General features: G+C 69.8%; 33 protein-coding genes, 1 tRNA gene and 1 pseudogene (1 of these 35 cut by a window edge). 24 read left to right on the top strand and 11 right to left on the bottom strand.

The genetic code is table 11. The features are described 5' to 3' along the window. The 5 genes and pseudogenes from CR165_RS18430 to CR165_RS18410 form a co-directional block, all read left to right on the top strand. Positions 1 to 118, top strand: a pseudogene (locus CR165_RS18430) (IS5/IS1182 family transposase); the annotation flags it as partial. 110 nt (positions 119 to 228) lie between these two features. Beyond that, positions 229 to 2,259, top strand: a complete 2,031-nt coding sequence (locus tag CR165_RS18425) for a hypothetical protein (protein ID WP_109518405.1) — start codon at positions 229 to 231, stop codon at positions 2,257 to 2,259. 13 nt (positions 2,260 to 2,272) lie between these two features. After that, positions 2,273 to 2,737: a hypothetical protein gene (locus CR165_RS18420; protein WP_109518404.1), complete on the top strand. Its 465-nt coding sequence runs from the start codon at positions 2,273 to 2,275 to the stop codon at positions 2,735 to 2,737. Continuing rightward, a complete protein-coding gene (locus CR165_RS18415; protein ID WP_109518403.1) occupies positions 2,734 to 3,138 on the top strand; it encodes a hypothetical protein in 405 nt (134 codons plus the stop codon). The genes CR165_RS18420 and CR165_RS18415 overlap by 4 nt, the downstream gene beginning before the upstream one ends. Positions 3,139 to 3,176: 38 nt before the next feature. Then, positions 3,177 to 5,036 (top strand): AAA family ATPase, encoded by a 1,860-nt coding sequence (locus CR165_RS18410; protein ID WP_181378227.1) that lies wholly within the window; start codon positions 3,177 to 3,179, stop codon positions 5,034 to 5,036. Between the two features lie 381 nt (positions 5,037 to 5,417). On the opposite strand, the gene CR165_RS18405 is transcribed toward CR165_RS18410, so the two are convergent. Beyond that, entirely contained in the window at positions 5,418 to 5,717 is a 300-nt protein-coding gene (locus tag CR165_RS18405; protein WP_109518401.1) for a hypothetical protein, read from the bottom strand. Between CR165_RS18405 and CR165_RS18400 the strand changes: the two genes are divergently transcribed. The 11 genes from CR165_RS18400 (at position 5,698) to CR165_RS18350 (ending at position 22,736) form a co-directional block, all read left to right on the top strand. Continuing rightward, positions 5,698 to 6,522 carry a recombinase family protein gene (locus CR165_RS18400; protein ID WP_245906569.1) on the top strand — a complete coding sequence of 275 codons (825 nt, stop codon included), beginning with the start codon at positions 5,698 to 5,700 and terminating at the stop codon, positions 6,520 to 6,522. The two genes, CR165_RS18405 and CR165_RS18400, sit on opposite strands and share 20 nt — an antisense overlap. Then, positions 6,519 to 9,290 carry a class I SAM-dependent DNA methyltransferase gene (locus CR165_RS18395; protein WP_109518400.1) on the top strand — a complete coding sequence of 924 codons (2,772 nt, stop codon included), beginning with the start codon at positions 6,519 to 6,521 and terminating at the stop codon, positions 9,288 to 9,290. Before CR165_RS18400 ends, CR165_RS18395 begins: the two co-directional genes overlap by 4 nt. An 8-nt stretch (positions 9,291 to 9,298) precedes the next feature. After that, entirely contained in the window at positions 9,299 to 11,350 is a 2,052-nt protein-coding gene (locus CR165_RS18390) for a DEAD/DEAH box helicase (RefSeq protein WP_109518399.1), read from the top strand. Next, a complete protein-coding gene (locus CR165_RS18385; RefSeq protein WP_109518398.1) occupies positions 11,343 to 12,548 on the top strand; it encodes a GIY-YIG nuclease family protein in 1,206 nt (401 codons plus the stop codon). The genes CR165_RS18390 and CR165_RS18385 overlap by 8 nt, the downstream gene beginning before the upstream one ends. 632 nt (positions 12,549 to 13,180) lie before the next feature. Then, positions 13,181 to 15,700, top strand: coding sequence for a phosphoenolpyruvate--protein phosphotransferase (ptsP, locus tag CR165_RS18380; RefSeq protein ID WP_109518397.1), 2,520 nt, complete (start codon positions 13,181 to 13,183; stop codon positions 15,698 to 15,700). Next, a complete protein-coding gene (locus CR165_RS18375) occupies positions 15,700 to 16,650 on the top strand; it encodes a 1-phosphofructokinase family hexose kinase (protein ID WP_109518396.1) in 951 nt (316 codons plus the stop codon). Before ptsP ends, CR165_RS18375 begins: the two co-directional genes overlap by 1 nt. Before the next feature lie 71 nt (positions 16,651 to 16,721). After that, positions 16,722 to 18,500, top strand: a complete 1,779-nt coding sequence (locus CR165_RS18370; protein WP_109518395.1) for a fructose-specific PTS transporter subunit EIIC — start codon at positions 16,722 to 16,724, stop codon at positions 18,498 to 18,500. Between the two features lie 212 nt (positions 18,501 to 18,712). Beyond that, positions 18,713 to 21,487: a DNA gyrase subunit A gene (gene gyrA, locus CR165_RS18365; protein WP_109518414.1), complete on the top strand. Its 2,775-nt coding sequence runs from the start codon at positions 18,713 to 18,715 to the stop codon at positions 21,485 to 21,487. After that, positions 21,480 to 22,010: a pantetheine-phosphate adenylyltransferase gene (gene coaD / locus CR165_RS18360; RefSeq protein WP_245906567.1), complete on the top strand. Its 531-nt coding sequence runs from the start codon at positions 21,480 to 21,482 to the stop codon at positions 22,008 to 22,010. Before gyrA ends, coaD begins: the two co-directional genes overlap by 8 nt. A gap of 57 nt (positions 22,011 to 22,067) precedes the next feature. Beyond that, positions 22,068 to 22,589, top strand: coding sequence for a peptidylprolyl isomerase (locus CR165_RS18355; protein ID WP_109518413.1), 522 nt, complete (start codon positions 22,068 to 22,070; stop codon positions 22,587 to 22,589). A 71-nt stretch (positions 22,590 to 22,660) separates the two neighbouring features. Further along, positions 22,661 to 22,736 (top strand) — tRNA-Lys (locus tag CR165_RS18350). 552 nt (positions 22,737 to 23,288) lie between these two features. On the opposite strand, the gene CR165_RS18345 is transcribed toward CR165_RS18350, so the two are convergent. Next, positions 23,289 to 24,314, bottom strand: a complete 1,026-nt coding sequence (locus tag CR165_RS18345) for a GlxA family transcriptional regulator (RefSeq protein ID WP_109518393.1) — start codon at positions 24,312 to 24,314, stop codon at positions 23,289 to 23,291. A gap of 108 nt (positions 24,315 to 24,422) precedes the next feature. On the opposite strand from CR165_RS18345, the gene CR165_RS18340 reads away from it, so the two are divergent. From CR165_RS18340 to msrP, 4 genes are all read left to right on the top strand, one after another. Then, a complete protein-coding gene (locus CR165_RS18340; protein ID WP_219929783.1) occupies positions 24,423 to 25,814 on the top strand; it encodes a hypothetical protein in 1,392 nt (463 codons plus the stop codon). 783 nt (positions 25,815 to 26,597) lie between these two features. Continuing rightward, complete coding sequence (locus CR165_RS18335; protein WP_109518392.1) at positions 26,598 to 27,686, top strand: glycosyltransferase family 2 protein; 1,089 nt, start codon at positions 26,598 to 26,600, stop codon at positions 27,684 to 27,686. Continuing rightward, positions 27,686 to 29,152, top strand: coding sequence for a glycosyltransferase family 39 protein (locus CR165_RS18330; protein WP_109518391.1), 1,467 nt, complete (start codon positions 27,686 to 27,688; stop codon positions 29,150 to 29,152). Before CR165_RS18335 ends, CR165_RS18330 begins: the two co-directional genes overlap by 1 nt. 58 nt (positions 29,153 to 29,210) lie before the next feature. Continuing rightward, entirely contained in the window at positions 29,211 to 30,161 is a 951-nt protein-coding gene (msrP, locus tag CR165_RS18325; RefSeq protein ID WP_109518390.1) for a protein-methionine-sulfoxide reductase catalytic subunit MsrP, read from the top strand. Between the two features lie 42 nt (positions 30,162 to 30,203). Here msrP and CR165_RS18320 read toward each other — a convergent pair whose 3' ends face one another. The 7 genes from CR165_RS18320 to CR165_RS18290 form a co-directional block, all read right to left on the bottom strand. Then, positions 30,204 to 30,620 (bottom strand): cupin domain-containing protein, encoded by a 417-nt coding sequence (locus tag CR165_RS18320; RefSeq protein ID WP_109518389.1) that lies wholly within the window; start codon positions 30,618 to 30,620, stop codon positions 30,204 to 30,206. 66 nt (positions 30,621 to 30,686) lie between these two features. Further along, positions 30,687 to 31,121 carry an NUDIX hydrolase gene (locus CR165_RS18315; protein ID WP_109518388.1) on the bottom strand — a complete coding sequence of 145 codons (435 nt, stop codon included), beginning with the start codon at positions 31,119 to 31,121 and terminating at the stop codon, positions 30,687 to 30,689. After that, a complete protein-coding gene (locus CR165_RS18310) occupies positions 31,118 to 32,158 on the bottom strand; it encodes a DUF4340 domain-containing protein (RefSeq protein WP_109518387.1) in 1,041 nt (346 codons plus the stop codon). The genes CR165_RS18315 and CR165_RS18310 overlap by 4 nt, the downstream gene beginning before the upstream one ends. A gap of 13 nt (positions 32,159 to 32,171) precedes the next feature. Next, on the bottom strand, positions 32,172 to 34,118 hold the full coding sequence (locus CR165_RS18305) for a GldG family protein (RefSeq protein ID WP_109518386.1): 1,947 nt from the start codon (positions 34,116 to 34,118) through the stop codon (positions 32,172 to 32,174). A gap of 4 nt (positions 34,119 to 34,122) precedes the next feature. Beyond that, positions 34,123 to 34,854, bottom strand: a complete 732-nt coding sequence (locus CR165_RS18300) for an ABC transporter permease subunit (RefSeq protein WP_109518385.1) — start codon at positions 34,852 to 34,854, stop codon at positions 34,123 to 34,125. After that, on the bottom strand, positions 34,855 to 35,595 hold the full coding sequence (locus CR165_RS18295) for an ABC transporter ATP-binding protein (RefSeq protein ID WP_109518384.1): 741 nt from the start codon (positions 35,593 to 35,595) through the stop codon (positions 34,855 to 34,857). 102 nt (positions 35,596 to 35,697) lie between these two features. Next, positions 35,698 to 37,782: an ATP-dependent DNA helicase RecG gene (locus tag CR165_RS18290; RefSeq protein ID WP_109518383.1), complete on the bottom strand. Its 2,085-nt coding sequence runs from the start codon at positions 37,780 to 37,782 to the stop codon at positions 35,698 to 35,700. A gap of 37 nt (positions 37,783 to 37,819) precedes the next feature. Here CR165_RS18290 and CR165_RS18285 point away from each other — a divergent pair, with 37 nt between their 5' ends. Both CR165_RS18285 and mfd read left to right on the top strand, forming a co-directional pair. Beyond that, positions 37,820 to 38,176: a succinate dehydrogenase assembly factor 2 gene (locus CR165_RS18285; RefSeq protein ID WP_109518382.1), complete on the top strand. Its 357-nt coding sequence runs from the start codon at positions 37,820 to 37,822 to the stop codon at positions 38,174 to 38,176. Next, positions 38,173 to 41,637 (top strand): transcription-repair coupling factor, encoded by a 3,465-nt coding sequence (mfd, locus tag CR165_RS18280; RefSeq protein WP_181378225.1) that lies wholly within the window; start codon positions 38,173 to 38,175, stop codon positions 41,635 to 41,637. The genes CR165_RS18285 and mfd overlap by 4 nt, the downstream gene beginning before the upstream one ends. A 12-nt stretch (positions 41,638 to 41,649) precedes the next feature. Here the strand turns inward: mfd and CR165_RS18275 are convergent, their stop codons facing one another. Then, entirely contained in the window at positions 41,650 to 42,396 is a 747-nt protein-coding gene (locus tag CR165_RS18275) for a DsbA family oxidoreductase (protein ID WP_109518380.1), read from the bottom strand. Positions 42,397 to 42,500: 104 nt separating this feature from the next. Here CR165_RS18275 and CR165_RS18270 point away from each other — a divergent pair, with 104 nt between their 5' ends. Beyond that, a complete protein-coding gene (locus tag CR165_RS18270) occupies positions 42,501 to 43,166 on the top strand; it encodes a metal-dependent hydrolase (RefSeq protein WP_109518379.1) in 666 nt (221 codons plus the stop codon). 73 nt (positions 43,167 to 43,239) lie between these two features. On the opposite strand, the gene CR165_RS18265 is transcribed toward CR165_RS18270, so the two are convergent. After that, positions 43,240 to 43,911 (bottom strand): helix-turn-helix domain-containing protein, encoded by a 672-nt coding sequence (locus tag CR165_RS18265; RefSeq protein ID WP_245906563.1) that lies wholly within the window; start codon positions 43,909 to 43,911, stop codon positions 43,240 to 43,242. A gap of 167 nt (positions 43,912 to 44,078) precedes the next feature. Between CR165_RS18265 and CR165_RS18260 the strand changes: the two genes are divergently transcribed. Further along, a protein-coding gene (locus CR165_RS18260; RefSeq protein ID WP_109518378.1) for an MFS transporter crosses the window boundary here: on the top strand, positions 44,079 to 45,135 show its 5' portion. Its footprint extends 218 nt past the window's final position; 1,057 of the gene's 1,275 nt are visible here — the first part of the coding sequence; the start codon lies at positions 44,079 to 44,081; its stop codon lies beyond the right edge, outside the window.

Genomic DNA, 45,135 nt, shown 5'->3' with positions numbered 1-45,135 from the left:
CTTCCGCCGCCTGGTGAAGGACTACGAGCGCTACGCCAGCACCCTTGCCAATCTCCACCTCGTCGCCTTCACCTGCATCATGCTCAAGCAGGCGGCTCAACTGGCCGCAGGTCCATAACAACCTCTAAGTCCCAAGATTTACACGATCAACGACAGGACGATTGCAGCCGTGACACGCGTCGTCCAGCTCTGTCGACAGCAGCACTCCCAGGCCCAGGCGTTCCAGAAATGACGAAAGTTGTTGCGCTCCGCACCAAGGTGGAGTTGACCGCCGAACAGCGGGTTGCCGAATTCATCGCACTCGCACAGGGCCAGCTCACCAATCTGATCCCGACAGCCGCTTGGTCGGCGGACGCCTGGGACGTCTCGGCTGCCTTTGTCCGCAAAGGTAATCCGCGGGCGGCCAGCCGTTTGTATTTCTACCAGCATGGAACCCTGGTGGGCCGCGGGGACAAGGCGACCGGCACGCCCTTCCAGACGGCTTTCCGCGACTTCGCCAAGGCTTATATTCGTTATGCCCACTCGGCGGCGCCGAAAGTGTTCGAGCGGCTGCAGGCGCGGCTCTCGGCGCTTCGGCACATCGAGGCGGCCTTTCGGGCGCTCAACATGGAGCCGTCGATCCACCTCCTCGCCCCGGACGTGCTCACCAAGGCCGTGCAGATCGGTACCGGGGACGTCACCCCTGCGGTCAAGTACCAGCGCGGTGTGGCAATCGAGCTAGCATACAATTTATGTCTTCGGCAGCACTTGCTTGCCTCGAGCTTCGTTTGGCGCCACGGCATCCCAAAGCCGCAAGACCCGGGGGAGCGTATCGGGGCTGAATTCGAGGGACGCCGGGCCGAGAAGCTGCCCAGCAGGCGGGCATTCGAGGTGCTTGCCCATGTTTACTGCCGACCGAGGAACCAGCGGGATGAACTCCTGTCCGCGGTATGCTTGATCTGCATCTGCGCGCCCTGGCGCGCCTCGGAGGTCCTTCAGTTACGCACCGACTGCGAGGTCACAGAAAAACGTCGGCAGGGCAAGCGCGAGGTGCCAGCCTACGGCCTGCGCGCGTTCCCAGGAAAGGCCAACAAGCCGCAGATCAAGTGGATCCCCGACATCGCCGTGGACCAAGCGGAGGAGGCCATCCGGCGCCTGCGCGTCCGCTGTGCCGAGGCGCGTGAGATCGCAGCTTGGTATGTCAGGAATCCGGACCGGGTTTACCTGCCGGCTGACCTCGCTCACCTCCGCAAAGTCGAGTGGCTAACCGCGGACCAAGTGGCCGAGCTTGCTAATCAGACCAACGGGATACAGTGGGCCAAAAGGGTTGGGCTGGAGCCTCGCGTCGGCGCCGGGGGACGCCATGAATACCGTTTCGCTGACCTGGAGCGCGCCGTTCTGGCGCAGCTTCCCCGCGACTTTCCCTATCAAAACGGGCTCAGGACCCACCAGTACGATGAGGCGCTGATCCTCGTTCGCCAAGGCGCGCTGCGGGCTGGTACCGGCGGCAGAGGGTCGCGGGTAATGTTCGAGTCAATCGACGTCAACCAATTTAACCGGTGGCTCTCCGGCACTCCAGAGCACTCGACAGTATTTCAGCAGTACGGATTCACGGAGGAAGACGGCTCTCAAATCAAGCTCACGACTCATGCCTTCCGGCACTGGAACAACCATATCGGACACAAGAAGGGGCTGAGCCAAGAGGATATCGCGCTATGGAGTGGTCGAGACCCTGGACAGAACAAGTACTACGATCACCAAACGGCGGCTGAGTTCCAGGCCGATCTTTTGGACATGGCGCGGAAAGCCGGAGGCATCGGCCCAGTGTTCGAGGCGGCCGACAGCATCCCCGAGGGAGAACTGATCTCACGCGAAGAATTTCTCCGCGAGCAGATCGGCTCGTCTCATGCGACCGAAGTCGGTGCCTGCTTCCATGACTACGCCCTGCAGCCATGCCAAAACCATGGCGACTGCATTACCTGCGAGGAGAACGGGTTCATCAAAGGCGACCCCCAACATCGCATTGAGATCGCCAAGCTGCTCGGGGTCACCGAAATGCAACTCGCCGCCGCCACAGCAGCTATGGCCGAGGAAGACTACGGTGCAGACATCTGGGTGCAGGAGCATGAGCGGAAGGTGAGCCGCCTTCGCGTCATGCTGGCCAAGCACGATGACATCGGCATTCCCGACGGCACGGTCGTGACCCTCCCGGCGGATCGGCAGGACAGTGAGATCGAGCGGGCCATGCGGCTGCGCGGCGACCGCGGTCGGAGGGGGTAAGGACAAGCGCGCGATGGCACCGAACTCCAAGCCGAGGCTGACGGACGGGGACGTCCAGACAATCCGCGCCCTCCTGGAGGTGTGGGAGGGGCCGCTGACCTGGGAGCTCTTGATGGGGCGAGTGGCTCTCGTCCTGGGCCGCTCCTACAGCCGGCAGGCCCTCGACGGCCATGAGGCGATCAAAGCCGCGTACCAAGCACGCAAGCGCCGTAACCGGGCGATCCGGGAAAGCCTCCGGAAAGGGAAGGTGGCAACCGACGAGGTGCCGCCCGAGTTTGCCGCGGCCCTGCGCCGGGCCGAGGCAGCCGAGCTGCGCGTTCAGGCGCTCGAGCAGATCATCGAGCGGTACCGCGGCAAGTTCGTCTGCTGGCTGTACAACGCCCGGAACTTCGGAATGACAGAGGAACAGTTGAACGCCCAATTACCCAGGACCGACCAAGTAACCGGAGCCCTTTGGAGCAAGAGGAAGAAAGCGTGACTGGGAAGCAGCGGTCCTTCCTCGAGATCAGTGAGGAAAATCATAGCAAACTTGTAGAGTACATCGTGCGCCTGCGCGCTGCGGGGCTGAAGCTTCCCGGCCGTCAAGGCAAGGTTAATAAGACCGCCATCTCCCGCGCATGCGGCTTCGTGCGAGAGACGTTCCAGCAGAACCCGCGCTTTGCCGCGACCCTCGAAGCCGCTGTCCAGGAAATGGGCATCGACGTGCCGGAGGCCGAGGAGCCGGAGCCGCGCAATACAGCGGACCGGGCGGCGATCATGCGACTGGAGCAGCAGCTCGCCGCGCTTCGGAGCGAGAACTACGAGCTGCGCCGCCGCCTCCGCCGCTATGAGGCGATCGCCGATCACATCGCCGGGACCGGCCGTCGAGTTGCACCGTGAACCACTGGCGAGGGCGGGCGGCGCCCCAACCGCAGCTCTTGCCGAAGGGGAAGCATGTCGTCCGCTTCCTGGCCGGGCGGCCGGAATTCGCGGGGATTGGCCCCGCCACCGCCCAGCGCCTCTGGGATACCTTTGGCGAGAACCTGTACCGGATCCTCGGGGACGGGGCCGTTGACCTTCTGGCCGAGATCCTGCCGCGGACTCAGGCGGAGATCGTCTGCGACGCCTGGGCGAACCAGCGCGCCATTACCGACACGGTAGTGTTCTTCGACGAGAACGGCATTGGCGGGCACCTGGCCCGGAAGGCCGTCGATTTCTGGGGCGAGGAGGCAGTCGCCAAGGTCCGGGAGAACCCCTTTCGACTCCTGACGGTCTGCAGCTGGAAGCAGGTCGACCACATGGCCCGGGCAATGGGGTTCGGGCCCGGCGACCCGCGCCGTCAGGTTGGGGCCGTAGAGGCGGCGCTCTACGAGCGACTCGATGAGAAGCACACCGTCACCCCGGAGGAGGTGCTGCTGAAGCGCGCCGCACGCCTCCTGGGCGCCTCGCAGGAAGCTGCTAGGCAGGCCCTGGGCGCCGCAGTGGAGGACGGGGCCGCCATCCCTGCCGCGGCCGGCTACCAGCCCGCCGGAGCGGCTTACGCGGAGCGGTACATCGAGGAGCGCATCAGGGCCGCACTGGAGGCTCCTGAGCGGCAGAAAGACCTCCTGGCGGAGAGAGAAACATCTCCGCCAGCCGTGGAAGCCTTCCTGGGCCTCTACAACACCCGTGCGGAATACCCCCTGACAGACGAGCAGGCCGAGGCCGTCCGCATGGTCCTGCGCAGCCGCTTCTCGATCGTCACCGGCGGGGCGGGGGTCGGGAAGACCACGACCCTGAAGGCGATCCACGGGGCGGCCTCCCGCTTCGGCCTCCATGTTTACCAGCTTGCCTTGGCCGGGCGGGCCGCGCAGCGGATGTCGGATGCGACCGAGCAGGCGGCGCAGACGATCGCCTCCTGGCTCAGCCAAGCATCCCGGAGAGAGGCGGAGACGGGCGCGCACACCCTCGTCGTGGTCGATGAGGCGAGCATGCTGGACCTGCCGACGCTCTACCGTCTCCTGTTCCACCTCGATGAGGACGCCCGCGTGCTGCTTGTGGGGGACGTTGCGCAGCTACCCCCGATCGGGTTCGGCCTCACGCTGCACCGCTTGGTCGAGAGCCTTCGCATCCCGCAGGTCGAGCTGACCCGCATCCTGCGGGCGGACGAGACGACCGGTATCCCCTTAGTGAGCCGCACCATCCGCGCCGGGCAGGTGCCACCGCTGCCGGATTACGAGGCCGGGAGGCTCGGCTGCAGCTTCATTGGCTGCTGCCAGAGCGACATTATCAGCGAGATCGAGCGGATCCGGGACGACCTGCGAGACGAGGAGACGCAGATTGTTGGCGCCACATACGTCGGGCCAGCGGGAATCGACGCGATCAACACGCATTTCCACCGGTACAACAGCCATGGAAAACCGCGGATGGGGCGCTTCGCCGTCGATGACCCGGTGATCTGGCTTGAGAACGACTACGAGCGCCAACTCTGGAACGGCAGCATGGGCAGAGTCCTCTCCGTCCAGGGAGGACGACTCGAGGTCTGCCTTGACGGGCGGACATTCGATCTGGACCGAGACGAGTTCGCAGGACGCCTCGACCTTGCCTACGCGATCTCCACACACAAGGCGCAAGGATCGCAATGGGGCACCGTGATCGTGCCGCTCGTTCCAAACCGGCTCATGGACCGGGCGCTGCTCTACACGGCTCTGACCAGGGCACAGCAGCGGGTTGTTGTAATTGGGCATGGGGAGTTGCTGGAGAAGATCGTGACGCACGCACCGGCTTCGCTCATGCGTGATGTCGCGCTGTCCGTATGAGCGCGGGATTGCACTAGGGGGTGCTCTCGGAACTGAGACGCAACGTCATATAAGGGCGGGGAGTGGACATTGGCCCACTGCGCCCCGCTGGTCTGGTGCCTGGATCAGCACACCGCCGGCATCCTGAGTTCCCGCCAGCCCCTGAGGCAGCGGAAGTTCCGGACGTTCTGGGCGATGAACTCTGGCGGCGGGACGACCAAGCGTACCGCTTCTGGAAGGTCTGTGGTCCCCCGGGTCGGCGCCGGGTGCGGTGCAGTCAGGATGGTCATGGTGGCGAGTTGCGTGGGCCTCCATTGCTGCGGATCACGTCACCATGAGGAACCCGGCCGGGGAAAGCGCGGGCAAAAAACCTTCATCGTCCGCCCAGCCGGGTCCGGAGAGTCACTCCCGCAACTTCAGGATCTTCAGCAGGTGCGTCGTCTTGACGAGGGCGTGGATGACTTCGCTCCTCCTCGACGGGAGGCCGCCGATGGGGTTGCCGGAGACCTCAACCTCCATCTCGGAGCACAGCGCCTCTAGGTCATGCTCGAAAAGGTATCCGCGGACCTCGATGAGCCAGGAGTGCACGTAATCCAGTGGGATCGACGGCGGCAGGCCCTGGCCCTCGTACGCCGCAACGTCCTCTAGGATCAGCACCCCTCGCTGAAGGAGGATGTGTAGCTTGCTCGGTTCTTTCGTCATTCGCTTTCGCCGCAATTGTTGGCTGCCTCATATAGCCTGGACGCCGCCGTTTAAGCAGCCAGTCAGCCTCACTGTTTTTGCGGCCCCCGGTGCGGTGCGCAATTCATGCTTTCTGCACAAGCCGTCGGCGCTTGGCCTGATTGAACTTTTCCGGTGCATAATTCCGGTGCATAATCGCCCTATGATCTATGGGTATGTGCGAGTCAGCACCGACGGACAGAGCGTCGACAGCCAGGTGCGCCTGCTCGCCGAAGCCGGGGCGGACCGGATCTTCCGGGAGACTGCCAGCGGTGCTGACGGCGAACGTGCCCAGCTCCGGCGCACCCTGCGTCAACTCGAGCCCGGCGACCTTCTGATGGTGACGCGGCTGGATCGCTTGGCCCGATCGACTCGGGACCTTCTCAACACGCTGGCCGTCATCTCGGAGCGCCGAGCCGGCTTTCGGTCACTGGGAGACGCCTGGGCCGACACCACGACGCCACACGGCCGTCTGATGCTGACCGTTCTCGGTGGCCTAGCCGAATTCGAGCGCGAGTTGATCCGAGCCAGAACCAAGGACGGCCGTGATCGCGCGAAGGCTCGCGGCGTCAAGCTGGGCCGCAGGCCCAAGCTCACTGCGCATCAGCGCCGCGAAGCGCTTCGGCGGAAGGGCGAGGGGGAACCAGTGCGTGAAATCGCCCGCAGCTACAACGTCAGCCACAGCACCATTTCCAGGCTGGCGCCGGAGACCGCTGCCTCCGCCGCCATACCGCGCCGACGCCAACCCACAATTCGGCGGACGAGCTATTCCGAGGGTAAACGATGAACGCCGTTGAGATTGAGGAAGCCGTCTCGGCCCTCGCTGAGAAGCCGTTCGACCGCGCAGAGTTCGCCTACGCTTTCCTAGAAGCCTTCGGGAACAAGGAGACGACGCTCAAGCGGCTCCGCAGCGGGGCATCGAACAAGTCCGACCTCGGCGGCGTCCTACAGACCAACAACATCCATATCGCCACCTGCGACCCCGGCCAAGTCATGGCGACGCTGCAAGCCCTGAGGGCGAGCCCGGCGACGGCGCGGGGCAAGGCGAAGTTCATCCTCTCCACGGATGGCAACAGCTTCGAGGCCGAGGACCTGGCGAGCGGCGAGACGGTCGCCTGCACCTATCGCGAGTTCCCGGACCACTTCGGCTTCTTCCTCCCGCTGGCGGGCATCACCACCGTCAAGCAGATCCGGGAGAGCTCCTTCGACATCAAGGCGACGGGCCGGCTGAACAGGCTCTACGTCCAGCTGCTCAAGGAGAACCCGGAGTGGGGTACCGCCGCACGGCGCCTGGACATGAACCATTTCATGGCGCGGCTGATCTTCTGCTTCTTCGCAGAGGACACTGACATCTTCAGCAGGCCGAAGCTCTTCGCGTCGACGGTGCAGACGATGAGCGCCTCGGACTCATCGAACACGCATCAGGTGATCAGCACCATCTTCCGGGCGATGAACGTGAAGATCGCGGATCGGGCGGCGGCGGGCATCCCGCGTTGGGCCGATCTGTTCCCCTACGTGAATGGCGGTCTGTTTTCCGGCAGCCCGGAGGTCCCGCGATTTAGCCGGATCGCGCGATCCTACCTGCTCCATATCGGGAGCCTGGATTGGAGGAAGATCAACCCGGACATCTTCGGATCGATGATCCAGGCCGTCGCGGAAGATGAGGAGCGCGGCGCGCTCGGCATGCACTACACGAGCGTGCCGAACATCCTGAAGGTGCTGAACCCGCTGTTCCTCGATGACCTGCGGGAGAAGCTGACGGAGGCGGGGGACAACCCACGAAAGCTGCTCAACCTCCGGAACCGCATGGCGCGGATCAGGGTGTTCGATCCCGCCTGCGGCTCGGGCAACTTCCTGGTCATCGCCTATAAAGAGATCCGGGCGATCGAGGCTGAGATCAACCGCCGTCGTGGCGAAGCGGATCGGCGAACGGAGATCCCGGTCACCAACTTCCGCGGCATCGAGATCCGCGACTTCGCAGCGGAGATCGCCCGCCTCGCACTGATCATTGCCGAATACCAGTGCGATGTTCTCTATCGCGGGCAGAAAGAGGCTTTGCAAGCTTTCCTGCCTCTGCGCGCAGAGAACTGGATCACCTGCGGCAACGCTCTCAGGCTGGACTGGCTCAGTGTATGTCCGCCGGCGGGCGCAGGAACAAAGCTTCAATCAGATGACCTGTTTCCGCCCTCGCTTAACGAAGCTCACATCGATTTCGAGAATGAGGGTGGCGAAACATATGTGTGTGGAAACCCGCCGTATCTCGGAACAAAAAAACAAAACAAGGAGCAGAAGGCCGATTTAGAACGGCTATTTGGTGATCGCATCGCGGGATGGAAATCCCTCGACTACGTTGCGGGCTGGTTTATAAAATCGGCAGACTATGGCGAGCACACTAATTCGATTTCGGCACTGGTTACAACGAATTCGATTTGTCAAGGCGTAATGGTTTCCATTTTGTGGCCCGTGATCCTGGGCTCGGGCAACGAGATTGCTTTCGCTCGGACCAGTTTCAAATGGAATAATCTAGCCAGTCGGAATGCTGGGGTCACAGTAGCAATTGTTGGAATATGCAAGGCAGGCAGACGAAAATTAAAAACGATATTCACGGAATCGGATGGAATAACAACCGCGTCGATTGCTGCGAACATAAATCCATATTTAGTTGCAGGCGAGAATATATTCGTCTCCCCACGCTCATCGCAGATTTCTGGCATGCCCGAAATGCTCTCGGGTGACAAGATGACAGACGGCGGGAATCTCGTCCTGTCCTTTCGTGAGAGGGAAGATCTTCTGCATTCATACCCCGAAACATCTGAATTCGTCGGGCGTCTCGTCGGTGGGCAGGAGCTAATTAAGGGTATACTGCGATACGCTCTAGTAATACCGGACGCAAAGCTGCGCGAAGCATGTAATGTCCCTCCAATTCAGCGGCGCCTGGATGCAGTTGCCGCAATGCGCTCGGCCAGTCCGAAACTGACCACCCAGCAACTCGCAGCGAAGCCTCACCAATTCGATGAATCGCGGTTTGAAAAAGTTCGGAAAATAATCATCGCTCAGTTGTCTTCTGAAAATCGAGAATACTACCCCTGCGATCTGGTGCCTGACATCGATGTGGCGATGGCGCCATCTCTTGTTATATACCAGTCAGACGCGTGGCTTATTTCAATATTGGCATCAAAAATGCATGCGGCGTGGATCTCGGCGGTATGTGGAAAATTTGAAACGCGGTATCGCTACTCCAGCATTTTAGGTTGGAATACGTTTCCTTTGCCGACACTGACCGAGAAGAACATCGCTGATCTGGCTCGCTGTGGGGAGGACATCCTGCTCGCCCGCCAGGCGCATTTTCCGGCGACGATTGCCGATCTCTACGACCCCGACGAAATGCCCGCCGATCTCCGTGCGGCTCACGAACGCAATGATGAGGTGCTGGAGCGCATCTACATCGGCCGTCGCTTCAGGAACGACACCGAGCGCCTGGAGAAGCTGTTCGAGCTCTACACCAAGATGACAGGCGGCCAGAGCGCGCCAAAGAAGCGGAAGGCGAACGCGTGACCACCCCAATGCAGGCCGTCCCTTCAGTTTCAGTCAGCTACAGCCGCAATGGTAGCTCGACCAAGGCCAACGCGCTCGGCATGCGCCCGATGCAGGAACGCGCCTATGAGAAGCGCGGCGAGCAATATCTGCTGATCAAGTCCCCACCCGCCTCGGGCAAGAGCCGCGCGCTCATGTTCATCGCCCTCGACAAGCTCCACAACCAGGGCCTCCAGCAGGCCGTCATCGTGGTGCCGGAGAAGTCCATCGGGTCAAGCTTCGCCGATGAGCCGCTGACGAAGTTCGGCTTCTGGGCCGACTGGCAGGTCGCCCCGAAGTGGAATCTCTGCAACGCCCCAGGCACGGAGGGCGGCAAGGTCAACTCGGTCGGTGCCTTCCTCCAGAGCGCCGACAAGGTGCTGGTATGCACCCACGCCACCTTCCGCTTCGCCGTCGAGAGGTTCGGCGTGGAAGCCTTTGATGATCGCCTGATTGCGGTGGACGAGTTCCACCATGTCTCCGCCAACCCCGACAACAAGCTGGGCCTGCATCTCGGCCAGTTCATCAGCCGCGATCGCGCGCACATCGTGGCGATGACCGGGTCCTATTTCCGCGGCGACGCTGAGGCTGTCCTCGCGCCTCAGGACGAGGCGAAGTTCGAGACCGTCACCTACACCTACTATGAGCAGCTCAACGGCTATGAGCACCTGAAGAAGCTCGACATTGGCTACTTCTTCTACTCGGGCGCCTACAGCGACGACATCCTCAAGGTGCTCGACCCGGCCGAGAAGACGATCGTCCATATCCCGAGCGTCAACTCGCGGGAGAGCACGAAGGACAAGCACCGGGAGGTCGAGCACATCATCGAGGAGCTCGGGACCTGGGAAGGGGCGGACCCAGTCACCGGCTTCCAACTCGTGCGCACACGGCAGGGCCGCCTGCTGCGCATCGCCGACCTGGTGGATGACGAGCCGACGAAGCGGGACCGCGTCTCGGCCGCGCTGAAGGATCCCACGCAGAAGAACAGCCGCGACCATGTGGACATCATCATCGCGCTCGGCATGGCAAAGGAGGGGTTCGACTGGATCTGGTGCGAGCACGCACTGACGGTTGGCTACCGGTCGAGCCTGACCGAAATCGTCCAGATCATCGGCCGCGCGACACGCGACGCGCCCGGAAAGACCCGCGCCCGCTTCACCAACCTGATCGCGGAGCCGGATGCCTCCGAGCAGGCCGTCACGGAGGCGGTGAACGACACGTTGAAGGCGATCGCCGCGAGCCTGCTGATGGAGCAGGTCCTCGCACCTCGCTTCGAGTTCAAGCCAAGGGCCGTCGATAGCGGCCCCACGCCGGGCTTCGACTATGGGGAAGGCGGGTATGACGCCAACAAGTGCAACGTCGGCTTCAACGAGGAACAGGGCAAGTTCGAGATCGAGATCAAGGGCCTTGCCGAGCCGAAGAGCGGGGAAGCCGCCCGCATCTGCAAGCAGGACCTGAACGAGGTCATCGCGGCCTTTGTGCAGGACAAGGCCGCAGTCGAGCGCGGCCTGTTCGACCCGGAGATGGTGCCGGAGGAGCTGACCCAGGTTCGCATGGGCAAGATCATAAAGGATCGCTACCCGGAGCTGGACGAGGCGGACCAGGAGGCCGTGCGTCAGCACGCGATCGCGGCCCTCAACCTGACCCAGAAGGCGAAGGAGGTGGCCTCGGGGGGCGGCGACGGTGATGGCGAAAAGAGCGCCAATACGGCCTTTGTCGATGGGGTTCGGAAGTTCATCGCAATGAACGTCGGCGACCTCGACATCGACCTGATCGACAGCATCAACCCCTTCGGCGAGGCGTACTCGATCTTGGCGAAGACCATGAGCGAGGAGAGCCTGAAGGAGGTCCAGGCCGTCATCAACGCGAAGCGGGTGACGATGACGATGGAGGAGGCGCGCGACTTGGCCAAGCGCGCGCTGAAGTTCAAGCAGGAGCGCGGTCGGCTTCCGTTCATCACGTCGGCAGATGCATGGGAGAAGCGAATGGCTGAGGGTGTGGCCTTCCTCGCCCGCATGAAGGCGGAGGCGGCGCGTGGCTAAGGCATTTACCGATGAGGATGACGCTCTCCTTGAGGAACTTGGCATCGAGGTTGAGACGAAGCGTGAAGGCGGCCGAACGCCGCGCGAGGAACGGATTATCGCGGGGTTCGAGGAGATCCTGCGCTTCCTCGAGGAGAATGGCCGGCCGCCTCAGCACGGTGATGACCGGGATATCTTCGAGCGCCTCTACGCTGTCCGCCTGGATCGGCTGAGGGAACTGCAGGAGACACGGGAGCTTCTTGCCCCGCTTGACCAGAAGACAAAGCTGCTCTCGGGCGCTTTGCCATCCGAAGCGAGCGTCCCGGACGATATCGACGACGACGAGCTTCTAGCCGAACTTGGCGTGGACGCCTCGCCCGCGTCCGGTATCACGGACCTACGCCACGTGCGGACAGCGACCGAAAGGCGCGAGGCGGAAGAGGTCGCCACTCGTGACAAATGCGAGGACTTCGCCCGTTTCAAGCCCCTGTTTCAGCAGGTACAAAGGGAGTTGGAGACCGGTGTCCGGCAGACCCGCCCCTTCGAGCTCAAGGCCGAGATCAGGCCGGGCAGTTGGTTCATCGTAGGCGGGCAGAAGGCCTATGTCGCCGAGGCGAGCGAGACCTTCACGACTGCCCAGGGCCGCAGTGATGCGCGGCTTCGCGTGATCTTCGACAACGGCACCGAGAGCAACATGCTGATGCGCTCGCTCCAGCGAGCGTTAAACAAGGACGAAGCCGGGCGCAGGATCACGGATCCCGAAGCAGGCCCGCTCTTTTCTGGAGAGCGGGATCAGGATGATGAGGCGAGTGGCACAATTTACGTGCTGAGAAGCAAGTCAGATCATCCGCTGGTCGCCGCAAACCGGGAGCTTGTCCACAAAATTGGCGTGACGAACCTGTCCGTCGAAGAGCGTATAGCGGGTGCAAGGTTGCAGCCGACCTTCCTTTTGGCCGATGTAGAAATCGTCGCAAGCTATAAGCTCTTCAACATCAGTCGTACAAAGCTTGAGAGTTTGATTCACCGAGTATTCCACTCAGCTCGATTTGAGATTCAGGTCAAGGATCGCTTCGGAAAGGTGTCCATACCACGTGAGTGGTTCTTGGTGCCGCTGTTTGTGATTGATCAGGTCGTAGAAAAAATTAAGGACGCGAGCGTAGTGAGCTACACGTACGATCCTAAGTCGGCCAGTCTAAAGCTTCGTCGGTCGCCAGGCTGAGGAGTGCGGGACGCACCGAGTGGATGGCGTGGCAAGGTCAGGCCCTTTGTTCGACCCGCCGGAGGCGCGGTCGAGTCTGTCGGGACGCCCTTCGTCCCGACAGGCCCAGGCGACCACACAGCGCGGCGTGGTCAAACCCTCGCCGCAGGCGGCCCGAAGGGCGCGGAGCCACGCGCAGCCGCAGGAGCGCAGCGACGCGGCGAGCGGGGTTGACCATCAAGCCGCGCTGTGTGGTCGCCGGTTCACTGCGGGGCATCGAAAGCCATCACGGAGGCTGGAGTCGATCACTGTTCGCCTCCAGGGCTCCTTCTGGTGCAGTTTGGCTACGGCGCTATGAGCGCCTAATATTCTGTCAAGAAAGCGAGGCTGGAGATGACGGTTCGCGCCATGACGCAGGGACGAGCTTTACAGTTTCCAGCAGCGGGATGCGTTGCGAGAGGCGAAGCCTTTGATCGGAAAGCGTTCTCTCTCTCACATCACCGCCTGCGTTCCCTAGAACCGTTCTGAACCGGGGGACGGCCGGGAAAGGCCGCCGCCGATTGCCTTTTCCTGATCGCATTGCAATCTATGCCCGGCCCGCCTCGCGCGGGCCGACGCATTTCGACCGCCGGACGACAGGAACCAGCAGGCCCGTGATCCTCACCGCAGACCGCATCCGCCTCGCCGCCCAGCCCGCCGACAAGGAGGCTGCGATCCGCGAGGCCGCGCAGCTCCTGGTCGAGTCCGGCGCCATCGATGCCGCCTATGCCGACAGCATGCTGCGCCGGGAAGGCGAGGCGGACACCTTCCTCGGCAACGGCATCGCCATTCCGCACGGGCAGCGGGGCGACCGCGGGCTGATCGCCCGCACCGGCATCGCCGTGCTGCAGGTGCCGGAGGGGGTGCGCTGGAACGGCGAGGATGTGGCGCATCTGGTGGTGGCCATCGCGGCGCAGGGGGATGAGCACATCGCGGTGCTGCGCCGCCTGACCGACGTGCTGGGCGAGGAGGCGCTGGCCGCCCGGCTGGCCCGCACCGGCGACAAGCAGGCGATTCTGGCCGCGCTGGACCCGGATGCGCCGCTGCCCGCCGCCGATGCCGCTGCCGCCCCGGCTCCCGCCCAGGCTCCCGCAGCGGCACCGGGCGAGACGCTGACCACCGAGGTGCACGCCCCCGCCGCCGCCGGCATGCACGCCCGCCCGGCCAAGCTGCTGGCGCAGCTCGCCAAGGGATTCGACGCCCGCATCACCCTGATGCATGGCGACCGCCGGGCCGATGCCAGGAGCATGATCGCCCTGTTGCAGCTCGGCGCCGGGCCCGGCGCGGCGATGACGCTGAGCGCCGTCGGCCCCGAAGCGGCGCTGGCTGTGGAGAAGCTGCGCGCCGCCTTCGCCGACGAGCTGGGCGACCGCGACGAGGCCCCCGCCACCCCCGCCGATGCCGCGCCCGCCGCCGCAGCCGACGAGCCGCTGGAGGCGGGCGCCATCGCCGGCCTGCCGGCCAGCCCCGGCATCGCCATCGGCGTGCTGCACCGCTTCCGCTCCGAGGCCGCCGGCTATGCCGAGACGGCGGCCGACCCGGCGGGCGAGGCGGCGGCGCTGGAGGCGGCGCTGGAAGCGGCACGGGCGGAGCTGAAGACCGTCTCCGCCGAGATGGCGCAGCGCGTGGGCGACAAGCACGCCGCCATCTTCGCCGCCCATGCCGAGTTCCTGGAGGACCCGGAGCTGCTGGCCGAGGCGCGGAAGGCGATCGAGGCCGGCGCCTCCGCCCCCGCCGCCTGGGATGGCGCGGCGAGGTCGCGCGCAACGGCGCTGGCCGGCATCGGCGACCCGCTGCTGGCCGAGCGCGCCACCGACCTCAAGGACGTGGCGCGCCGCGTGTTGCGCCACCTGGTGGGCGGCAGCGAGACGGTGGCGCCGGTGCCGGAGCGCGCCGTCATCGCCGCCGAGGACCTGACCCCCTCCGAGACCGCCAATCTCGACCCGGCCCGCGTCGTCGGGCTGGTGACGGCGGCGGGAGGCCCCACGGCGCACACCGCCATCTTGGCGCGGGCGCTGGGCATCCCCGCCGTGGTCGCGGCCGGGCAGGGGGTGCTGGCGCTGGCCGATGGCACCCCCGTGGTGCTGGATGGCGACCGGGGCCGGCTGATTCCCAACCCCGATGCGGACGCGATCGGCCGCGCCGAGGCCGCCCGCGCGCGCGGCGCCGAGCGCGCCGAGGCGGCGAAGCGCGCCGCCTTCCGCCCCGCCATCACGCAGGACGGCCATCGCGTCGAGGTCGCGGCCAATGTCCGCCGCCCGGAGGAGGCCATCGAGGCCGTCGCCGCCGGCGCCGAGGGCACCGGCCTGGTGCGCAGCGAGTTCCTGTTCGACGAGCGCGCCGAGCCGCCCTCCGAGGAGGAGCAGTACGAGCTCTACCGCCGGCTGGCCGAGGGCTTCGGCGGCCTGCCCGTGGTGCTGCGGACGCTGGATGCGGGGGGCGACAAGCCGCTGCGCTTCGTCAACCACCCCGCCGAGGCCAATCCCTTCCTCGGGCTGCGCGGCCTGCGGCTGTCGCTGGCCGAGCCGGCGCTGTTCCGCCCCCAGATCCGCGCCGCGCTGCGCGCCGCCCGCCATGGCGACATCCGCATCATGCTGCCGATGGTCGATGGTCTGGCCGACCTGCGCGCCGCGCGGGAGCTGATCGAGAAGGAGCGCCTCTCCCTCGCCACCCCGCCGGTCGAGGTGGGCATCATGGTCGAGGTGCCCTCGGCGGCGGTGATGGCGGACCAGCTGGCGCGGGAGGCCGACTTCTTCTCCATCGGCACCAACGACCTGACGCAATACACCCTGGCGGTGGACCGGCTGCACCCGACCCTCGGCGCCCGCTCGGACGCGCTGGACCCCGCCGTCCTGCGGCTGATCCAGATGACGGTGCAGGCCGCCCATGCGCGCGGCCGCTGGGTGGGCGTCTGCGGCAACATGGCGGCGGACCCGATGGCGGCGCCGATCCTGGTGGGCCTTGGCGTGGATGAGCTTTCCGTCTCCATCCCGAACGTGGCCGCGCTGAAGGCGCAGATCCGCGCCCTTTCCATGGCGCAGGCCGAGGCGGTGGCGCGCGCCGCGCTGGGCTGCGCCACCGCGGCCGAGGTGCGGGCGCTGCCCGCGCTGCGCGCCCTGGGCGAGGCCGGCTGATGCCGCCCCGCATCGCCCATCCTTCCATTGCCACCGTCACCCTGAACCCGGCGCTCGATCTCACCATCCCGCTGCCCCGGCTGGCGCGGGGCGAGGTGAACCGTGTGGGCGCGGCGGAGCTGCGGCCGGCGGGGAAGGGGGTCAACGTCTCCGTCATGCTGGGCGTGCTGGGCGAGGCGTCGCTCGCCACCGGCCTGCTCGGCGCCGCCGACATCCCCGCCTTCGCCGAGTTCCTGGACGGGCAAGGGGTCGCCGCGGATTTCGTGCCCGTGCCGGGCCGCTGCCGCATCAACGTCAAGCTGGTGGAGACCGAGGCTGACGGGGGGGCGGTGACCGACATCAACCCGCCCGGTGCCGCCACGCCGGAAGGCGCGCTGGAGGCGGTGGCGGCGAAGCTGGCCTATGGCCCCGCCATCGTCGTGCTGTCCGGCAGCCTGCCGCCGGGGCTGGCGCCCGGTGCCCTGGCCTGGCTGGCCGAACGGCTGCGCGGCTTCGGCGCCCGCGTGGTGCTGGACAGCAGCGGCCCCGCCTTCGAGGCCGCGCTGGCCGCGAAGCCTGCCCTCATCAAGCCGAACCGGGATGAGCTTTCCGCGCTGCTCGGCCGCGCCCTGCCGGACCGCGCCGCGCTGCTGGCCGCCGCGCGGGAGATGCAGGAACAGGGCATCGGCAGCGTGGTGGTCTCGGCCGGTGGCGAGGGTGCGCTCTTCGCCCTGCCGGAGGCCGCGCTCTGGGTGACGCCGCCCAGGGTACGCCTGACCACCACGGTCGGCGCCGGGGATGCCATGGTGGCCGGGCTCACCGCCGCCCTGGCGCGCGGCCTGCCGCCGGAGGCGATGGCACGGCTGGCCACGGGGTGTGCCGCCGCCGCCGTCTCCCGCCCCGTGGGCGGCAGCCCGGCCCTGGCCGAGATCACCCGCCTGGCCGAAGCCGCCCATGTCGAGCGGCTCTGAGCCCTTGCCGCACCCATCGCCTGCCCGGCGCATCGCCGGGCGCTTCCGCCTTTCCCAGCAGGACGAGTGCCATGCCCTCTGATCCCGGCCATGCCGCGCCGACCCGGCTGCTCGCCGTCATCCGCCACGCTGCCAACGCCCCGCATGCCACCATGGCCGCCGAGGCGCTGCGCGACGCGGCGGAACGGGCCGGCCTGGACCTGACCCTCGACACCGCCGGGGCCCCCGCCCCGGACTTCACGCCCGATGCCGTGCTGCTGGTGGGCGACGCCACCGCCGATGCCGCGCGCCATGCCGGCCGGCCGCTGATCGCCACCACCATCATCGAGGCGATCCGCCGGCCGGAGCAGGCGCTGCGCTCGGCCGCCTCGCTGGCGCTGCTACCGCGCCCGGCCGTGGCCGCTTCGTCCGCCACTCCGGCCGCCGCCGCAGCGGTGCCGCAGGCCGCGCCGGCGGCGGGCGAGGGGCCGAGAAAGCTCGTCGCCATCACCGCCTGCCCCACCGGCATCGCCCACACCTTCATGGCGGCGGCGGCGCTGGAGAAGGCGGCGGCCAGGCTCGGCCACACGATCAAGGTGGAGACGCAGGGCTCGGTCGGCGCCAAGAACGCGCTGACGCCGGAGGAGATCGCCGCCGCCGATGCCGTGGTGATCGCCGCCGACACGGGCGTGGACACCGCCCGCTTCGCAGGCAAGCGCCTGATCACCGCCGGCACGGGCGACGCGCTGAAGGACGGCGTCGGCCTCATCAACCGGGCGCTGGCCGCCGAGCCGCAGGGCGGCGCCCCGGCCGGCGGCGCCGCCACGCCCGCGCCCGCCAAGGCCGGGCAGGCGCCGGGCGCCTACAAGCACCTGATGACCGGCGTCTCCTACATGATCCCGCTGGTCACGGCGGGCGGCCTCTGCATCGCGCTCTCCTTCGCCTTCGGCATCGAGGCCTTCAAGGAGCCGGGCACGCTGCCGGCGGCGCTGTTCCAGATCGGCGCGCAGTCGGCGCTCGCCCTGATGGTGCCGGTGCTGGCCGCCTTCATTGCCTTCTCCATCGCCGACCGGCCGGGGCTGGCGCCGGGCTTCGTCGGCGGCTCGCTGGCCGGCGCGGTGGGGGCGGGGTTCCTGGGTGGCATCGTCGCCGGCTTCCTGGCCGGTTACGTGGCGAAGTTCCTGCGCGACAGGCTGCCCTTCCCGGAAAGCCTGGAGGGCCTCAAGCCCGTCCTGGTCATTCCGCTGCTGGCCTCGCTGATCACCGGCCTGCTGATGATCTATGTGCTCGGCACGCCGATCGCGGCGGCGCTGGCCTGGCTCACCGAATTCCTGCGCGGCATGGGCACCTCCAACGCCGTCATCCTCGGCCTCGTGCTCGGCGCGATGATGGCGGTGGACATGGGCGGGCCGGTGAACAAGGCGGCCTATGCCTTCGGCGTCGGCCTGCTCGGCTCCGAGACCTACGCGCCGATGGCGGCGGTGATGGCCGCCGGCATGACGCCGCCGCTCGGCATCGCGGTGGCCACCTTCATCGCCCGCAGCCGCTTCAGCCAGGAGGAGCGGGATGCCGGCAAGGCCGCCGCCGTGCTCGGCGCCGCCTTCATCTCCGAGGGCGCCATCCCCTTCGCGGCGAAGGACCCGGTGCGTGTCATCCCGGCGCTGATCGCGGGTTCCGCCGTGGCCGGGGCGCTGTCGATGCTGTTCGGCTGCACGCTGCGGGCGCCGCATGGCGGCATCTTCGTCGTCGGCATCCCCGGCGCGGTGGGCAACCCGCTGGGCTACCTGCTGGCCATCCTGGCCGGCACCGCCGTCACCGCGCTGGCGGTGGCGGTGCTGAAGCGCAACTCGCCGGTGGCCGCGGCAGCCTAAGCCCTTGGCCGGGCGGGGTGAAAATCCCGCCCGGCGGCGTTTGGCGGAACGCGCCAAAGCGGCTATAAGGGCTGGGATTTTCCGTGGAGGAAGACCCCGCCACCGCGCGCCTCGCGCCGGGCCGGCCCACCCCCCACTTTGCTGCATGGGATGACCGCGTGAGCGAGAGCGACAACGGCACGGGCGACAACGGAACCGGGCGCGCCGCCCATATTCCGCCGGAAGGCACCCTGCCGATCGCGCTCGAGGAGGAGATGCGCCGCTCCTACCTCGACTATGCGATGAGCGTCATCGTCGCGCGCGCCCTGCCGGATGTGCGCGACGGGCTGAAGCCGGTGCACCGCCGCATCCTGTTCTCGATGAACGAGAACGGCTTCACCTCGGACAAGCCGTACAAGAAATCCGCCCGCGTCGTCGGCGACGTGATGGGTAAGTACCACCCGCATGGCGACAGCGCGATCTACGACGCCATGGTGCGCATGGCGCAGACCTTCTCGCTGCGCGTGCCGCTGATCGACGGCCAGGGCAATTTCGGCTCGATGGACGGCGACCCGCCGGCGGCCATGCGCTACACCGAGGCCCGCCTCGGCAAATCCGCCGCCGCGCTGCTGGAAGGCATCGACGAGGACACCGTCGACTTCGCGCCGAACTACGACGAAAGCGCCGAGGAGCCGCGCGTCCTCCCCGCCGCCTTCCCGAACCTGCTGGTGAACGGCGCCAACGGCATCGCCGTCGGCATGGCGACCAACATCCCGCCGCACAACCCGGGCGAGGTGATCGACGCGACGCTGAAGCTGATCGAGGACCCCGACACCACCCTCGAAGCGCTGATGCAGATCATCCCCGGGCCGGATTTCCCGACCGGGGCGCTGATCCTCGGCCGCGCCGGCATCCGCTCGGCTTTCGAGACGGGGCGCGGCAGCGTCATCCTGCGCGCGCGCGCCGAGATCGAGGAGATGCGCGGCGGGCGTAGCCTGATCGCCATTTCCGAGATCCCCTACCAGGTCAACAAGGCGACGCTGATCGAGCGCATCGCCGATCTGGTGCGGACCAAGCAGATCGAGGGCATCAGCGACCTGCGCGACGAGAGCGACCGCTCCGGCCTGCGCATCGTCATCGAGCTGAAGAAGGACGCGACGGCCGAGGTGGTGCTGAACCACCTCTACCGCTACACCAATCTGCAGACCTCCTTCGCGGTGAACTTCCTCGCCCTGCACGAGGGGCGGCCGCAGCAGATGGGGCTGCGCCAGGCGCTGCTCGCCTTCATCGACTTCCGCGAGGAGGTGATCCTCCGCCGCTCGCGCTACCGCCTCGCCAAGGCCCGCGACCGTGGCCACCTGCTGGTGGGCCTCGCCATTGCCGTGGCCAACATCGACGAGGTGATCCGGCTGATCCGCGAGAGCCCGGACGCGGTGACCGCCCGCACCGCGCTGATGGCGCGCGACTGGCCGATCGCCGATGTCGGGCCGCTGCTGGAACTGGTGGATGATTCCGGCAACATCGTCGTCGACGAGACGGTGAAGCTGACCGAGGCGCAGGCGCGCGGCATCCTGGAGCTGCGCCTGCAGCGCCTGACCGGCCTCGAGCGCGACAAGATCAACGCCGAGCTGGACGAGGTGGCGGGGCGCATCCGCGAGCTGCTGGACATCCTCTCCTCCCGCCCGCGCCGGCTGGAGCTGATGGCGGAGGAGCTGCGCGCCGTGCGTGCGCAGATCGCCAATCCGCGCCTGTCCGAGATCGTCGATGGCCTCGCCGACCAGGACGATGAGAGCCTGATCGAGCCCGGGCTGATGGTGGTGACGCTGACGCGCGACGGCTACGTCAAGCGCACGCCGCTCGAGACCTTCCGCGCGCAGAATCGCGGCGGGCGCGGCCGCAGCAGCGCCAACATGCGGCAGGACGACGTCGTCATCCGCAGCTTCAACGCGCACACCCACCAATGGGTGCTGTTCTTCACCAGCCGCGGCATGGCCTTCCGCGAGAAGGTGTGGAAGCTGCCCGAGGCCGGCCCCACCGCGCGCGGCCGCTCGCTGCGCCAGCTTCTCCAGTTGCAGGCGGAGGAATACGTCACCGCCGTGCTGCCGCTGCCGCAGGATGAGGGGCTGTGGGAGAACCTGCACCTCGTCTTCGCCACGGCGCAGGGCAATGTCCGCCGCAACCGGCTGTCCGATTTCAAGAATGTCCGCTCCTCCGGCCTCATCGCCATGAAGCTGGACGAGGGGGACAGCCTGATCGGCGTCTCCACCTGCCGCGAGGGCGACAATGTGCTGCTGGCCACGCGCGGCGGGCGGGCCATCCGCTTCGTCGCCGATGTGGACACGCTGCGCGTCTTCGCGGGCCGCGATTCCACCGGCGTGCGCGGCATCCGGCTGGCGCCGAAGGACGAGGTCATCGCGCTTTCCGTGCTGCGGCATGTGGATGCCAGCGTCGAGGAGCGCGCCGCCTATCTGAAGCAGGCCGCGCAGAAGCGCCGCACCGCCGAGGAAAGCGCCGAGGCGGCGGCCGAGGCCGAGGCCTCGCTCGCCGAGGAGAATGCCGAGGAGGCGGGCACCGAGATCGCCCTCTCGCCCGAGCGCTTCTCCGAGCTGGAGGAGCAGGAGGAGATCCTGCTCACCGTGACGGATGGCGGCTTCGGCAAGCGCAGCTCCGCCTATGAGTACCGCGTCACCGGCCGGGGCGGGCAGGGCATCGCCAACATCACCCTGGTCAAGCGCACGGGGCGCGAGGTGGTGGCCACCTTCCCGGTGCGTCCGGGCGACGACGTGATGCTCGTCACCGACAATGGCCGGCTGATCCGCCTGCCGGTCGATCAGGTGCGCGTCACCGGCCGCTCGGCCATGGGCGTGATGATGCTGCGGCTGGATGGGGAGGAGCGTGTCACCTCCTGCTTCACCGTCGTCGAGGAGCAGGGGCAGGATCAGGACCAGGTGCAGGACCCGGCCGGCGCGGCGCCCGAGGCGGATGTGGAGGACGAGGCCGGTGTCTGAGACGAGGCGCCCAACGCGCAGCGGCATCTATCCCGGCACCTTCGACCCGATCACCAACGGGCATGTCGACATCATCCACCGCGCCGCCCGCATCCTGGACCGGCTGGTGGTGGGCGTGGCGATGAATGCGGGGAAGGGGCCTCTCTTCCCGCTGGAGGAGCGCGTGGAGCTGGTGCGCGCCGAGGCGGAGATCATCGCCCGACGCACCGGCACCATCATCGAGGTGGTGCCCTTCGAGGGGCTGCTGGTCGGCTTCGCGCGGGACGTTGGCGCCGAGGTGATCGTGCGTGGCCTGCGCGCCGTCACCGATTTCGACTACGAGTTCCAGATGGCCGGCATGAACCGCCGGCTCGATCCCGAGATCGAGCTGCTGTTCCTGATGGCCAGCGAGGGCAACCATTTCATCTCCTCGCGCTTCGTCAAGGAGATCGCGCGGCTGGGGGGGGATATCTCCACCTTCGTGCCGCATCTGACGCGTGAGCGCACCCTTGCCCGGGTACGCGCGCCACACCAAGGGGAGTGACACAGGATGCGCCGTCGCAGCCTGCTCGCCAGTTCCATCGCCATCACGGGGATCATGATGACCGAAGCCACCACCAACGAGGCCGCCGCCCAGGACGATCGCGAGAACACGCTGTTCTTCGATCTGAAGGATGGCCGCGTCGTCATCAAGCTGCGCCCCGACCTCGCGCCCCAGCATGTCGAGCGCATCAAGACCCTGGTGCGCCAGGGCTTCTATGACGGCACGCCTTTCCACCGCGTGATCGAAGGCTTCATGGCGCAGGGCGGCGACCCGACGGGCACCGGCACCGGCGGCAGCCAGCTGCCCGACCTTCCCGCCGAGTTCAGCCCGCCGGCCAAGGCGCGCTTCCTGCGCGGCGTCTGCGGCATGGCCCGCACCGCCAACCCGAACAGCGCCAACAGCCAGTTCTTCATCATGTTCGCGCCGGCCTCCAGCCTGGACGGCCAGTACACGATCTGGGGCCAGGTGACCTCGGGCATGGAGTTCGTGGACAAGATCAAGCGCGGCGCCGGCCAGAGCGGCATGGTGCGCGAGCCGGACCGCCTGATGAAGGCGCAGATCGCCGCCGACGCGGCCTGAACCGCCCTCGCGGCATATCGCGAGACTTGACAGGGGCGGCGCGGGAGGGTTTCTCCCGCCCGTCTCCCCATGTGCCCGTAGCTCAGTCGGTAGAGCACGAGACTTTTAATCTTGGGGTCCAGGGTTCGAGTCCCTGCGGGCACACCATTCCCTTCTCGGAAACTCGCTCTGTGGCCAAGCCGAGGCCGTCTGGAGATCCAGGTTCCGCCTGGGTTGGCAGAGTGATCCTGGGTCTGGAACGGACCTTCCAGAGCTGGGGATCTGGACGATTGGATCCCAATTCTCCCGACCCTGTAAAATCAGGAATTCATTGCTGCTCCCCAAAAGGGAAGCGGATCGGCATGGCCCCTGGGTTCCTGCGGAGGAGGGACGTGGGACCTGCCTTCAAGGCGAAGCTCAAGCCTCCCGCCCGCAGGTGGGCCGGGCCTGGCGAGCAGGACAGTGCCGCGCCACGGCCGATGCCCCAAACGCAGGCCGCGCCCGGCCTGGTGCCGATCAGGCCGGCATGGGTGCCCGAAGGCGCATGACACCGCCCGCCTGCTGCGGGGCGCAGCCGATCGGCCGAGGTGGATGGCCGCCCCTCACGGTGTGGCCTTGCCAGGCCGCATCCTCGGCGGCGAGGTCATCGCCGGAGAGCCGGCGCACCGGGGCACGCGCTCGCCCTCCAAGCCCGCGGAACAGCAGCTCCTCCCAGGGCGGTCAGGCCGCCGACATCCAGCGGAAGCGCTGCCGGTATTGGTTCGGAGCGATACCGGTCGCCCGCTTGAAGACACGGCGGAAGGCGGCGGGCTCGGTGTAGCCGACCTCCGCGGCAACCGCGTCGATCGGCGCGTCCGAGGTTTCCAGCATCTGCTTGGCTTCCTCGATGCGGAGCGACTGGACGTAGTCGAGCGGAACATAGCCCGTCGCTGCCTGGAAGCGGCGGATGAAGGTCCGGGGCGCCAGGCCGGAGACCTGCGTCATCCCGGCCACCGGATGGGCGCAGTCGTAGTTCCGGGCAATCCAGAGCTGAGCCGCCGCGACAGCAGCATCCTCGTGCTGGCGTGGCCGGACGCGGGCGGCGAAGGGCAACTGCCCGTCGCTGCGGTCCCCGAACAGGAACAGCTTGGCGGTCCGCCGCGCCTCCTCCTCGCCGCAGAAGCGGGCCACGAGGTAGAGCGCAAGGTCGGTCCAGGAGGCCGAACCACCGGCGGTGACCAGCCGGTGATCGACCCCCGCCGTCACCAGCACGCGCTCGGGATGCAGGCGGACACCGGGATAGCGGCGGCGGATCTGGTCGGTTGCCGCCCAGTGGCAGGTCGCCTCCTCGCCCTCCACCAGCCCCGCCTCGGCCAGCATGAGCGACCCTGTGCAGACCGAGCAGACCAGCGCGCCCTGCGCATGCTGGCGCTGGAGCCACGCCACCGCCTCCGGCCACCGTCCACGGGTGTCCTCGTCCCGCGCCAGGGCGAGGTCGCCGACGACCACGATATCGGTTTGCTTCACCTCGGCGAAGCCGAGCTCCGGAGCGATGGGCAGCCCGGCCAGGTTGCGGAATGGCGCCCGGTCCGCGGCGACGATCCGCGGCAGGAAGCGGGCCGGTCCTGGTGGCCAGCCCGTCAGCATCTCCCAGCCTGAGCCCACGAAGGAGAACACCTCGTAGAGGCCGTTCAGCACGCCCGTGGCGATCTCGGGCACGGCCACGAGACAGACCGAGATGCGGGCCGGGGCACGAGGCGCGATCATGAGGCCAGCTTGGCATGTCCGGACCGGTTCCGTCGATTCCGCGTCTGACGCCTCGCGAAGGCCGCATGCGAAGGACAGGCACCGCAACCATGCGGAACGGAGGCTTCGATGCTCGACACCACAAGACGCAAGCTGTACGGCGCGACGCTGCTCGGCGCCGGCGCGGTCCTCGGCGGGCTGGGTCTTGCCCAGGCGGATGCCCTGGGCGCGCGCGGCAGGACCCTGCTGGATTCACTCGGCAACCGCCCGCGCGGCCTGGCGAAGGCGGCCGCCTTCCCGCTGATCGAGGCGATCCACGGCCGCCGGTCCCGCCGCTTCGCCAAGGGCGCGTCGATCCCTGCGGGGCCGCTCGCCTTCGCCTCGCGCCAGGCGCCGGAAGCGCTGGATCCGCTCGAGCAGATGCTGCTCATCGCCACCATCGCCGGGAACACCGGCTGGGTGGAGCTGTTCGCCCACCATCCCGGCTACGCGCCCCGCCTGCCCAACTACATCACCGCCGCGGGCGGGCGCAGCTTTCCGTCCTCGGCCGGCTTCAACACCTCGGAGTTCTTCTTCACCGATGACACCGGGGTGTATTTCCTGCCGACGCGGGACATGACCCCGGTGCCGGCCGCTGCGGGCACGGAGCTGGGTGCCTGGCTCGACGCGCACCGCGCGCGGATCGTGAAGCTGGCCGATGGCCGGCTCAACATCCCGGCGGCGATGCCGCATATGGAAGGCCACAATACCTGGTGCGCGAACGTGCCGGGCTCGACCGTGGTGTTCCCGGTGGCCGACCTCGCGCAACACGTCATCCTGCTGCTGCTCTACCTCGTGCAGAACGGCACCGGCATCTACGACGACGTGAACGGCCGGCCGATCCCCGGGCTGGAGCGCTACGCGCACCGGCTGAAGCTGGAGGCCGCCTACCCCATGACCTTCCTCGAGCAGGTCGCGCTCACGGACGTGTCGGTGGAGATGGGCACGGCCTGCTATGCGGGCGCGCTGATGCTGCAGGCGCTCGGCCTCGGCGGGTGGATGTACACCGGGCTCAATCCCTTCACGGTGCTGGGGGCGAGCGGCGATCCGGCCGTGCCGGGCCTCGGCTTCCGCTTCGACATGCTGCCGAACAACCCGCTGCCGCATGTCACCGGGCTGCCCGGGGTGTTCGAGGCGCATGTGCCGCCGCACCACGCCAGCATGCGCGCGGCGGTGGAGGCGGCGGTCGCGCGCAAATTCGGCGCGGGCAGCCCCTTCGACCCGAAGCAGGGCGGGCCCTACCGGGAGAATGCCGCGATCCGCTCCGGCGCCGCCGCGATCGACGCCGAGGCGATCGAGATTGCCGCGCTGATGGCCGAGTATGTGTTCACGACCTTCGGCCGCTTCCCCGCGACGGTGCCGCCGGTCTTCCTCAAAACCTACCTGCAGGCCCATCGGCTCGACACCGAGTTCTACGATCGGTACTTCACGCCGGAAGCCTATCTCCGCACCCATGCCGAGCACGACCGAAACTGGCGTTGAGGACGCGCCGGCAGGCGAGTGCGGGCCGGCAGGCGAGTGGCACCTGGCGCGCAAAGGAAAGGCCAGGTGCCGCCAGGGCGCGACTTGCCCGGCGATGGTATTTGCCCAGGGAGGGGAGGGGGTGATGCTCTTCTCGCCACACCAGGCCTTTCTCCCCCTGGCACCACTGGGCGCACGCCACGGCCGACCGGGACGTGGCGCTGGCACGGCACGCCGCCATCTCCACCGCCGCTTGGGGGAGGGGAAAGGCCGGGGCTTTCTCCAGCCGTCACGGCAGGCCAGGGACCCGCAGTGAGCCTTTCCCCTGCATGCCCGCCTGTGGCCGCTTGCCTGGTGCCCTGCGGACCATCCCAGGATTTTGTCCCGTCGCCTGCCGCAACAATGCCGTCCTCCCTATGTCTCTCCTGCCTCATTCACTTCCTGCCAGTAGTCGTATAAAGAAAATTATTGTAAACTATTGTCCCGCAAAGCCCGAACTTCCCCCGCAAACGCACCCACCACACAAGGCGCCCGACAGGCAACGAAAGAGAAGGGTTCCGGCCGCCACCGCGCGGCACGTCACCGGCACAGCAGCATTCGCCCGCCAGGCCCGCCGGAAAGGCTGGGCTGCCCGCGAAGACCTCTGGCACGACCCTGAAGGCATGGGGACTGCCCGGGCCTGCACCATCACAGCCGCAGGCAGGGCAGGAGGACCGGCACATCCTCCGGTTCGCGGCCAGCGGAAAGCCGCGTCACGCTCCGTTGCTGGTGCCCCGGCGGCAAGGGCGCTAAGCACGCCCCACCATGCCGTCGCCCGAACTCACCGTCGTGATTCCCTGCTACAACGAGGCCCCCAACGTCGCGCCCATGGTGGAACGGCTGGAGGCGGCGCTTGGCGGAATCGCCTGGGAAGCCATCTTCGTCGATGACAACAGCCCCGACGGCACGGCCCAGGTGGCGCGCGGCATCGCGGCGCGGGACCCGCGCATCCGCTGCATCCGGCGCGTCGGCCGGCGCGGCCTGTCCTCGGCCTGCGTCGAGGGCATGCTTGCTTCCTCGGCCAGCTATGTTGCAGTCATCGACGGCGACCTGCAGCACGACGAGACATTGCTGCCACGCATGCTGGCAGCGCTGCGGGCGGGCGAGGGGGATGTCGCCATCGGCAGCCGCCATGTGGCGGGGGGCGAGGCGGCGGAGGGCTTCTCCTCCCTGCGGCGGCGCATCAGCGATGGCGGCACCACGCTTGCGCAGTTCTTCCTTCCCGTGCCGGTGGCCGACCCGATGAGCGGCTTCTTCATGCTGCCGCGCCCGCTGGCCGAGGAGATCGCGCCGCGCCTGACCGGCCGGGGCTTCAAGATCCTGCTGGACCTGCTGCTCTCCGCCGGCCGCAAGCTGCGCGTGGTGGAGCTGCCCTACACCTTCCGCCCGCGCCAGGCCGGCGAATCCAAGCTCGATGCCACGGTGCTGCTCGATTTCCTGGCCCTGCTTCTGGACAAGTGGTCGCATGGGCTGCTGCCGCTGCGCTTCCTGGCCTTCGCCGCCGTGGGCGCCATCGGCATCGTGGTGCATCTGGCGGTGCTCTCGCTGGCGCTGGGGCCGCTGCCCTTCGCGCAGGCCCAATGGGTGGCCAGCCTCGTGGCGATGACGGCGAATTTCGTGCTGAACAACCGCATCACCTACAGCGACGTGAGGCTGCGGGGCGCCGCGCTGTGGCGCGGGCTGGCGGTGTTCTACCTGGTCTGTGGGGTCGGCGTGGCGGCCAATGTCGGCGTCGCCGACCTGCTGATGCGCGACGAGCTGGCGAGCTGGGGCCTGGCCGGTGCGGCCGGCGCGCTGCTGACGGTGGTGTGGAACTACGCCGTCTCCGCCACCCTCGTCTGGCGGGCTCGCTGATGGGCGCGCGCTGGAGCGGCGCCACCTGGTTGTGGGCGCTGGCGGCGCTGACCCTGCTGCGCCTCGCCGCCGCGTGGTGGCTGCCGCCGGCGCCGGACGAGGCCTATTACTGGGTCTGGGGCCGTGCCCTCTCGCTCAGCTACTACGACCATCCGCCGATGGTGGCGCTGTGGACCGCGTTCGGCTCTGCCGTGGCGGGCGACACGGCGCTGGGGCTGCGGCTGCTTGGGCCGCTGGGCGTCGCCGCCGCCTCGCTGCTGCTGGCCGATGCGGGGGAGCGTCTCTTTCCTGGCCGGCAGGCCGGGCCCTGGGCCGCGGCGCTGCTGAACGCCACGCTGCTCTTCGGTGCCGGCGCGGTGCTGATGACGCCGGACACGCCGCTGCTGGTGTTCTGGTGCGCCGCCCTCTGGGCGCTGGCGCGGCTGCAGGCCAGCCAGGACGGGCGCTGGTGGCTGGCCTTCGGCCTGCTGGCGGGGCTCGGGCTGCTGTCCAAATACACCACCGTACTGCTGGGCGGCGGCGTGGTGCTGTGGCTGCTGCTGGAACCAGGCGCGCGGCGCTGGCTGGCCGATTGGCGCCTCTGGGCCGGCGGCGCGCTGGCGCTGCTGGTGTTCAGCCCCGTCATCCTCTGGAATGCCCGGCACGACTGGGTGAGCTTCGCCAAGCAGGGCGGACGGGCGGGCGCCACCGCCACCGGCTCCGCGCTGCGCTACCTGGGCGAATTGGTGGGCGGGCAGGCGGGGCTGGCCACACCCATCATCTTCCTGCTCTGCGTCGCCGGCACGGTGGCCGCCTGCCGCCTGTGGTGGCGCCGGGGCGAGGGCGCGGCGGCGGCCGGGCTGCTCGCCGCCATCACCGTGCCCACGGCGCTGCTGTTCCTGTGGCAGGCCACCGGCAGCCGGGTGCAGGGCAACTGGCCGGCCATCCTCTACCCCACCGCCTGCCTCGCCGCCGCGGGCTGCCTCGGCGCCCGCTGGGCACGCTGGCGCCGGCCGGGCGTGGCGCTGGGGCTGGGGCTGACCCTGCTGGTGCTGGTGCAGGCCGCCTTCGCGCCGCTGCCGCTGCCCCGGCGCAGCGACCCCACCCTGGCGCGGCTCGGCGGCTGGGCCGAATTCGCCGCCACGCTGGAGGCGGAGCGCGCGGCGCGCGGCGCCGCCTTCATCGCCGCCGAGGAATACGGCCTGGCCAGCGAGCTGGCGCTGCACCTGCCGCCCGCCACCCGCGTCGTCGCCCTCGGCGACCGGTGGGACCTGTTCGACCTCGCCGCGCCGCCGCCCGGCGGCACCGGGCTGCTGGTGCGCAGCGAGCGTCGCGGCGGTCCGCCGCTCTGGCCGGGTGCGGTGGAGGAGGGGGGCGTGACGCGCGCCCGGCATGGCATCGAGGCCGAACGCTACCGGCTGCACCGCGTGGTGGTGCCGGCGGATGCGGCGGCCCCGCCGCTGGTGCTGCTGCCCGCCCGCCGCTGAGGCCTTTCCCTCTCCCGCGGGCGGCCTACATGCTGGGAAAGGTTCAGGGAGACGAGCCATGCCGATCCGCATTCCCCGGGGCTGGGAACTGCCCGAATCCGCCGCCACGCCGGAGCATCTGGTGCTGGGGCGGCGCAAGGCGCTGGGCCTCGGCGGGCTGATTGCCGCTGGCGCGGCGCTGCCCTGGCAGGGCGCGCGGGCGCAGCAGGCGGCCAGCCCGATGGCCGCCATGCGCAACCCCGCCTTCCGCCCCGAGCGCGCCCTGACGCCGGAGAAGGACGCCACCAGCTACAACAACTACTATGAGTTCGGCAGCAGCAAGAACGTGGCCTCCGCCGCCGCCCGCCTGCCGCAGCGCCCCTGGACGCTGAAGCTGGAAGGCATGGTGGACAACCCGCAGGAGCTCGGCCTCGACGACCTGCTGAAGAAGGTGAGCCTGGAGGAGCGGGTGCTGCGGCACCGCTGCGTCGAGGCCTGGGCGATGACCGTGCCCTGGACCGGCTTCCCGATGGCCGAGCTGCTGAAGCTGGCCGGGCCGCAATCCGGCGCGAAGTTCGTCGAGTTCCACACGGTGGCCGACCGCGGCACCATGCCCGGCCTGCGGCAGAGCTGGTACCCCTGGCCCTATGTCGAGGGCTGCACCCTGGCCGAGGCGGCGAACGAGCTGTGCTTCATGGCCGTGGGCCTCTACGGCAAGCCGGTGCCGCCGCAGAATGGCGGCCCCATCCGTGTGCTGTTCCCGTGGAAATACGGCTTCAAGAGCGGCAAGGCGATCACCACCATCCGCTTCACCGACAAGCGCCCTGTCTCCTTCTGGGAGCAGCTGCAGCCGACGGAATACGGCTTCTGGGCCAATGTGAACCCCGAGGTGCCGCATCCGCGCTGGAGCCAGGCGCATGAGCGGCTGCTCGGCAGCAATGAGCGCGTGCCGACGAAGCTGTTCAACGGCTATGGCGAATACGTCGCCAGCCTCTATGCGGGGCTGGAGAAGGAAAAGCTCTACCTCTGAGGCTGCGGCACGGCGGCTGCTGCACGGCCTGGGCCTTGCCGCTCAGGCCGGCACCAGCCCGTGCCGCAGCATGATCTCGCGCGCCTTTGCCGGGTCCGGCCTGCCGGATTTCAGCAGGGCCGCCAGCTCGCGGAAGTATTCGGGGCCGAGCACGCCCGGGGTGAGGATGCAGAGGCAGCTGGCCGGCGCCCCGCTGCGGTTGCTGAAGCCATGCACCGCGCCGCGCGGGATGAACAGGCTCTCGCCCGGCCCCACCTCCCGGTCCTGGCCCTCCACCGTGAAGGTCACGGTGCCGGAGAGGCCATAGACCGTCTCCTCCCAGCTTTCATGGTAGTGCGGCACCGGCATGCGCCCCTCCGGCTGGAGGGTCATCTCGAACATGTCGAGGCTGCCGCCCGTCTCGTGCCGGTCGCGCAGGAAGCGCAGCTGGAGCGAGCCGAAATCGATGTGCTCAGCCATGGTCCACCTTTGAGGCTGGACCCAGCATAGGGCGCGGGCTGCGGCGAGTCTCGCCTCCGGCGGGGGTCAGCCGGCCAGCCGCTTCCGCCCCTCGGCGATGGCGCGGACCGCCTCCTCCCACAGCCCGAGACCAGCGAGTTCTTCCGGCGGGAAGAAGCGCGCCTCGCTGACATCGTCGCCAGCCACCGGCTCGCCGCCCGTCCACTGCCCGGCGAAGTCGATGATGGTGTAGTGGAAGCGGGCGCGCCCGGCCTCGTCATGGTTCAGCGCGTCCACCACCACCGCCACGGTGAGGGGGCCGACGGTGATGCCGGCCTCCTCCATCAGCTCGCGCCGCGCCGCGGCCTCGGCCGTCTCGCCCAGGTGCTGGGCGCCGCCGGGGATCGACCATTCCCCCATGCGCGGCGGCTTGCTGCGGCGGACCAGCAGCACATCCTCCCCCCGGAAGGCGATGACGCCGATGCCGACCCAGGGCCGGTCCGGATATTCCCGGCTGCTCACGGCGCCGGCCGGGGGGCAGGGGCGGGCGCGGCGGGGGCTTCCTCCGGCCGCAATTCCTCCAGCGTCGGCAGGAAGGCGCGGCGCTTCCAGGCGCCGAGCTGATAGGCCCAGCCGCGCCAGCGGGCGTTCAGCCGCTCCGCCTCGGCGTCGCCGCTCGCCTCCAGCAGCACCCAGACCTGCTCGCCCTGCTCGTGCAGCGTGACGGTGATGCCGAGATTGTCGGTCAGCGTGTACCGCGCCCGGCCCAGCCGCGTGCCGGGGATGTCGGCGGCGCGCTGCACATCGGTGAGCGTCAGGAATTCGAAGGCGTTGGCCACGGCGTCGAGCCGCGTCGGCTCCAGCGGCGGCGCGGCGGCCGGCTCGGCGAGGGCGAGGCGGCCATCCGGCCCTTCGCCCTTGGCCAGCACCAGGGCGGGGGCATCCTCGCGCTCCACCCGCACCCGCAGCACCCGCTCGCGCGGGAGGTTGGCGAGGTCGCGGTCGATCCAGAGCTGCGCGTCGGCATCCAGCGGCAGGCGGCCCTCGGCCAGCCAGGACTGGGTCTCGCCGGCGCGGCGGACATAGACGCTCTCCGGCACGTTGCCCTGGGTGCGGACGCGGCGGCGCCCCACCACCAGCGCCACGATCGGCGCGCCGGTGCCGTCCAGCACCCGCAGCAGGGCGCCGGTGGAGCCCGGCTTGTCCGGATCCTGCAGGCCGAGGCGCTCCAGCATCTCGGGGTTGGCGGTGCGCGGCTCCACCAGGCGCAGCTCGGTCAGCCCCACCAGCAGCTCGCGCACCTTCTCGGGCCGCACCGGGTAGCCCGCCACCTCGGGCAGCACCCAGGTATCGCCCGGCTGGCGCTGCACGGCGAGGCTCTGCGCGTGCCGCACCACCTCGATGCGCATGGCGCCCTGCAGGCGGGTGGCGAGGTCGCGGAACATCAGCGGCGCCGCGCCGGTCTCGGCCGGCGGCGGGCCGCCGGGGCCGAGCGCCACCACGGCGGCGGCAGAGGCGAGGGCGGCACCGCCCAGGATCAGGAGGGATCGGCGTTGCATCGTTTGCTTTCCCTCAGGCGCGGGCGGCGGCGCGGCGGCGGTTGCGGGCCACCGCCAGCCCGATGGCGAAGAGCGTGACCAGCACCGGCACCAGCGCGATGTTGAGGATGCGCAGGGTGCGCTCCAGCCCCTCGATGTCCCGCCGCAGGTCGAGCTGCACGGCGCGGAGCTGGCCGCGCGTGGCGACGATCTCGGCCCGCGCCTTGTCGATCTCGGCGCGCTGCTCGGGGGTGATGACGCTCTGCGCGCCGCCTTGGCCTGTTCCCTGGCGCAGTTCGCGCAGGCGGCGCTCGGTGGCCTCCAGCCGCTGGGTGAGGGCCTGCTCCGTCTGGCGGTAGCGCGCCTCCGCCTCCCGCCGCATCGCCTCGACGCGGCCGAAGGGGCGCAGCGACTCCCCGCGCGAGCGCAGGCCGATCAGCGCGTCGCCGCCGGCCAGCGTGTCGGTGAGGTTGGCGACCAGCGCGCCATTGTCGCTGAAGGGCGTGGCCGTCTGCTGGCCGAAGAAATCCTGCACACGCACCCAGAAGCGGTCCTCCAGCAGGTCCGCGTCGTTGGCGATGACGAGGTTGGCCGGCCCCTCGCTCTGCGCCCGGTGGGCGGGAAGGTCGGCCGGGCGCTCGGCGCCCTCGGGCGGCGGCGGCGGGCCGTCGGGGAAGGCGGATTTCAGCATGCCGCGGGCGCGCGCCATCAGCACGTAGCGCTCCCCGGAGGGGCGGAACTCGGCCAGCAGCCGGGCGGGGTTGGGGTTCTCGCGCACCCGCGCGGTGTCCACCAGCATCGCCTCGGGGCTGCTGGTGATGAGCGGAGTGAACTCGATGCCCGCCCCCTCGCGCCGCCGCACCTGGCCGGCGGAGGCGAAGGTGACCTGCTGCAGCTCGGCCGTCGCCACGTCGGCGGCGCTGAGGCTGTCGCCCGTGGCGTTGAACCAGGCGGGGTAGTCCACCGCCTGCACCCGGTCCTGCGGGTTGGCGCGCACCCGCCAGGCGCCGCGCTGGTCGAGCACCACCTGGTCGCGCGGGGCCTCGATGCCCCAGGCGTTCAGCAGCCGGTCGAGGCCGGAGGCGGTGTCGGCGGGCGGCTGGCCGTTGGGGCCGGGGCGGCTGGCCTGGCTCTCGCTGTGCGGGTCGGTCAGCACGAAGAGCTTGCCGCCGCGCATGACGAACTGGTCGATGGCGTAGAGCGTGGCGTCCGCCAGCCCCTGCGGCTGCGCCACGATCAGCACCTGCGTGTCCTCCGGGATCGCCTGCGCGTCGGCGGCCACGTCGCGCAGGGTGAAGAACTGGCGAAGCTGGTTGGCGATGACGAAGGGCTGCCCGGCGCCGGGGACGCGCATCATCATCGCCCGCGGGTCGCCGTTCAGCGGCAGGGCTGAGAGCAGCCCCACCACGGGGCGGCGCGGGTTGGACAGGTCGTGGACCAGCCGCGTCAGGTCGTATTCGAGGAAGCGCTCGCGGTCCGGCTGGAGGAAGGGCAGCACCCGCTCGTCGTCCAGCAGGTTGGTGCCGGCGAGGCCGAAATAGACCTGCTCGCCGGACTGGTCCACCGGCACGCCCTGGATGCCATAGGCGAGCGCCCGGTCCTCGGTCTCCGAGAAGGGCTCGGGGTCGAGGTATTCCAGCCGCACCTTGCCGTTGGAGAGGGCGGCGTACTCCTCCAGCATCTGCCGCACCCGGTCGGCATAGGCGCCATAGACGGGGACGCTGCCGCCGAGGCGGCGGGAGTAGAACAGCCGCAGCGTCACCGGGTCCTGCAGCCCGGAGAGCACCTGCCGGGTGCCGTCCGAGAGGGTGTAGAGGCGCTGCGCGGTGAGGTCGACCTGGGCGCGCGGCAGCAGGCGCTCGGTGAGCAGGTTGGCGGAGACGGCCAGCACCAGCGCGGCGGCGAGGCCGCCCGCCGCATAGGAGAGGCGGCGGGACGGGGCGCGCGCGGGGGCGCGCGGGGCGGGGCTTTCGGCGCTCATGGGCTCAGTCCGCCTTGCGATGATCGACCGCCACGGCATTGGCGAACAGCCAGAAGCCGATGAAGCTGGCGAAGAAGACGATGTCCCGCAGCGCCACCACGCCGCGCGAGAAGCCGGAGAGGCGGTCGGTGACGGAGACGCCCCGGGCGATCTCGGCCAGCACGGGCAGGCGCACCGAGAGGAACTCGGTGACGACGGGGCTGCCGGCGGCGGCGAAGACGAAGCACACCGCCACGGCCAGCACGAAGGCCACCACCTGGTTCTTGGTCAGCGCCGAGATGGCCGCGCCCACCGCGAGATAGGCGCCGGCCACCAGCAGGCAGCCGATATAGCCCGTGGCGATGACGCCATTGTCCGGGTTGCCCAGGTAGTTGACGGTGATGACCAGCGGGAAGGTGAGGGCGAGGGCGATGCCGCAGAACGCCCAGGCGGCCAGGAACTTGCCCAGCACCGCCTGGCCCTGCGTCACCGGCAGGGTCAGCAGCAGCTCGATGGTGCCGAGGCGCCGCTCCTCTGCCCAGAGCCGCATGGTCAGCGCCGGCACCAGGAACAGGAACAGCCAGGGCACGAAGCCGAAGAAGGGCTGGAGATCCGCCGTGCCGCGGTTGAAGAAATTGCCGAGGGTGAAGGTGAGCGCGCCCGTCATCACCAGGAAGATGACGATGAACACATAGGCTACGGGCGTCGCGAAATACCCGGCCAGCTCGCGCCGGGCGATGGTCAGCGCGGTGCGCATTCAGGCAGCCTCCGGCGCGGGTCTGGGCGCCATGGTCAGTTCGCGGAACACGGCGTCGAGCGAGGGGCCGCGCCGGGAGAGTTCCGCGGGCGTGGAATCGGCCAGCACCCGCCCGCGCGCGATGATGATGGCGCGGGTGCAGATGGCCGAGACCTCCTCCAGGATGTGGGTGGAGATGATGATGGCCTTGGTGGGCGCCATCTGCCCGATCAGCCGCCGCACCTCGTGCTTCTGGTTGGGGTCGAGCCCGTCGGTCGGCTCGTCCAGCACCAGCACCGGCGGGTCGTGCAGCAGGGACTGCGCCAGGCCGACGCGCCGCTTGAAGCCCTTGGAGAGCGTCTCGATCGGCTGCAGCCGCACCCCTTCCAGGGTGGTGAGGCGCATGGCGTGCGCCACCCGGTCCGCCGCCTCGGAGCCGCGGTAGCCGCGCACCCGCGCGGCGAAGCCCAGGAAGCCCGCCACCGTCATCTCGGGGTAGGTGGGCGCGCCCTCGGGCAGGTAGCCGAGATGCTTCTTGGCGGCCACGGGCCGCTCCACCACATCCTCGCCGCAGATGCGGGCGGTGCCGGCGGAAGGGGTCACGAAGCCGGCCAGCATCTTCATGGTGGTGGACTTGCCGGCGCCGTTCGGCCCCAGGAAGCCCAGGACCTCGCCGCGCGCCACGGCGAAGGACACGTCGTCGACGGCGGTGAAGGCGCCGAAGCGTTTGCTCAGGCGGTCGATCTCGATCAGCGCGGACAACCGGGCGTACCCCCTGCTATGGCCGAATTGTGATCGGGTTTAACCAGGGCAGGGGGCATTGCAACCCCTCCGCCTGTATCGAAGCGTGCCCGGCGGAGGCGCTCAGCCGGCGGCCAGCGGCGCCAGCGTCAGGTCATGGCCGAACACGCCGAGCAGCAGCCGCGCCGCCGCGCCGCGCGGGGTGGCGGCCAGATCCGGGTCCTTCTCCAGCAGCAGCGCCGCGTCCTGGTGCGCCATGCGGACCAGCCCGCCATGCCGCTGCGGGTCGGCCAGCCGGCGGCCGATGCGCCCCGCCTGCCGCATCCCCAGCGCGTCGCCACCGCCGCGGTATTCGAGGTCGGCATCGGCGATGACGAAGCCGTCCTGCGTCTCGCGCAGCACGGCGAGGCGCCGCTGCTCGCTCTCGTTCAGCTCGGCCGAGGGCAGCAGCAGGCAGAAGCTCTGGGCCTTGCCGCGCCCGACGCGGCCGCGCAGCTGGTGCAGCGCCGCCAGCCCGAAGCGCTCCGCCTGCTCGATGATCATGATGGTGGCCTCGGGCACGTCCACCCCCACCTCCACCACCGTGGTGGCCACCAGCAGCTGCGCGCGGCCGGCGGCGAAGTCGTGCAGGGCGGCCTCGCGCACATCCAGCTTCTGCGCGCCATGGGCGAGGCGGACCTTGTCGCCGAAGATGGCGGCAAGCTCGGCGAAGGTGGTCTCGGCGGCGGCGTTGTCGTGCTTCTCGCCTTCCTCCACGGCGCGCACCACCCAGTAGGCGCGGTGCCCCTCGCGGAAGGCGGCGCGCAGCCGGGCCACCAGCTCCTCCCGCCGCTCGCGGCTGACGATGCGGGTGACGATGGGCTGGCGGCCCGCGGGCAGCCCCTCCAGCCGGCTCACCGCCATTTCGCCCCACTGCGTCAGCAGCAGGGTGCGGGGGATGGGGGTGGCGGTCATCACCAGCACGTCGGTCGTGCCCTTCTCGGTCAGCGCCAGGCGCTGCGCCACGCCGAAGCGGTGCTGCTCGTCCACCACGGCGAGGCCGAGGTCGCGGAAGGCCACGCCCTCCTCGATCAGCGCATGGGTGCCGACGACGAGCGGGATGGAGCCATCGGCCAGCCCGGCCAGCACGCGCTTGCGCTCCTTTCCCTTCACCGAGCCGGCGAGCAGGGCGCAGGGCACGCCGGCGGCGCCGGCCAGCTTCTCCAGCGTGCGGAGGTGCTGGCGCGCCAGCAGCTCGGTGGGCGCCATGATGGCGGCCTGGGCGCCGCCCTCGACGGCGCGCAGCATGGCCAGCACCGCCACCAGCGTCTTGCCGGCGCCGACATCGCCCTGCAGCAGCCGCAGCATCCGGCGCGGCGCGGCGAGGTCGGCGTCGATCTCGGCCAGCGCCATCGCCTGGCCGGGGGTGGGGGGGTGGCCGAAGGCGGCCAGCGCCGCGTCGCGCAGCCTTCCGTCGCCCCGCAGCGCCCGGCCGGGGCGTTGCAGCACCGTCCGCCGCACGAGGCCCACGGCCAGCTGCCCCGCCAGCAGGTCGTCATAGGCCAGCCGGTCGCGCGCGCTGTCCTCCGGCACGGCGGCCTCGGGGGCCTGGATGGCGCGCAGCGCGGCGCCGAAGCCCGGCCAGCGGCGGCGGGCGAGCAGGGTGCGGTCCTGCCACTCAGGCAGCTCGGGCAGCGCCGCCAGCGCCGCCGCCATGGCGCGGCCCACATCGCGCTGCCCCAGCCCCTTCACCAGCGGCCAGATGGGCTGGATGCCGGGGATGGCGTCGGGCGGCTCGACGAAATCCGGCGCGTCCATCTGCCAGCGGTCGCGGAAGCGCTTCATCCGCCCCGAGACGCGGCGCACCGCCCCTTCCGGATAGGTGCGGGCCAGCCAGGCGCCGAGCCAGGAGCGGCGGCCGAAATAGATCAGGTCCAGCGGCCCCGCCGGCGACTCGCAGCAGACCGACCAGGGCTGGGTCGGCGTGCGCGGCGGCTGGACCTGCACCACGCGCAGGGGCAGGGTGGCCACCTCGCCCTCCTGCGGGGTGGTGGCGCGGCGGTCCTGGTAGCGCTCGGGCAGGTGCAGCAGCAGGTCGAGCACGCGGCCGCCCTCCACCGCCTGCGCCAGGCGCTTCCGCTTCTCCTCGGGCAAGGGCAGGCTGTCCAGCGGCGCGAGAAGCCCGGCCGGCAGGTCCATTTCCGCCTCTTGGGCTGACACGATTCCCATCTGCCCTTATATGCCAGCCCCACAAGGCGCCGACGACATGTCCCAGAGCAACGATACGCCCCCCGATCCGAATGCCGCCGCTGCGTCCCCGGCGGAGCCGCCGCCGGCGCTCTCCCCGCGCCGCCGGCGCCTGCTGTTCCGCGCGCACCATCGCGGCACCAAGGAAACCGACCTGATGGTGGGCGGCTTTGTCACCCGCCACATCGCCAGCTTCACCGAGGCGGAGCTGGACGAGCTGGAGGCGGTGCTGGAATTGCTGGATGTCGATCTCGCCGACTGGCTCTCGGGCCGCCGCCCCATTCCGCCCGAGGTGATGACGCCGATGCTGACCCGCATGTCCGAGGAATGCTCGATGCTGGGCGCCGGGGTGCCGGAGGCCGCGCGCCGGGCATGAGCGCGCTCACCATCCACGGCGCCCCCGAGGGCTTCGACGCCCTGCTGCTCAGCCGCCGCCGCGCCGAGGCGGAGGGTTTCGTCCTGCATGTCTGCCGCGACGATTCCCGCATGGCGCGGATGCAGGACGGGCTGGCCTTCTTCGCGCCGGGGATCGAGGTGCTGCGCTTCCCGGCCTGGGACTGCCTGCCCTATGACCGGGTTTCGCCCCACGCCGAGCTGGTGGCCGAGCGCGTGGCGACGCTCACGCGCCTGCTGGAGAAGGGCGACCGCCCGCGCATCGTGCTGACCACGGTGAACGCGCTGGTGCAGCGCGTGCCGCCGCGCGCCGTGTTCGAGGGCGCCACGCTGCACCTGAAGCGCGGCGGGCGCATCACGCCGGAGAAGCTGGCCGGCTTCCTGGAGGCCAATGGCTATGGCCGCGTCGCCACGGTGATGGAGCCGGGCGAATACGCGGTGCGCGGCGGCATCGTCGACCTCTACCCGGCGGGGGAGCCGGAGCCGGTGCGGCTCGACCTGTTCGGCGACGAGATCGAGAGCCTGCGGCATTTCTCCACCGAGACGCAGCGCAGCGGCAAGCCGATGGACGGGCTGTGGCTGCGCCCGGTGGGCGAGGTGTTCCTCGACGAGGAGTCCATCGCCCGCTTCCGCGCCGGCTACCGCGGCCTGTTCGGCAACGCCGCGGCCGAGGATCCGCTCTACGTCTCCATCTCCGCCGGCCGTCGCCACCCCGGCATGGAGCACTACGTCCCGCTCTTCCACGAGAGCATGGCGACGCTGCTGGACTACATGCCCGGCGCCTCGGTCAGCCTGGACCACCAGGCGGAGGAGGCGCTGGAGGTGCGGCTCGAGATGGTCGAGGACCATTACGAGGCCCGCCGCATGCCGGCGCGGGAAGGCGAGGTGCCCTACCGCCCCGTGCCGCCGCGCCGCCTCTATTTGGACCGCAAGGGCTGGGACGCGATGCTCGCGGGCGGCCCGCTGCTGCGCTTCAGCCCCTTCCCGAAGCCCGACGGCGCCGAGGGCATCGAGGCCGGCGGCCGCCCCGGCGGCCTCTATGCCGAGGCCCGCACGGCGGGCGAGAACGTCTTCCACCTCTACCGCCAGCACGCCGAGGCGCAGGCCAAGGGCGGCATGCGCCCGGTGGTCGCCGCCTGGACGCGCGGCTCGCGCGAGCGGCTGGGCAATCTGCTGCGGGAGAACCGCGTGCCCGCCCAGGCGGTGGAGGACTGGGCCGCCGCCCAGGCGCTGCCGGCGGGCGTGGTGGCGCTGGTGGTCTATGGCGTGGAGCGTGGCTTCACCGGCCCCGCCGCAGGCACCAAGGGCAGCGGCGCCATCGCCCTGACCGGCGAGCAGGACCTGCTGGGCGAGCGCATCGCCCGGCCGCCGCGCCGCCGCAAGCGGGCGGACCAGTTCATCGCCGATGCCACCGAGATCGCCGAGGGCGACCTGGTGGTGCACCAGGACCACGGTATCGGCCGCTATGACGGGCTGGAGACCATCGGCGTCTCCGGCGCGCCGCATGACTGCCTGCGGCTGATCTACGATGGCGGGGACAAGCTGTTCCTGCCGGTCGAGAACATCGAGCTGCTCTCGCGCTTCGGCAGCGACAGCGCGGGCGTCGCGCTCGACAAGCTCGGCGGCACCTCCTGGCAGAACCGCAAGGCCCGCGCCAAGCAGCGCATCGCCGACATGGCGGGCCAGCTCATCCGCATCGCCGCCGAGCGGCGGGTGAAGGAGGGCCACCTCGCCACCCCGCCGGAGGGCGCGTGGGACGAGTTCTGCGCCCGCTTCCCCTTCGCCGAGACGGAGGACCAGCAGCGCGCCATCGCCGACGTGCTGGAGGACCTCTCCGCCGGCCGGCCGATGGACCGCCTGATCTGCGGCGATGTCGGCTTCGGCAAGACCGAGATCGCGCTGCGCGCCGCCTTCGTCGTCGCCATGACGGGGGCGCAGGTGGCAGTGGTGGTGCCCACCACGCTGCTCTCCCGCCAGCATTTCCGCACCTTCACCGCCCGCTTCGAGGGGCTGCCGATCCGCATCGCCCAGCTCTCCCGCATGGTCACGGCGAAGGAGGCGGCGCAGGTGAAGGCGGGGCTGGCGGACGGCTCCATCAACATCGTCGTCGGCACCCACGCGCTGCTGGCCAAGGGCGTGGAGTTCGCCGATCTCGGCCTCGTCATCGTCGACGAGGAGCAGCATTTCGGCGTGGCGCACAAGGAGCGGCTGAAATCGCTCAAGGCCGATGTGCATGTCCTCACCCTGACGGCGACGCCCATTCCGCGCACCCTGCAGCTGGCGCTGACCGGCGTGCGGGAGATGAGCGTCATCGCGACGCCTCCCGTGGACCGGCTGGCGGTGCGCACCTTCATCATGCCCTTCGATGCGGTGGTGGTGCGCGAGGCCATCCAGCGCGAGCGGCTGCGCGGCGGGCAGATCTTCTGCGTCGTGCCACGGCTGGAAGACCTGCCGAAGATGGCCACGCGGCTGGCCGACATCGTGCCCGAGGCGCGCACCGTGCAGGCGCATGGCCGCCTGACGCCGACCGAGCTCGAGCGGGTGATGACCGAGTTCGGCGACGGCAAGTACGACATCCTGCTCGCCACCAACATCGTAGAAAGCGGGCTGGACATGCCGGCGGTGAACACGCTGATCATCCACCGCGCCGACATGTTCGGCCTCGCCCAGCTCTACCAGCTGCGCGGGCGGGTGGGGCGCGGCAAGCAGCGCGGCTACGCCTACCTCACCTGGCCGGCCACGCAGCGCCTGTCGGTGGCTGCCGAGAAGCGGCTGGCGGTGATGCAGACGCTCGACAACCTCGGCGCCGGCTTCACCCTCGCCAGCCACGACCTCGACATCCGCGGCGCCGGCAACCTGCTGGGCGACGAGCAGTCCGGCCATATCCGCGAGGTGGGCATCGAGCTCTACCAGCAGATGCTGGAGGAGGCGGTGGCCGACATCAAGGCCGGGCAGGGGCGGCGCGACGGCGCCGACAACCGCGACTGGACGCCGCAGATCAATCTCGGCCTGCCGGTGCTGATCCCCGAGACCTATGTGGCGGATCTGCCGGTGCGGCTCGGCCTCTACCGCCGCATCGGCGGCCTCGCGGGCGATGCCGAGGTGGAGGCGATGGCGGCCGAGCTGGCCGACCGCTTCGGGCCGCTGCCGCAGGAGGTGGAGAACCTGCTGCAGGTGGTCTCCATCAAGCATCTCTGCCGGCAGGCGGGGGTGGAGAAGCTGGATGCGGGGCCGAAGGGCATCGTCGCCGCCTTCCGCCGCAACAACTTCGCCAATCCAGGCGGGCTGGTCACCTGGGTGAGCGCGCAGAAGGGGCTGGTGAAGCTGCGGCCGGACCACAAGCTGGCCATGGTGCGCGAGATGGACCTGCCCACGCGCCTGCGCGCGGCCAAGGACATGCTGAAGTCGCTGGTGAAGGTCTCCCGCCAGGCAAAGGCCGCCTGAGGGGGAGGGCGGCTAGAACTCGCCGGCCTCGGAGAGCGCCACGTCGATCAGCCGCTCCAGCACCTCCGGCTCCTGCGCGCCGGCGATGGCATGGCCCGCGCCCTGGCCCTGCTGGCCGGAGATGACGAAGCAGGGCACGCCGTTGATGCCGAGGCGGTGGGCGCGGAGGTTCTCGGCGTGCACCGCCTCCGCCTCCAGCCCGCTGGCCAGGAAGCGCTGCACCACGCGCGGCTCCATCCCGTGCCGGGCGGCCAGGGCGGCGAGGTTCTCCGGCCGGCCGATATCGGCGCCCTCGCAGAAATAGGCGGTGAACAGCGCGTCCACCAGCGCATCGGCTTGGCCGTGCTGGGCGGCGAAGCGCACCAGCCGGTGCGCGTCGATCGAGGCGGGCACGCGCTGGATGCGGTCGAAGCGGAAGGCGATGCCCTCGGGCCGCCCGAGATCGGTCATGGTGGCGTGCAGGCGGCGGGCGCGCTCCTCGCCGCCGAACTTGCGCGCCATGTAGTCCTGCCGCCCGGTGCCGCCGAGGCCGAGATCGGGATTCAGCAGGAAGGGACGCCAGCGGATCTCGGCCAGCACGTCGGTGCGCCGCTCCAGCGTCCGGCGCAGCCGGCGCGTGCCGAGGAAGCACCAGGGGCAGACCAGGTCGAACACCACCTCGATGTCGAGGCGGCTGCGGGGCGGCGAGAGCAGGTTCACCGCTCCATGATAGGCGAAGACTGGCCCTTCGCCCACCGCTCCGAGGAGCAGGCAAGTCATGGTTTTCTGCTACCTGCGGTTGGAAAGCCGTGGAATCAGGCTTGTAGGCAGGAATCCTGACTCCTAGTTTGAGGCTTGCGTAGCAGGAGCCTCGAAACCCAGGAATGATGGCAGGGTCGCATATCGCGCTGGGCGCGGCTGCCTGGTTCGCGGCCGCGCCGCGGCTGGGCCTGCCGGCGCTCGACCCGGCCCTGCTCGGCCTTGCCGTGTTCGGCGCGCTGCTGCCCGATATCGACCATCCCAAATCCTGGGTGGGCAAGAAGCTCTGGCCGGTCTCGCTGCTGTGCGCGCGGCTGCTGGGCCATCGCGGCATCACCCATTCCGCCCTGGCGGTGCTCGGCTGCACCGTGCTGCTGCTCAGCCAGGATGTGCCGATGGCCATCACCGCACCTCTCGTGGTGGGCTATCTTTCGCATCTGGGGGCGGATCTGCTGACACCGGCGGGGCTGCGCCTGGCCTGGCCGCTGCGGGGCACCTATGCGCTGCCGCTCTGCCGCACCGGCTCGGCCTTCGAGCCGCTGGTGGTGGCGCTGGTGCTCTCCTGGGCCTGGGGCAGCACCTCGGAAAAGGTGAACTTCGCCGCCGGGCTGCGCGCCACCGGCATCTGCCGCGTGGCGGAAGGGATGATGCCGGCGCTCTGCCCGCCCGGCTCCTCGGCCGCGCTGCCCGGCGGGCCGGGGATTGGCGCCCTGTGGGAGAGGGCCCGTGGCGCCGGCGAGACGGTGCTCGCCCGGCAGGGCGCCGCGGCGCTCGGCCCCACCCTGCGCTGAACCCCCTTGCGCTGAGCCCCCCTGCGCTGGGCCACCCTGCGCTGGGCCAACCTGCGCTGGGGCGGAGCCCAGCTTAGCCGCTCTCGGCCAGCCCGAAGGCCTCCCGCAGCGCCAGCCGCCCCTTGGGCGTCACCGTCACGGCCCGCGTGCCCTCCACCCTGTGCACCCAGCCCTGGCCGAAGGCGTGGCTGCACAGCGCCGCGCCGAGCCGGCCTGCCAGATGCGGCCGCCGCTCGCTCCAGTCCAGGCAGGGGCGGCAACCCGGCCGGCCGTGCCGCGCCGCCTGCGGCAGCGGGATGCCGAGCGCGCCGAACCGCGCCCGGCCGGCTTCCGTCATCCAGGCGGCCTCGCCTTCCATCGCCACCCAGCCGCCCGCCACCAGCGCATCCGCAAGGCCGACGCCGAGCCGGCCGGCCAAATGGTCGTAGCAGGTGCGTGCCTGGCGCAGCGCCGCGTCGCGCGGCCCGAAGCGCGGCACCGCATGGGGCGCCGGCGCCGCGCCGGCCATCTGCATCATGCTCTCGATCAGCCGCGCCGCCTCGGGGCCGGCCAGCCGGTGGTAGCGGTGCCGCCCGTGCCGCTCGGCCGCCACGAGGCGCGCGGCGACAAGCCGCGCGAGATGGCCGCTCGCCGTCGGCGGCGCAATGCCGGCCACCCGGGCCAGCTCGGTGGCTGTCATCGCCCGGCCATCCATCAGCGCCGCGAGCATCGCCGCGCGGGCAGGCTCGCCCATCGCGGCAGCCATTTCGGCGATCCTGTTGGCCGTGACCATGCGCCCCTCCCGCCATCCGTCCGCAGCATAGCAGGGGCCGCCGGCCGATGCTTCGGCAAGGCCCGAAGCATCGGCGGGCGCCGTGCCGGCATAAGCCATGCCAGGCTTTCCAGCCCGGCCCTTCCCGACGGAGCACCCGCATGACCACCCCTGCATCCTCCCCACCATTCTTCGGCTGGCGCGTGGTGGCGGCCACCTTCGTGCTGGCGGCCTTCGGCTGGGGCGTCGGCTTCTACGGGCCGCCGGTCTTCCTGCACGCGGTGGTGGCGCGCACCGGCTGGCCGGTGGAGCTGGTTTCGGCGGCGGTCACGGTGCATTTCCTGGTGGGCGCCGCGGTGGTGGCCAACCTGCCCCGGCTCTACCGCGCGCTGGGCGTGCCGCTGGTCACCAGCCTTGGTGCCGGCCTGCTGGGCTTCGGCGTGCTGGGCTGGGCCGTCGCGGCAGCGCCGTGGCAGCTCTTCGCCGCCGCGCTGGCCAGCGGCACGGGCTGGGTGGCGATGGGGGCGGCGGCGGTGAACGCCCTGGTCGCCCCCTGGTTCGAACGCCGCCGCCCGGCGGCGCTCGGCCTGGCCTACAACGGCGCCAGCCTGGGCGGCGTGGTGTTCTCCCCGCTCTGGGCGGCGCTGATCGGCGGCCTCGGCTTTCCCCTGGCGGCGCTGGCGGTGGGGGCCGTCATGCTGCCGGTGGTCGGCCTGCTGGCGGCGCTGGTCTTCACGCGCACGCCCGAGGGCCTGGGCCAGCACCCCGATGGCGAGGCCGCCGCCATGCCCGCCCCGGCCGCCGCCGCGCCGGCGGCGCGCCCGCTGCCCGCCGGCCCGCCCTGGCGCGACCGCCGCCTCCTCACCCTGGCGGCGGGCATGGCGCTGGGCCTGTTCGCGCAGATCGGCCTGCTGGCGCACCTGTTCTCGCTGCTGGTGCCGGCCCTCGGCGCCGCGGCCGGGCTGGCGATGGGCGGTGCCACGCTGGCGGCCATCCTCGGCCGCAGCGCGGTGGGCTGGTGGATGCCGGCCTGGGCGGACCGGCGCCATGTGGCCTGCCTCAGCCATGCCGTGCAGCTGGCCGGCTCGCTGCTCCTGCTGGCGGCCGTGGCGGGCGGCGGCGCCTGGGTGCTGCCGGGCCTGCTGCTCGGCCTGGCGCTGTTCGGCCTCGGCATCGGCAATGCCACCTCGCTGCCGCCCCTGATCGCGCAGGGCGAGT

Origin of the sequence: Teichococcus aestuarii (assembly GCF_003116135.1) — a bacterium.
GTDB classification, from domain to species: domain Bacteria; phylum Pseudomonadota; class Alphaproteobacteria; order Acetobacterales; family Acetobacteraceae; genus Pseudoroseomonas; species Pseudoroseomonas aestuarii.
The sequence above is the reverse complement of the archived record's forward strand: the minus strand, read 5'-3'. Positions and strand labels throughout refer to the sequence as shown.

What these genes read in the sequence shown, in the direction of transcription:
- CR165_RS18425 (WP_109518405.1), top strand. Translation starts at nt 229, where the DNA reads ATGACGAAAGTTGTTGCGCTCCGCACCAAGGTGGAGTTGACCGCCGAA.
- CR165_RS18420 (WP_109518404.1), top strand. Translation starts at nt 2,273, where the DNA reads ATGGCACCGAACTCCAAGCCGAGGCTGACGGACGGGGACGTCCAGACA.
- CR165_RS18405 (WP_109518401.1), bottom strand. Translation starts at nt 5,717, where the DNA reads ATGACGAAAGAACCGAGCAAGCTACACATCCTCCTTCAGCGAGGGGTG.
- CR165_RS18395 (WP_109518400.1), top strand. Translation starts at nt 6,519, where the DNA reads ATGAACGCCGTTGAGATTGAGGAAGCCGTCTCGGCCCTCGCTGAGAAG.
- CR165_RS18390 (WP_109518399.1), top strand. Translation starts at nt 9,299, where the DNA reads ATGCAGGCCGTCCCTTCAGTTTCAGTCAGCTACAGCCGCAATGGTAGC.
- CR165_RS18375 (WP_109518396.1), top strand. Translation starts at nt 15,700, where the DNA reads ATGCCGCCCCGCATCGCCCATCCTTCCATTGCCACCGTCACCCTGAAC.
- CR165_RS18370 (WP_109518395.1), top strand. Translation starts at nt 16,722, where the DNA reads ATGCCCTCTGATCCCGGCCATGCCGCGCCGACCCGGCTGCTCGCCGTC.
- CR165_RS18355 (WP_109518413.1), top strand. Translation starts at nt 22,068, where the DNA reads ATGACCGAAGCCACCACCAACGAGGCCGCCGCCCAGGACGATCGCGAG.
- CR165_RS18345 (WP_109518393.1), bottom strand. Translation starts at nt 24,314, where the DNA reads ATGATCGCGCCTCGTGCCCCGGCCCGCATCTCGGTCTGTCTCGTGGCC.
- CR165_RS18340 (WP_219929783.1), top strand. Translation starts at nt 24,423, where the DNA reads ATGCTCGACACCACAAGACGCAAGCTGTACGGCGCGACGCTGCTCGGC.
- CR165_RS18335 (WP_109518392.1), top strand. Translation starts at nt 26,598, where the DNA reads ATGCCGTCGCCCGAACTCACCGTCGTGATTCCCTGCTACAACGAGGCC.
- CR165_RS18330 (WP_109518391.1), top strand. Translation starts at nt 27,686, where the DNA reads ATGGGCGCGCGCTGGAGCGGCGCCACCTGGTTGTGGGCGCTGGCGGCG.
- msrP (WP_109518390.1), top strand. Translation starts at nt 29,211, where the DNA reads ATGCCGATCCGCATTCCCCGGGGCTGGGAACTGCCCGAATCCGCCGCC.
- CR165_RS18320 (WP_109518389.1), bottom strand. Translation starts at nt 30,620, where the DNA reads ATGGCTGAGCACATCGATTTCGGCTCGCTCCAGCTGCGCTTCCTGCGC.
- CR165_RS18310 (WP_109518387.1), bottom strand. Translation starts at nt 32,158, where the DNA reads ATGCAACGCCGATCCCTCCTGATCCTGGGCGGTGCCGCCCTCGCCTCT.
- CR165_RS18305 (WP_109518386.1), bottom strand. Translation starts at nt 34,118, where the DNA reads ATGAGCGCCGAAAGCCCCGCCCCGCGCGCCCCCGCGCGCGCCCCGTCC.
- CR165_RS18300 (WP_109518385.1), bottom strand. Translation starts at nt 34,854, where the DNA reads ATGCGCACCGCGCTGACCATCGCCCGGCGCGAGCTGGCCGGGTATTTC.
- CR165_RS18290 (WP_109518383.1), bottom strand. Translation starts at nt 37,782, where the DNA reads ATGGGAATCGTGTCAGCCCAAGAGGCGGAAATGGACCTGCCGGCCGGG.
- CR165_RS18285 (WP_109518382.1), top strand. Translation starts at nt 37,820, where the DNA reads ATGTCCCAGAGCAACGATACGCCCCCCGATCCGAATGCCGCCGCTGCG.
- mfd (WP_181378225.1), top strand. Translation starts at nt 38,173, where the DNA reads ATGAGCGCGCTCACCATCCACGGCGCCCCCGAGGGCTTCGACGCCCTG.
- CR165_RS18275 (WP_109518380.1), bottom strand. Translation starts at nt 42,396, where the DNA reads ATGACTTGCCTGCTCCTCGGAGCGGTGGGCGAAGGGCCAGTCTTCGCC.
- CR165_RS18270 (WP_109518379.1), top strand. Translation starts at nt 42,501, where the DNA reads ATGATGGCAGGGTCGCATATCGCGCTGGGCGCGGCTGCCTGGTTCGCG.
- CR165_RS18265 (WP_245906563.1), bottom strand. Translation starts at nt 43,911, where the DNA reads ATGGCTGCCGCGATGGGCGAGCCTGCCCGCGCGGCGATGCTCGCGGCG.